The organism is Pseudomonas sp. p99-361 (assembly GCF_003935475.1).
In the GTDB taxonomy this organism is placed as follows: Bacteria; Pseudomonadota; Gammaproteobacteria; order Pseudomonadales; family Pseudomonadaceae; genus Aquipseudomonas; species Aquipseudomonas juntendi.
In genome coordinates this window covers 56,837-100,489 of record NZ_RHQO01000013.1, presented here as the reverse complement: position 1 = coordinate 100,489, position 43,653 = coordinate 56,837, and the positions used below count along the sequence as shown (strand labels likewise).

Annotated in this window: 38 protein-coding genes (1 of these 38 running past the window's edge); 9 read left to right on the top strand and 29 right to left on the bottom strand. The window is 63.2% G+C overall.

Annotated features, from left to right (window positions below):
- Positions 1-268: 268 nt before the first annotated feature.
- Together EGJ22_RS08790 and EGJ22_RS08785 are read left to right on the top strand one after the other, a co-directional pair.
- Positions 269-1,417 (top strand): efflux RND transporter periplasmic adaptor subunit, encoded by a 1,149-nt coding sequence (locus EGJ22_RS08790; RefSeq protein ID WP_029887500.1) that lies wholly within the window; start codon positions 269-271, stop codon positions 1,415-1,417.
- A 12-nt stretch (positions 1,418-1,429) separates the two neighbouring features.
- Positions 1,430-4,474, top strand: coding sequence for a multidrug efflux RND transporter permease subunit (locus tag EGJ22_RS08785; protein WP_029887499.1), 3,045 nt, complete (start codon positions 1,430-1,432; stop codon positions 4,472-4,474).
- Between the two features lie 82 nt (positions 4,475-4,556).
- On the opposite strand, the gene EGJ22_RS08780 is transcribed toward EGJ22_RS08785, so the two are convergent.
- From EGJ22_RS08780 to colR, 5 genes are all read right to left on the bottom strand, one after another.
- On the bottom strand, positions 4,557-4,790 hold the full coding sequence (locus EGJ22_RS08780; RefSeq protein WP_029887498.1) for a hypothetical protein: 234 nt from the start codon (positions 4,788-4,790) through the stop codon (positions 4,557-4,559).
- A complete protein-coding gene (locus tag EGJ22_RS08775) occupies positions 4,790-5,488 on the bottom strand; it encodes a lipopolysaccharide kinase InaA family protein (protein WP_009684388.1) in 699 nt (232 codons plus the stop codon). The genes EGJ22_RS08780 and EGJ22_RS08775 overlap by 1 nt, the downstream gene beginning before the upstream one ends.
- 6 nt (positions 5,489-5,494) lie before the next feature.
- Positions 5,495-6,175: a class I SAM-dependent methyltransferase gene (locus tag EGJ22_RS08770; protein ID WP_009684389.1), complete on the bottom strand. Its 681-nt coding sequence runs from the start codon at positions 6,173-6,175 to the stop codon at positions 5,495-5,497.
- 107 nt (positions 6,176-6,282) lie between these two features.
- The gene (locus tag EGJ22_RS08765) at positions 6,283-7,593 is read right to left on the bottom strand and encodes a HAMP domain-containing sensor histidine kinase (RefSeq protein WP_029887497.1); all 1,311 of its coding nucleotides are present in this window, start codon (positions 7,591-7,593) and stop codon (positions 6,283-6,285) included.
- Positions 7,583-8,266, bottom strand: coding sequence for a two-component system response regulator ColR (gene colR / locus EGJ22_RS08760; RefSeq protein ID WP_009684391.1), 684 nt, complete (start codon positions 8,264-8,266; stop codon positions 7,583-7,585). Before colR ends, EGJ22_RS08765 begins: the two co-directional genes overlap by 11 nt.
- Positions 8,267-8,449: 183 nt before the next feature.
- Between colR and EGJ22_RS08755 the strand changes: the two genes are divergently transcribed.
- Positions 8,450-9,178 (top strand): phosphatase PAP2 family protein, encoded by a 729-nt coding sequence (locus EGJ22_RS08755; RefSeq protein ID WP_009684392.1) that lies wholly within the window; start codon positions 8,450-8,452, stop codon positions 9,176-9,178.
- A 102-nt stretch (positions 9,179-9,280) separates the two neighbouring features.
- Here the strand turns inward: EGJ22_RS08755 and groL are convergent, their stop codons facing one another.
- The 5 genes from groL to EGJ22_RS08730 all read right to left on the bottom strand — a co-directional run bounded on the left by groL (position 9,281) and on the right by EGJ22_RS08730 (position 13,879).
- Positions 9,281-10,921: a chaperonin GroEL gene (groL, locus tag EGJ22_RS08750; protein ID WP_009684393.1), complete on the bottom strand. Its 1,641-nt coding sequence runs from the start codon at positions 10,919-10,921 to the stop codon at positions 9,281-9,283.
- Between the two features lie 49 nt (positions 10,922-10,970).
- Positions 10,971-11,264 carry a co-chaperone GroES gene (locus EGJ22_RS08745; protein ID WP_009684394.1) on the bottom strand — a complete coding sequence of 98 codons (294 nt, stop codon included), beginning with the start codon at positions 11,262-11,264 and terminating at the stop codon, positions 10,971-10,973.
- A gap of 253 nt (positions 11,265-11,517) precedes the next feature.
- Positions 11,518-11,979, bottom strand: a complete 462-nt coding sequence (locus tag EGJ22_RS08740) for an FxsA family protein (RefSeq protein ID WP_009684395.1) — start codon at positions 11,977-11,979, stop codon at positions 11,518-11,520.
- 67 nt (positions 11,980-12,046) lie between these two features.
- Positions 12,047-12,778 (bottom strand): HugZ family protein, encoded by a 732-nt coding sequence (locus EGJ22_RS08735; RefSeq protein WP_029887496.1) that lies wholly within the window; start codon positions 12,776-12,778, stop codon positions 12,047-12,049.
- Positions 12,779-12,868: 90 nt separating this feature from the next.
- Positions 12,869-13,879: a DUF481 domain-containing protein gene (locus EGJ22_RS08730; protein WP_029887495.1), complete on the bottom strand. Its 1,011-nt coding sequence runs from the start codon at positions 13,877-13,879 to the stop codon at positions 12,869-12,871.
- Between the two features lie 151 nt (positions 13,880-14,030).
- Between EGJ22_RS08730 and EGJ22_RS08725 the strand changes: the two genes are divergently transcribed.
- Both EGJ22_RS08725 and EGJ22_RS08720 read left to right on the top strand, forming a co-directional pair.
- Positions 14,031-14,384 (top strand): MGMT family protein, encoded by a 354-nt coding sequence (locus EGJ22_RS08725; protein WP_029887494.1) that lies wholly within the window; start codon positions 14,031-14,033, stop codon positions 14,382-14,384.
- 43 nt (positions 14,385-14,427) lie between these two features.
- The gene (locus EGJ22_RS08720; RefSeq protein ID WP_029887493.1) at positions 14,428-15,966 is read left to right on the top strand and encodes an AmpG family muropeptide MFS transporter; all 1,539 of its coding nucleotides are present in this window, start codon (positions 14,428-14,430) and stop codon (positions 15,964-15,966) included.
- Positions 15,967-16,364: 398 nt separating this feature from the next.
- Here EGJ22_RS08720 and EGJ22_RS08705 read toward each other — a convergent pair whose 3' ends face one another.
- The 3 genes from EGJ22_RS08705 to EGJ22_RS08695 all read right to left on the bottom strand — a co-directional run bounded on the left by EGJ22_RS08705 (position 16,365) and on the right by EGJ22_RS08695 (position 19,176).
- On the bottom strand, positions 16,365-17,609 hold the full coding sequence (locus EGJ22_RS08705) for an MFS transporter (protein WP_009682792.1): 1,245 nt from the start codon (positions 17,607-17,609) through the stop codon (positions 16,365-16,367).
- 126 nt (positions 17,610-17,735) lie between these two features.
- The gene (locus EGJ22_RS08700) at positions 17,736-18,578 is read right to left on the bottom strand and encodes a mechanosensitive ion channel family protein (protein ID WP_009682793.1); all 843 of its coding nucleotides are present in this window, start codon (positions 18,576-18,578) and stop codon (positions 17,736-17,738) included.
- A gap of 112 nt (positions 18,579-18,690) precedes the next feature.
- Entirely contained in the window at positions 18,691-19,176 is a 486-nt protein-coding gene (locus EGJ22_RS08695) for a YajQ family cyclic di-GMP-binding protein (protein ID WP_009682794.1), read from the bottom strand.
- A 100-nt stretch (positions 19,177-19,276) separates the two neighbouring features.
- Here EGJ22_RS08695 and EGJ22_RS08690 point away from each other — a divergent pair, with 100 nt between their 5' ends.
- From EGJ22_RS08690 to EGJ22_RS08680, 3 genes are read left to right on the top strand one after another with little or no spacing between them, the layout of a single operon-like run.
- Positions 19,277-20,194 (top strand): putative 2-dehydropantoate 2-reductase, encoded by a 918-nt coding sequence (locus EGJ22_RS08690; RefSeq protein ID WP_029887628.1) that lies wholly within the window; start codon positions 19,277-19,279, stop codon positions 20,192-20,194.
- A 38-nt stretch (positions 20,195-20,232) separates the two neighbouring features.
- A complete protein-coding gene (locus tag EGJ22_RS08685) occupies positions 20,233-22,263 on the top strand; it encodes an ATP-binding protein (protein ID WP_125920182.1) in 2,031 nt (676 codons plus the stop codon).
- Between the two features lies 1 nt (position 22,264).
- On the top strand, positions 22,265-22,831 hold the full coding sequence (locus tag EGJ22_RS08680) for a cob(I)yrinic acid a,c-diamide adenosyltransferase (protein WP_054881171.1): 567 nt from the start codon (positions 22,265-22,267) through the stop codon (positions 22,829-22,831).
- A 48-nt stretch (positions 22,832-22,879) separates the two neighbouring features.
- On the opposite strand, the gene EGJ22_RS08675 is transcribed toward EGJ22_RS08680, so the two are convergent.
- The 3 genes from EGJ22_RS08675 to secA all read right to left on the bottom strand — a co-directional run bounded on the left by EGJ22_RS08675 (position 22,880) and on the right by secA (position 27,993).
- Positions 22,880-23,824 carry a Nudix family hydrolase gene (locus tag EGJ22_RS08675; RefSeq protein ID WP_009684403.1) on the bottom strand — a complete coding sequence of 315 codons (945 nt, stop codon included), beginning with the start codon at positions 23,822-23,824 and terminating at the stop codon, positions 22,880-22,882.
- A 125-nt stretch (positions 23,825-23,949) separates the two neighbouring features.
- Positions 23,950-25,167 carry a bifunctional glutamate N-acetyltransferase/amino-acid acetyltransferase ArgJ gene (argJ, locus tag EGJ22_RS08670; RefSeq protein WP_029886562.1) on the bottom strand — a complete coding sequence of 406 codons (1,218 nt, stop codon included), beginning with the start codon at positions 25,165-25,167 and terminating at the stop codon, positions 23,950-23,952.
- 90 nt (positions 25,168-25,257) lie between these two features.
- Positions 25,258-27,993 (bottom strand): preprotein translocase subunit SecA, encoded by a 2,736-nt coding sequence (gene secA / locus EGJ22_RS08665; RefSeq protein ID WP_009684405.1) that lies wholly within the window; start codon positions 27,991-27,993, stop codon positions 25,258-25,260.
- Between the two features lie 312 nt (positions 27,994-28,305).
- Between secA and EGJ22_RS08655 the strand changes: the two genes are divergently transcribed.
- Positions 28,306-28,761, top strand: coding sequence for a DUF721 domain-containing protein (locus tag EGJ22_RS08655; protein WP_009684406.1), 456 nt, complete (start codon positions 28,306-28,308; stop codon positions 28,759-28,761).
- Positions 28,762-28,814: 53 nt separating this feature from the next.
- On the opposite strand, the gene lpxC is transcribed toward EGJ22_RS08655, so the two are convergent.
- The 13 genes from lpxC to EGJ22_RS08590 all read right to left on the bottom strand — a co-directional run.
- Positions 28,815-29,726 (bottom strand): UDP-3-O-acyl-N-acetylglucosamine deacetylase, encoded by a 912-nt coding sequence (gene lpxC / locus EGJ22_RS08650; RefSeq protein ID WP_003260771.1) that lies wholly within the window; start codon positions 29,724-29,726, stop codon positions 28,815-28,817.
- 112 nt (positions 29,727-29,838) lie between these two features.
- Entirely contained in the window at positions 29,839-31,035 is a 1,197-nt protein-coding gene (gene ftsZ / locus EGJ22_RS08645) for a cell division protein FtsZ (protein ID WP_009684407.1), read from the bottom strand.
- A gap of 55 nt (positions 31,036-31,090) precedes the next feature.
- Entirely contained in the window at positions 31,091-32,353 is a 1,263-nt protein-coding gene (ftsA, locus tag EGJ22_RS08640) for a cell division protein FtsA (RefSeq protein WP_009684408.1), read from the bottom strand.
- A 14-nt stretch (positions 32,354-32,367) separates the two neighbouring features.
- Complete coding sequence (locus EGJ22_RS08635; RefSeq protein WP_029886561.1) at positions 32,368-33,237, bottom strand: cell division protein FtsQ/DivIB; 870 nt, start codon at positions 33,235-33,237, stop codon at positions 32,368-32,370.
- Positions 33,238-33,242: 5 nt separating this feature from the next.
- Positions 33,243-34,199, bottom strand: a complete 957-nt coding sequence (locus EGJ22_RS08630; RefSeq protein ID WP_029886560.1) for a D-alanine--D-alanine ligase — start codon at positions 34,197-34,199, stop codon at positions 33,243-33,245.
- Entirely contained in the window at positions 34,196-35,644 is a 1,449-nt protein-coding gene (gene murC / locus EGJ22_RS08625; protein WP_029886559.1) for a UDP-N-acetylmuramate--L-alanine ligase, read from the bottom strand. Before murC ends, EGJ22_RS08630 begins: the two co-directional genes overlap by 4 nt.
- Positions 35,637-36,716: an undecaprenyldiphospho-muramoylpentapeptide beta-N-acetylglucosaminyltransferase gene (murG, locus tag EGJ22_RS08620; RefSeq protein WP_029886558.1), complete on the bottom strand. Its 1,080-nt coding sequence runs from the start codon at positions 36,714-36,716 to the stop codon at positions 35,637-35,639. The genes murC and murG overlap by 8 nt, the downstream gene beginning before the upstream one ends.
- Complete coding sequence (gene ftsW / locus EGJ22_RS08615) at positions 36,706-37,917, bottom strand: putative lipid II flippase FtsW (protein WP_172828422.1); 1,212 nt, start codon at positions 37,915-37,917, stop codon at positions 36,706-36,708. Before ftsW ends, murG begins: the two co-directional genes overlap by 11 nt.
- On the bottom strand, positions 37,917-39,263 hold the full coding sequence (gene murD / locus EGJ22_RS08610) for a UDP-N-acetylmuramoyl-L-alanine--D-glutamate ligase (RefSeq protein WP_029886556.1): 1,347 nt from the start codon (positions 39,261-39,263) through the stop codon (positions 37,917-37,919). Before murD ends, ftsW begins: the two co-directional genes overlap by 1 nt.
- 6 nt (positions 39,264-39,269) lie before the next feature.
- A complete protein-coding gene (gene mraY, locus EGJ22_RS08605; RefSeq protein ID WP_003251852.1) occupies positions 39,270-40,352 on the bottom strand; it encodes a phospho-N-acetylmuramoyl-pentapeptide-transferase in 1,083 nt (360 codons plus the stop codon).
- A complete protein-coding gene (murF, locus tag EGJ22_RS08600) occupies positions 40,352-41,719 on the bottom strand; it encodes a UDP-N-acetylmuramoyl-tripeptide--D-alanyl-D-alanine ligase (RefSeq protein ID WP_029886555.1) in 1,368 nt (455 codons plus the stop codon). The genes mraY and murF overlap by 1 nt, the downstream gene beginning before the upstream one ends.
- Positions 41,712-43,199: a UDP-N-acetylmuramoyl-L-alanyl-D-glutamate--2,6-diaminopimelate ligase gene (locus EGJ22_RS08595; protein WP_029886554.1), complete on the bottom strand. Its 1,488-nt coding sequence runs from the start codon at positions 43,197-43,199 to the stop codon at positions 41,712-41,714. The genes murF and EGJ22_RS08595 overlap by 8 nt, the downstream gene beginning before the upstream one ends.
- Positions 43,199-43,653 carry the end of a penicillin-binding protein 2 gene (locus EGJ22_RS08590; protein WP_009684420.1) on the bottom strand. The gene runs 1,294 nt beyond the window's last position, so 455 of the gene's 1,749 nt are visible here — the last part of the coding sequence; its start codon lies off the right edge, out of view; its stop codon occupies positions 43,199-43,201. Before EGJ22_RS08590 ends, EGJ22_RS08595 begins: the two co-directional genes overlap by 1 nt.

The window sequence follows — 43,653 nt, the reverse complement described above, 5'->3', positions numbered from 1 at the left end:
CGAGCGCAGCTCGCGATGCGCCGCGCGGGCGGCGCTCGATCTCACAGGCGCTGAAGATACTGCGGCTACCCTTGCCAGCTGCTCGCCACAGCATCTATCAGCCCTGAGGCGATCCCTGTGGGAGCTGGCAAGCCAGCGATAGGGCCGGTGCAGACAATTTACTCCCCTTCAGACAAAAAACAGTCAATACTTCCCCCATCCACACGTGGGCAGGGTCGCCCGTTGTCGTGCCAGAACGAATAACAACTGCATCCAAGGAACCGGACCTATGCTGCGCCGCCGCATGCTCATCATGTTGGCCGTGGTTCTGCTGATCGTGCTGGCCCTGGGGGGCTACAAGGCTTTCTCGATCTACCAGCAGATCCAGATGTTCACTGCCCCCAAGCCGCCTATCACCGTGGCGGCAGCCTTGGCCGAACAACGCCAGTGGCAACAGCGCCTGCCCGCGGTCGGCAGCCTCAAGGCGCTGCAGGGTGTCGAGCTGAGCCTGGAGGTCGAAGGCATCGTCAAGGCCCTGTATTTCGACTCTGGGCAAACGGTCAAGGCCGGGCAGCTGCTGCTGCGGCTCAACGATGACCAGGAAACCGCATTGCTCGGCACCGCCGTGGCCGACCTGGGCCTGGCCAAGGTCGACTTCGGCCGCGGGCGGCAACTGGTGGGCGACTCGGCGATCTCCCGTGGCGAATACGACCGCCTCAATGCCCAGTACCAGCGCAACCAGGCGGTGGTCGAGCAGCTCAAGGCTTCGAAGAACAAGAAAAGCATCAGCGCGCCCTTCAGTGGCACCCTGGGCATCCGCCAGGTGGATGTCGGCGATTATCTGGCGCCAGGCACCGTCATCGCGACCCTGCAGGACACCTCCGGCCTGTACGTAGACTTCAACGTGCCTGAACAGGCCTTGCCCCGGCTGAGCCTCGGCCAGCAGGTGCTGGTGCAAGTGGCTGCCTACCCGGACCAGACCTTCCCCGCCCGCCTCAGCGCCATCAACCCCAAGGTCGATGAAACCACGCGAAACCTGCTGGTGCGCGCGACCCTGGCCAATCCCGACGGCAAATTGCTGCCGGGCATGTTCGCCAGCCTGCAGGTACTGCTGCCCGATCCGCAGTTGCAGGTGGTGGTGCCGGAAAGTGCCATTACCTACACCCTGTACGGCAACTCGGTATATGTCGCCACCGCGAAAAAGGACCAGCACGGCAAGCCGCAGCACGATGAACAGGGCCAGCCCCAATGGGTCGCCGAACAGCGCACGGTGCAGACCGGCGAGCGCCGTGACGGCGTGGTGGTGGTCAGCAAAGGGTTGCAGGCCGGGGAACAGGTAGTCACTGCCGGGCAGCTGAAGCTGACCCCCGGCGCCGCAATCCGAATCGGCCAGGACCAGGCCGTCAAGCCCGCCCCGGGCGCCGCGACCAAGGACTGACTGGAGGCTGGCATGGCGTTCACCGACCCGTTCATCCGTCGCCCGGTGCTGGCCAGCGTGGTCAGCCTGCTGATCCTGTTGCTGGGTATCCAGGCCTGGCACACGCTGCAGATCCGCCAGTACCCGCGCATGGAAAACGCCCTGATCACCGTCACCACGGCCTACCCCGGGGCCAACGCCGAAACCATCCAGGGCTACATCACCCAGCCGCTGCAGCAAAGCCTGGCCAGCGCCGAAGGTATCGACTACATGACCTCGGTGAGCCGGCAGAATTTTTCCGTCATATCCATCTACGCGCGCATCGGTGCCGACAGCGACAGGCTGTTCACCGAACTGCTGGCCAAGGCCAACGAAGTGCGCAACAAACTGCCGCAGAACGCCGAAGACCCGGTACTCAGCAAGGAAGCCGCCGATGCTTCGGCGCTGATGTACATTAGCTTCTACAGCGAACAGATGAGCAACCCGCAAATCACCGACTACCTGTCACGGGTGATCCAGCCCAAGCTGGCCACGCTACCCGGCATGGCCGAGGCAGAAATCCTCGGTAACCAGGTATTTGCCATGCGTCTGTGGCTGGACCCGGTGAAACTGGCCGGTTTCGGCCTGGCGGCCAGCGACGTGACCGACGCCGTGCGCCGCTACAACTTCCTGTCCGCTGCCGGCGAAGTCAAAGGCGAATACGTGGTCACCAGCATCAACGCCAGCACCGAGCTGAAGTCAGCCGAGGCGTTCGCCGCCCTGCCGGTCAAGACCAGTGGCGACAGCCGCGTACTGCTCGGTGACGTGGCGCGGGTGGAGATGGGGGCGGAGAACTACGACACCGTCAGCTCATTCGACGGCACGCCCTCGGTGTACATCGGCATCAAGGCCACGCCCGCCGCCAACCCGCTGGAGGTGATCAAGGAAGTACGGCGGGTCATGCCCGACCTGGAAAGCCAGTTGCCCTCGGCGCTGAAGGTGTCTATCGCCTACGACGCCACGCTGTTCATCCAGGCCTCCATCGACGAAGTGATCAAGACCCTCGGCGAAGCGGTGCTGATCGTCATCCTAGTGGTGTTCCTGTTCCTTGGCGCCCTGCGCTCGGTGCTGATCCCTGTGGTGACCATTCCGCTGTCGATGATTGGCGTGTTGTTCTTCATGCAGATGATGGGCTACTCGCTGAACTTGCTCACACTGCTGGCCATGGTCCTGGCCATCGGGCTGGTGGTGGACGATGCGATCGTGGTGGTGGAAAACATTCACCGGCATATCGAAGAAGGCAAGTCGCCGTTCGATGCAGCCTTGGAAGGCGCGCGCGAGATCGCCATGCCGGTGGTGTCGATGACCATCACCCTGGCAGCGGTGTATGCGCCCATCGGCTTTCTTAGCGGGCTCACCGGGGCACTGTTCAAAGAGTTCGCCCTGACCCTGGCCGGCGCAGTCGTCATTTCCGGTATCGTCGCCCTGACCCTGTCACCGATGATGTGCGCCCTGCTGCTGCGCCGCGAGCAGAATTCCAGCGGCCTGGCCCACTGGCTCGATCGGCAGTTCGCGCGCCTGAAGGTACGCTACCAGCGCCTGCTGCACGGTACGCTCGACAGCCGGCCGGTGGTACTGGTGTTTGCCGTGATCATCCTGTGCCTGATTCCGCTACTGCTGAAGTTCACCCAGAACGAACTGGCCCCCAACGAGGACCAGGGGGTGATCTTCATGATCAGCAGTTCCCCGCAGCCAGCCAACCTTGACTACCTCAACGCCTACACCAACCAGTTCACCCCACTGTTCAAGACCTTCCCCGAATACTATTCGTCGTTCCAGATCAACGGTTTCAATGGCGTGCAAAGCGGCATCGGTGGCTTCCTGCTCAAGCCCTGGAACGAGCGCGAGCGTACGCAAATGGAGCTGCTGCCACTGGTACAGGCCAAGCTGGAAGAGGTCGCCGGCCTGCAGATCTTCGGCTTCAACCTACCGTCGCTGCCCGGCACCGGCGAAGGCCTGCCGTTCCAGTTCGTGATCAACACCGCAGGTGACTATCCGGCACTGCTGGAGGTGGCCCAGCGCATCAAGGCTCGGGCCCAGGCATCGGGCAAGTTCGCCTTCCTCGACATCGACCTGGCCTTTGACAAACCCGAGGTGGTGGTCGATATCGACCGGGCCAAGGCGGCGCAAATGGGGGTATCGATGGACGTCCTCGGCAGTACCCTGGCCACCTTGCTGGGTGAAGCCGAAATCAACCGTTTCACCCTCGACGGGCGCAGCTACAAGGTCATTGCTCAAGCCGAGCGCGCATACCGCGACAACCCCGGTTGGCTGAACAACTACTACGTGAAGAACGACCAGGGCAAGCTGCTGCCGCTGGCAACCCTGGTCACCCTCACCGACCGCGCTCGCCCGCGGCAGCTCAACCAGTTCCAGCAGTTGAACTCGGCGATCATTCAAGGCGTACCGATGGTCAGCCTGGGCGAAGCGCTGAAGACCGTGCAGGACATCGCCCGCGAAGAGGCACCGGAAGGTTTCGCCTTCGACTATGCCGGCGTGGCCCGCCAGTACGTGCAGGAAGGCAGCGCACTGTGGGTGACCTTTGGCCTGGCACTGGCGATCATCTTCCTGGTCCTGGCGGCCCAGTTCGAAAGTTTCCGGGATCCGCTGGTGATCCTGGTAACGGTACCGCTGTCGATCTGCGGGGCGCTGTTGCCACTGTTCCTGGGCCTGTCGAGCATGAACATCTATACCCAGGTCGGGCTGGTGACATTGATCGGGCTGATCAGCAAACACGGCATCCTGATCGTCGAGTTCGCCAACCAGTTACGTGATGAGCTTGGCCTGGGCGCGCGCGAGGCAATCGAAGAAGCAGCGGCGATTCGCCTGCGGCCGGTGCTGATGACCACGGCGGCAATGGTGTTCGGCATGGTGCCGCTGATCCTCGCGACCGGGGCCGGGGCGGTAAGCCGCTTCGACATCGGTGCCGTGATCGCGACCGGCATGTCGATCGGCACGCTGTTCACCCTGTTCGTGCTGCCTTGTATCTACACCCTGCTGGCGCACAAGACGGTGGCCAAGGAACCTGCTGCCGCCTGAAACCCGCCCACCGAGGGCCACCTGCAGAAACGCCAGAGGCCTCGCGCTTGCGAGGCCTCTGGCATGTACAGCTACACCGGTTTCAACCAAATGGCCGCAACCCTTGGCGCAGGCCGAACAGCAACAGCAACAGATCCTGATCCGGCTCTACCCTGGCCTTCTGCTGCGGTTTCACGTCCCGCGGCAGTGCGCACTGGGCGGCCATCTCAGCCTTGCTGAATACCGTTGGCCTCGGCTCCTCCCAGGCAGCCACCGCTACAGTGGTCACCGCCAGGCCCGCTACCAGGAACAAAGCTCGAGCTATTTCTAGTTTCATTACCCTAACCCTTTGACAGCGCTGCCAAACGCCACCTTGTAAAAGTAGAGTAGCGTCTGCCATTCCGCCTCGTTGAGCGACGAATGGCGGCGCAGTTGGCGCAGGTCGTTACCCGCCGCGCGCTGGCAACTGAAACGTCGCCGACACTTCTCGAGGTCGAGCAGCGCCACTTCGACACGGGCTTGCTCGCCCTCGCCCAGCACCTTGACGAACACATGCTTGCCGTACAGGCAGCCGTGCTGCCAATGGCCCAGGTGCATGCGCGCCAGGTTTTCGGCAAGGTCCTTGAGCATGCGCTCGTGGACCACCTGTGGGTAACGGTCTCGGGCACCTTGGGCATGCCAGGTGTCCAGCTCCACAAATCCGTCCAGTGCTTCGCTGACCAGCAGCGCCCGCCACTGGTGGTCGGCATCGCGCTGGGCACCACAGAACACCAGGCGCGGTACACGCACCCCGAGTTGCTCGAAGCTGTTCAGCGCATCGAGTTCACGCAGCACGGTTGGCCGGCCGAAGGGGTGCAACAGGCTGCGATAAATATGCCCGACCTGACGCTTTGCATACAGCAGTTTGCCGTTGGCATCGTTGAGCCGTTGCACACCACTTTCGCCACCCCGGCGCTGGTTAGGCTCCTCTACCCACTCGCCTTGCTGGCGCCAGTAAAAATCGAAGCGCGACTCCCCATTCTGGGCTACAGCCATCAAACACTACCCCTTACGCAATACATAAACCCGCCACATGGCATAGAACGGCAGGAAGTCGAGGCGTTCCTGGATCCTGAAACCGGCGGCGCGGAATTCTTCTTCGACCGTGTCGGCCGGTAACACAAACCGGTTCTGGTAATGGTTCTGCTCGGCTTTGGTGCTGCGGCGCTGTTCCAGTTTCCTGCGCCGCCAAGCCTTGAAATTGCCGTCCACCCACAGTGACAAGATCACACTATCACGGCTAACTCGTTGAAATTCAGAAAGAATTTTCTTTCTGTGGGCTGCCTCGCCAATATGGTGAAACAGCCGCATGCAAAAAATGCTGTCGACGGAGTTGTCTGGCAAGTCGATGTCGAATGCCGATGTCTGCAAAGGCCGTACCCGCGCGACCACTTCTGGCGGTTGCGCAGCACAGGCGGTGTCGATCATCGCCTGGGAATTATCGGCACCGATGATGACCCGGTTGTTCTTTTCTGCCAGCAGCGGCCAGAAACGACCAGCGCCGCAGGGCAAGTCCAGGACCAGGCCAGGCTCACCCGCCAGCGCCAGTGCGCGGCGGGCCAGCTGCTCATCTCGCTTGTGAGACAGCCGGCGGGCCAAGCCATCCTGGTGCTTGAGAAAATACTCTCGGGCATGGTCTTTGTCGTACTTCTCGGAAAATTCAAGCTTGATAGGGCTACGCATTGAGCATCTCCTGATTCCATTGCGCTCACATTAGGTAAATGCGCGTAGGAATCAGGTCATGCTGATGTGAAAAAAGTGTTGGCCACGGTAACACGTGTAACAACACATTACCCAGCCACGACGTCCGGCTCTTCTTTCACCCGCGTATTGCTCAAGTCGACATGGAAACGGCAGCCATGGGGTACAGAAGAGGTCAAGGTCACCCGCCAGCCCTGGTCGTCGCAGATGCGCTGCACCAGCGACAAGCCCAGCCCAAGGCCCTCGCCGCGCCGCTCGTCACCGCGCACGAACGGCTTGAACATGGCTTTGCGCTGTTCTTCCGGTATGCCCACGCCACTGTCTTCCACGCTGAAGCCATTGCTTTCCAGGCTCAGGCGGATGTAGCCGGCATCGGTGTAGTGCGCCGCATTGCGCAGCAGGTTGCCCATCACCGACTGCAGGAAGGTCGCGTTGTACAGCACTGCGCTGGCACTGGCCTGGCCATCGAAATACAGGGTCAGGCCCTTCTGTTCGATGGTGTCGCGCCACACCCCGATCAGCTCGTTGGCCACTTCGCGCAGGGTCGCCCGGGAGGCTACTGCGCCTTCATCACGTTGCGCCCTGGCCAGCATCAGGAAGGTCTTGACCAGCTCGCGCATCTCTTCGGTTGCCCGCGCCACGCGCTCCACCTGGCTGCGCGCGCGGGTGTCGAGGTTGGGGTTTTCCTGCAGCAGCTCGCAGGACGTGGCCAGCACCATCAATGGGGTGCGCAACTCATGGCTGACGTCACTGGTGAACAGCCGTTCACGGGTCAGCGCATCGCGCAGGCGGCCCAGCGTGTCATCGAACGCCACCGCCAGCTGGCCAACTTCGTCCGCCGCATAGTCCGGCGCCAACGGCGGCGCCAGGCCCAGCAGCTGGTCACGGTGGCGAACTTGCCGCGCCAGGCGGATCACCGGTGCCATCACCCGCCGCGCCACCAGCCAGCCCAGGATCACCGCCAGCACCAGGCTGAGCACGAAGCCCACCAGCACCACCGCGAACAGCACACGCTCGCGCTCCTCGAAGTCGCTTTGGTCCTGCAGCAATACATAGCGGCGGCCATCGACGATCTCGACCATCGCGTGGTAGGAAAGCTGGTCGCGGAACACTTCGTGGAAGCCACGGTCCAGATGGCGCAGGTCTTTGGGCAGCTCAAAGTCGTCCCGCCCGCCGCTGAAGTAGAACAACTGGTCGGGGCGCGGGCGGTGGCTCCAGTCGCTGACGCTGTCCATGCGCAGCAGGCGCTGCAAGTCACCGCCCAGTACCGATGAAATCAGCCGCTCTTCGACCAGGTGCACGGTGCCGACGATACCGAAGGCGAAGGCACCGGCCACCAGCGCGCTCATCAGGGCAAAGGCGATGATGATGCGCTGGGCAAGGCTTTGCTTAAACTCCATCACGACCCTCGGCGAGGCGATAGCCGACGCCATGGACGGTATGCAGCAGTGGTTTTTCGAACGGTTTGTCGATCACCTGGCGCAGTTGGTGCACATGGCTGCGCAGGCTGTCACTGTCGGGGCAGTCGTCCCCCCACAGGGCTTCTTCCAGCACTTCGCGGCGCAGTACATGAGGGCTCTTCTGCATCAACACGGCCAACAGCTTGAGGCCGACCGGGTTGAGCTTGAGCATGCGGCCCTGGCGGGTGACCTCCAGGGTGTCGAGGTCATAGCTCAGATCAGCCACCTGCAGGCTGCGCCGCCCGCCGCCTTGGGCCCGGCGCAGCACGGCTTCGATGCGTGCCGCCAGCTCGGACAGGGCGAAAGGCTTGAGCAGGTAGTCGTCGGCCCCGGAACGGAAGCCTTGCAGGCGGTCGTCCAACTGGTCGCGAGCGGTAAGCATGATCACCGGCGTGTCGCGGCGGGCGTCTTCGCGCAGGCGCTTGCACAGCGTGTAGCCATCGATACCGGGCAACATGATGTCGAGCACGATCAGGTCATAGTGCTCGGTGGCAGCCAGGTGCAGCCCGGACAGGCCATCCTGGGCGCAGTCGACGGTATAGCCCTTCATGCCCAGGTAATCGGCCAGGTTGGCCAGGATATCGCGGTTGTCTTCAACCAAAAGAATGCGCATCGGTTTCTCCTGTGCGGCGCTTCTCGCTGTGGTGCGCGGCAGGCGCAGCTTACGGCCTATGCCTGCAGGGTGCCAGCCCCCGGAAAAATTCACCGCACTTGACGGTTTTTTCACTGATCCTTCACGGACACAGGATAGCGGGCCGACGACAATGGCCGATCTTTTTTCCGCCCTGGAGCCGCCATGCAGCAAGCAACCCGCCCTCGCCCGATCAATTACTGGCTGTACCTGGGTATTCCGTTGGCGACCGCGTTGGCCCTGATTCTGCTGGAGCTGACGTCGATCGACATGGACCTCGCCAAGCTGTTCTTCGACCCTGTAGCCGGGCAGTTCATTGGCCGTCACAGTTATTGGCTGGAAAACATCCTGCATGACCGGGTCAAACAGGGGGTGATCCTGCTGGGGCTGATAGCGCTGCTGACTTTCGCCGCCAGCTTTTTCGTAAAGCGCCTATTTGGCTGGCGCCGCGAGCTGGGCTGCCTGGTGTTGGCGCTGGGTTTGTCCACCGCGTTTGTCACGCCCCTGAAGAAGGTGACGCAGGTGCAGTGCCCCTGGAGCCTCACCCAGTTTGGCGGTACCGAAACCTACAGCAAGCTGCTGCAACCACGGCCGGCTACCGACAAGCCCGGGCTGTGCTGGCCGGGCGGGCATGCCGCCACCGGGTTCTGCCTGTTCGGCCTGTTCTTCATGTTGCGTGACCGCAAGCCGCGCCTGGCGCGGGCGGCATTCGTAGTGGCCTTGCTGGCAGGTTCGCTGCTTGGCGTTGGGCGCATGCTGCAAGGGGCGCACTTCCTGTCGCACAACGTGTGGACGGCGGTGTTCTGCTGGTTGATCGGGTTGGGGTCGTATTATCTGGTGCTGTATCGCCGGGGCATGGTAGAAGTGCCCGCGGTCAAAAACAGCGTTGCCTGAAGCCGGGGCCGCTTAGCGGCCCAATGGCGCCCACAGGAGCATAAAAAAAGCCCCGGTTCTCGCGAACCGGGGCTTTCTCATGGTGCAGGGGGTAAGGCTGGCTTACATCATGCCGCCCATGCCACCCATGCCGCCCATGTCAGGCATGCCAGCAGCTGGCTTGTCTTCTGGCAGGTCGGCAACCATGGCTTCGGTGGTGATCATCAGACCACCGATCGAAGCAGCAGCTTGCAGCGCCGAACGGGTGACCTTGGCTGGGTCCAGGATACCCATCTCGATCATGTCGCCGTACTCGCCGGAGGCAGCGTTGTAACCGAAGTTACCCGAACCTTGCTTGACCTTGTCAGCGACAACGCTTGGCTCGTCGCCGGCGTTGGCAGTGATCTGGCGCAGCGGCGCTTCGACAGCGCGGCGCAGCAGGGCGATACCGACGTTCTGGTCTTCGTTGTCGCCTTTGAGGTCGATAATGGCTGCCAGGGCGCGAACCAGGGCAACACCACCGCCAGGGACCACGCCTTCTTCAACGGCTGCACGGGTAGCGTGCAGGGCGTCTTCAACGCGGGCTTTCTTCTCTTTCATTTCAACTTCGGTACCTGCACCGACCTTGATCACGGCAACACCGCCGGCCAGCTTGGCCAGACGCTCTTGCAGCTTCTCACGGTCGTAGTCCGAAGAGGTTTCTTCGATCTGGGCACGGATCTGCTTGACGCGTGCTTCGATCTCGGTGTCAGCGCCAGCACCATCGATGATGGTGGTGTTTTCCTTGGACAGGATCACGCGCTTGGCGTTACCCAGGTGCTCCAGGGTAGCGGTTTCCAGCGACAGGCCGATTTCTTCGGAGATGACCTGGCCACCGGTCAGAACGGCGATGTCCTGCAGCATGGCCTTGCGGCGGTCGCCGAAGCCAGGTGCCTTGACCGCAGCAACCTTGACGATGCCGCGCATGTTGTTGACTACCAGGGTAGCCAGCGCTTCGCCTTCGACGTCTTCGGCAACGATCAGCAGTGGGCGGCCGGCCTTGGCAACGGCTTCCAGCACGGGCAGCAACTCGCGGATGTTGGAGATTTTCTTGTCAACCAGCAGCAGCAGCGGGCTTTCCAGCTCGGCAACCATGGTGTCTGGCTTGTTGACGAAGTAAGGCGACAGGTAGCCGCGGTCGAACTGCATGCCTTCTACGACGGACAGTTCGTTTTCCAGGCCCGAGCCTTCTTCAACGGTGATCACGCCTTCTTTACCGACTTTTTCCATGGCTTCGGCGATGATTTCACCGATGGAGCTGTCGGAGTTGGCGGAGATGGTACCGACCTGAGCGATGGCCTTGGAATCGGCGCATGGCTTGGACAGGTTCTTCAGCTCGGCGACAACGGCAGCAGTGGCCTTGTCGATACCGCGCTTCAGGTCCATCGGGTTCATGCCGGCAGCGACGGCTTTCAGGCCTTCGTTGACGATGGCCTGGGCCAGAACGGTAGCGGTGGTGGTGCCGTCACCGGCGGCGTCGTTGGCCTTGGAAGCGACTTCCTTGACCAGCTGGGCGCCCATGTTTTCGAAGGCGTCTTTCAGCTCGATTTCTTTGGCGACGGAAACGCCGTCCTTGGTGATGGTTGGCGCGCCGAAGCTCTTGGCCAGAACCACGTTACGACCTTTCGGGCCGAGGGTAGCTTTTACCGCGTCAGCCAGAACGTTGACACCAACCAGCATTTTTTTACGAGCGGAGTCGCCGAATTTTACGTCTTTAGCAGCCATGATCGTTTAATCCTTGGAAATTCTTTGGAGTAACGGGAAGTCGGGGAAATCAGCCTTCGATAACGGCGAGGATTTCATTCTCGGCCATGACCAGCAGGTCTTCGCCATCGACTTTCACGGTGTTGCTGCCCGAGTAAGGGCCGAAAACCACCTTGTCACCGACCTTGACGGCCAGTGCACGGACTTCGCCGTTTTCCAGAACGCGACCGGTGCCAACAGCAACGACTTCGCCGCGGTTAGGTTTTTCAGCGGCCGAACCCGGCAGGACGATACCGCCAGCGGTTTTCGATTCTTCTTCGCTGCGACGGATGACTACGCGGTCATGCAGAGGACGAAGCTTCATTGTCGATCTCTCCCAAATTGTGGTTTTCATCGGCCGGTATCGAAACCGGCGGGTTGAGGCTGTCCGGCGTTGCCGGAAGGTAGCCCGCCAAGGGCAAGCCACCTGAGTAATGTCTGGCGTTAATGCCAGAAACCTTGCGGTGACCACATACATGAGGCCGCCATATCCAATTACAAGGCTTGCCCTACAAAATTTTTCAGCTCGCGGAAAAAACGCGGGGCCGCATATGCGGCCCCGTAGTGGAAAGCGGTGGTTACTTGTCGCGGCGCTCGTACTCGCCCTCGATCACGTTCGGCCGGTGGCCGCCATCGCGCGGCTGGGCCTGGAACGGGTCGTCCTGGAACGCGCGCTGGCGCATGGCCTGGGCCTCGGCGCGTTCGCGCAGCTTGCGCGCGGCCAGATGGCGGGTGAACGGCAGCAGGCACAGCAGGCCCAGCACGTCGCTGATAAAGCCCGGCAGCAGCAGCAAACCACCGCCCACCGCCAGCATCATGCCCTGGAACATGTCCTCGGCGGGCAGCTCACCGCGCTGCAGGCTTTCCCGGGCGCGCAGGGCGGTGGCCAGGCCAGCCACACGCATGACCAGCACCCCCAAGGCGGAACCGGCAATGATCAGCAACAGCGCCGGGAAGAAACCGATGGCCGCGCTGACCTTGACGAATACGAACAGCTCCAGCACTGGAAACAGCAGAAGCAACAGTAGAAAAGCACGCATCAAAGCATTCCTCGTCGGAAGAGAACCTTCCTTTAAGACCATCAAGTGGATGCAAGTGCACGCTTTTTCAACCCTCGCCCCCTGCCGACATGGGCCACTGGTCGGCCCGCGCCAGCAAAACCAGGGCTTCGCGGACTTGTGTCGGCGTATTGCAAATATGCGGGAAGGGTAACCAGTACACCCCCTGGCCGATGCGCAGGTGCATGCCTTCGCTGTCCACCCCGGCCAGTTGCGCTGTGGCATGGTTCGGCAGGCCGGTCAGTTGCACATAGTGGGCTATGGCATTGGCGTGGTCGCTGTTCATGTGTTCGACCATGCTGGCCTCGGCCGTGCCGGCGAACGGGTTGGCCAGGGTGACCTGGTCGAGCCAGTGGATCGCGCCGAAGCCGCCGATGTAGCGGTGGCGTACCGGCTGCAGCACCCAGAAGTCGAAGTCGTGAGCCTTATGGTAGCCGGCAGCGTCCGGGAAGTAGCGGTAGTAACGCTCGGCGGCAGCCTCGATGGCGTCTGCCTCGACCAGCTTGTGCGCTTCGGCCATGACCGTAAGGCGCCCCACCGCCTGCACATCCTCAGCTTCGCGCTCACCTACCAGCAGCGAGCACTTGGGATCTTTTTGCAGGTTGTGGGTGTGCTGGGCAATGCGGCTGATGAGGATCAGCGGGTTGCCGTGAGCGTCCAGGCAGTACGGCACCACCGAGCCGAACGGGTAGCCCGGCATCGACTTGGAATGCGTCGAGAGCACGCCGCGGTATTCCTTGAGCAGCAGTTCCCGGGCTGGGCGAATGGCATTGGTACTCACTGGGTGCGGCTCCTGGTGGCAAACGGGATGGGTGACAAGATAAGCATTATCACACCGGGTGCCAATGGGGCCGCGGTGCGGCCCGGCGGTTTACCAGGTCACGCCAAAGCCCGCGGTATAGCGCGTCTTCTCCAGATCGCTTTCACTCGTGCCGCTGATGATGTCACGCTCCGCCTTGAGGTTGAGCGAAGCCCATTCGGTAACCTTGTAGCGCAGCCCCACCTCGGCATCCAGTGAATAGTCGGCCACCCCACCCAGCGGTTTGGCGAGCTCGCCGTTGGTGAACAGCTGCACGTTCTTGCCGATCAGGTAACGGGTGTAGTCCCACTTCACGGCAGCGGAATAGAAGTTGTCCTTGCTGCCGTCCTGGTACTCGAAGTCGGTGCGGTTGATCAGCGATCCCAGCGAGAATGCGCCGAGCTCGTTGTCCCAGAACTGGTAACCCGGGCCGGTACCGACGGTGCGCTGGCGGGCAAGGTCTTCGATGCGGTCACGCTTGTATTCCGCCCGCCCCTGCCAGAACCACTTCTCGGTAATGAAGCGGTCCAGCGCGTATTCGGCACTCCAGTTGTCGGTGGTGGTGACGTCGTCCTTGGTTTCGCGGTTGTACTCGCCTTCGGCGTTGTGCCGCCAGCGGCCGTGGCGGGCCGTGGTCTTGAAGCTGACATCGTAGTCGTCGGTATCGTTTTCGGCGCGCTTGTAGTCCAGCGCCACATCCACGTTGCCTTTCCACACGAAGTCTTCGACCAGGGGCTTGGGCTTCATGATCTGCTCGATGCTGGCCAGCTCCACGGTCTTGGGTGCCTCGCCGTTGGCCAAGGTCACCTTGCCCGGTTCAGCGGCCTTCAGCGACTTGGCCTTCTCGCCCGTGTAGGCATCCTGCTTGACCAGCAGTTCCTGGTCGCTTTCCAGGGTCTGCACCTGTTTCCAGTCCAGGGCAATGGAGCCGCCGTAGGGCGTTTCCAGCAGCAGCTTGCCGCCATCGAAGACTTTGATCTTGCCACTGAGCCGGTCACCGTTCTTCATCCACACGGTATCGGCCAACGCCGGTGAGGCGCACAGGGAAGCAGCGAGCAGGCACAACAAGGATCTAGAATGCATAGACGTAATACGGTTCGATTTGAAGAAAAAAGCCGGGCATTATCCAGCTACCGCCGACCAGAGCAAGCACAGACCGGCAGCCTGGCATTGAGTTCAATACGCATTTACCTGACCACTTGTCCGGTTTCATCCACAGCCCAAGGGGGGCGCCATGTCTGGGGGACCTGAGCACATGCCGGAATCGGCCGAAGGTCGACGAACGGCACTGTATTCGGTGCTTGGCCAAGTACCGGCGGGCAAAGTCGTGAGCTATGGCCAGCTCGCAGCGCTGGCCGGGCTTGGCCGCGCAGCCCGCTGGGTAGGGCGCACCCTCGGGCAGTTGCCTGCGCAAACCCGCCTGCCATGGCACCGGGTGCTGGGCGCAGGGGGCCGCCTGAGCCTGGCGCTGGGCACACCGGCCGGGGATGAACAACGGGCGCGGCTGCGTGCAGAAGGCGTGAATGTGACCAACAATCGTGTGGATATGACGCGCCATGGCTGGCGCCCGACAGATCACAGCGGTTAGAGTGCGCGCTTTGTTTTCGAAAACTTGAGGCAGATGTTGGCCCATGCCCCGTAAAACCTGGCGCGCTGCGCTCGCTGCCTATGCCAGCCCGTCAACCCTGGTACTTTTGCTGCTCGGTTTCGCCGCCGGCCTGCCCTACATGTTGGTGTTCTCGACCCTGTCGGTGTGGCTGCGCGAGGCTGGGGTGGCCCGCGAAACCATTGGTTACGCCAGCCTGATCGGCCTGGCCTACGCCTTCAAGTGGGTGTGGTCACCGTTGCTCGACCAATGGCGCCTGCCGCTGCTCGGCGGCCTGGGGCGCCGGCGCTCGTGGCTGCTGCTGTCGCAGGCACTGGTGGTGATCGGCCTGGTCGGCATGAGCCTGTGCGACCCGCAACAACATCTATCCTGGTTGATCGCCATGGCCGTGCTGGTGGCCTTTGCCTCGGCCACCCAAGACATCGCGGTGGATGCCTACCGCTTGGAAATCGCCGACGACCAGCGCCAGGCCGCCCTGGCCGCCAGCTACATGGCCGGCTACCGGGTCGCCGCCCTGCTCGCCACCGCCGGCGCGCTGTTCTTCGCCGAGTGGTTCGGGTCTACCGGCTTCAGTTACCTGCATAAAGCCTGGGCCGGTACCTACGTGATGTTCGGGGTGATGATGCTGCCCGCGCTGTTCACGACCCTGGTCATGCGCGAACCGCCGGTGCCGCTGCGCACCCAGCTGTCGGCTGCGCGCTACGGCCTGGTGCACCAGATGGCCTCGGTGTTCGTGCTGATCATCCTGCTGGTGTCGGTGCCCGCCAGTTTCACCCAGATGTTCAATACCGGCTGGTCCACGGTCATCTCCGGGGATGCCACGCCGCTCGACCTGTTGCTCGAAGACCGCGCCTTCCTGCGCCTGATCCTCTATGTGCTGCTGACCTGGGCGTGCCTGTCGAGCCTGGGCCGCCGCGGCCTGGCCCCGGTGCTGACCCCGGTCAACGACTTCATTGCCCGCTACCGCTGGCAGGCTTTGCTATTGCTAGGCCTGATCGCCACCTACCGCATGTCGGACACGGTCATGGGCGTGATGGCCAACGTGTTCTATATCGACATGGGCTTCACCAAAGACCAGATCGCCAGTGTCAGCAAGATCTTCGGCCTGATCATGACCCTGGTCGGTGCCGGTATCGGCGGGCTGCTGATCGTGCGCTTCGGCATCATGCCCATCCTGTTCATTGGTGGCGCGGCATCGGCGGGCACCAACATCCTGTTCCTGATGCTGGCGGACATGGGGCCTAACCTGGAAATGCTGGTGGTCACCATTTCACTGGACAACTTCAGCTCCGGCATGGCCACGTCTGCGTTCGTGGCGTACCTGTCGAGCCTGACCAACCTGAAGTTTTCGGCCACCCAGTACGCGCTTCTCAGCTCGATCATGCTGTTGCTGCCGCGGTTGATCGGTGGGTACTCGGGGGTGATGGTGGAGAAGTTCGGCTATCACGACTTCTTCCTGATTACTGCCCTGCTGGGCGTGCCTACGCTGATCCTGATCGCCTTGCAGTGGCGCCAAGAGGCTGGCCGCGGTAAACCGCTGGCAGAGCCAGGCGCGGCGGCCTGATGGGCAACGCGGGTAAAAAGCCACATTGCGATTGTGTGTGGCTGTCACAGCGCCAGTGCGCCCGCCAGCCCCGCCTGTAGGAGCAACTGTCTTTCTCAAAACTTGAAAAGCCTGCGCGATTCATTGTGGGAGCGGGCTTGCCCGCGAAGCAGGCGACGCGGTGTCTGGCACCGGCTGCGCCGGTGTTCGCGGGCACGCCCGCTCCCACAGGAACCGTGTGGCCTTCTAGTCCTGCATTTTAGCTGTTGATCTACATCCTCTGCGGCTGAGGCAACACCAGATCCAGCCAAGGCTCGCCAGTCCTGAGCATGGCATTGAGTCGCACCAGGAAGACCCGCATCCAGGCCACGATAGCGACCTTGGCAAGTTACAGATCGACAAGGCACAGGTACTGCAGATCAGTCAGCCACGGCCCCTTGCCCCGGCCGGCCGCCCACCACAAACCACAACGGCCACAGCGCCAGCGCGCCCGCCAGCCCCGCCGCCAGTGCGAAATGCAGCAAGCTGGCACCGGCGCCGATCATTGCCAGCAATGCCCCACCCAGCCCCAACAGGGCGATGGTGATCATCCCCAGCATGGCCGAGACCAGGCCTTTGCTTTGCTCGCTGGAAAACAGCGTCATGCGGTACAGCACCGCATTGGCCACACCCAGGCCCAGTGCATACAACGACATGCCTGCCACCAAGCTGGTCACGCTCGGCCAATACCATGTCGCCAGCACCATCACGCTCAACCCTGCCAGGTACGGCCACAGGGCACCACGGACCAGGGCCGGCAACGGGTAGCGGTCGGCAATACGGTTGATGATCAGGTTGCCCAGGATCAACCCGCCAAACACCGGCAGCTGCCACAGCGCATATTCCAGGGTCGTCAGGCCCTCATCATGAATCAGCAATACCGGTGACAGGCCAATCCAGCCAATCAGCGGCAGCCCGACCAGGCCCAGGGCGGCGCTGCCCGCGACAAAGCGGCGGTTGCCGAGCAATTGGCCGTAGCCTGCCAGCAATGGCAGCAGGTGGATCGGCGTGAACGCCAGGCGCGAACCGTCGCGGCGCTCTACCCCCAGGGTTTCGGGCATGAGCCGGTACAGCAGCCCCCAGCACACCACGGCTCCCACGGCGAAAGCCACGAACAGCCAACGCCAGTCCAGCCACTGCAACAGCAAGGCCCCGACCAGCGGGCCGAGCAGCGGCGACAGCAGGGCGATGTTGGCCAGCAGCGCCATCATGCGTACAGCGTCCGCCTCGCTGAATGCCTCGTTCAGCGCCGGGTAGCTGACCGTGACCACAAAGCCCAGGCCTATCCCCTGCAACAGGCGCAACAGGTTGAACAGGCCAATATCATGGGCCCAGAAGGTCGCCAGGCAGGCCAGGCCGAAGAACGCGCAGCCGGCCAGCAGCAACGGGCGCCGACCATAGCGGTCTGCCAGCGGGCCGATCAGCCACTGCAGCACAACGCCACCGAGCAGGTACAGGTTGAGGGCATGAGGGATGTATTCAGGGCTGGCGTTCAGGTCGCCGACCACGACCGGCATGGCCGGCATCACCGCGTCACTGGCCAGATAGGTCAGCAGTTCGAACAGGGCCAGGGTCAGGCCAAACAGCAAGGCCCGCAGGGGGGTGATGTACAGCAGTGGTTTCATGATGGCATATCAGGGGTGACAGGCAGGAGCAGGGTATATGCCAGAAATTGCAGGGGTTTGCTGTGAACAAGTGTAATCGGGGCGAAAAAAGCGGGGCCGCTGTGCAGCCCCGGCGCTGATGCGCTGTTACTGGGCGGCAGTTTCCTGCACCACCCGAATGACCCGCTGCGGGAATGGAATGTCGATCCCTTCGGCCTTCAGGCGGTCACGCGCCTGCTCGTTGAGCATGAACATCACATCCCAGTAATCGGCGGTCTTGGTCCACAAGCGCAGCGACACGGTGATCGAACTGTCACCCAGCGTCGCCACCACCGCTTGCGGAGCGGGGTCGGCCAGCACGCGAGGGTCCTGGGCCAGCTCCAGCAACACATTGCGGGCCTTCTGCAAATCGGCCTCGTAATCCACGCCCACATCGAACACCACCTTGCGCGTGGGCTGGCGGTTGGTGTTGGTGATGATGCCATTGGACAGGCTGCCGTTGGGCATGATCACCGTCTTGTTATCACCGGTGCGCAGCACGGTGTGGAAGATCTGGATGCTGTCGACAGTGCCGGCAACGCCTTGTGCCTCGATCCAGTCGCCGATGCGAAACGGGCGGAACATCAGGATCAGCACGCCGCCAGCGAAGTTGGCCAGGCTACCCTGCAGCGCCAGGCCGATGGCCAGGCCGGCGGCACCGATAGCCGCGACGAACGAGGTGGTCTCGATGCCGATCATCGACGCCACGCTGACCAGCAGCAGGACCTTCAGCACGATGTTGGCCAGGGTGCTGATGAAGCCCTGCAACGCCAGGTCGGCATTGCGCAGGCCGACCAGCTTGCCCAGGCGGGCGCTGACCTTGTTGATGATCCACCAGCCGACCGCCAGGGTCACCAGCGCCAGCAGCACACGGCTGCCGTATTGCATGATCAAGGGGATCCAGGTTTGCGACTGGCGAACCAGCTGATCGACTTCAGCGTTCAAATCCATATTCATCTCCTGATGCCGAACGGCAAGTACACGGTAGAACAGACCGCGCTAACGCACGGCCCCGGCCCCCATGGACATCATTGAGCCATGGGGGTTCCTGGCCAAACCCGCATCAGTCGCGGAAGTTGTTGAACTGCAGCGGCATCTCGAATTCCTTGGTCCGCAGCAAGGCAATGGCCTCCTGCAGGTCGTCGCGTTTCTTGCCGGTTACCCGTACCTGCTCACCCTGGATGGCGGCCTGTACCTTCAGCTTGCCGTCCTTGATGGTGGCGACGATCTTCTTGGCCAGGTCCTTGTCGATACCCTCGCGGAACTTGGCTTCCTGTTTCTTTTCCTTGCCGGACGCATACGGGTCCTTGGTTTCCAGGCATTTCACGTCGATCTTGCGCTTGACCAGCGCCAGGCGCAGGATTTCCAGCATGGCTTCGAGCTGGAACTCTTCCTCGGCGGTGAGCATCACGGTCTGCTCTTTGTCCTTGAACTCGAAGGAGCCCTTGCCCTTGAGGTCGTAACGGCGGTCCAGGTCCTTGATGGCGTTGTCCACCGCGTTCTGCACTTCGTGCTTGTCCAGTTCCGATACCACGTCGAACGAAGGCATGGTTGTTCTCCCAAAATAAAAGCGCGCTCAGGCTGAAGATGGAGCGCGCCGGGTTTGACGGTTAAAATGCGGGCTCATTATAACGGGTTGCGAAACGCATATGAGCAGCACCTGGCATATTCTCGGCGCCGGCAGCCTCGGCAGCCTGTGGGCTTGCCGCCTGGCACGCGCGGGCAAGGCAGTGCGCCTGGTGCTGCGCGATCGGCAACGGCTGCAGGCCTATGAGCAGGCTGGCGGCCTGACGTTGATCGAGCAAGAACAGCCCCGGCACTACGCCATACCCGCCGAAACCGCCCAGGCTGACGGGCCGATCCATCGCCTGCTGGTGGCCTGCAAGGCCTACGACGCGGCCCCGGCGATTGCCGGCCTGGTACCACGCCTTGCCGAGGGCGCAGACGTGCTACTGCTACAGAACGGCCTGGGCAGCCAGGACGCGGTGGCAGACCTGCTGCCACAGGCGCGCTGCGTTTTCGCCTCCAGCACCGAAGGCGCCTTCCGCGAAGGCGACTGGCAGGTGCGTTTTGCCGGGCATGGCTTCAACTGGCTGGGCGACCCGCGCAACCCGGCGCTGCCGGCCTGGTTCGATGACCTGCACGAAGCAGGCATCCCTGCCGAATGGACGGTGGATATTCTCACCCGCCTGTGGCGCAAGCTGGCCCTCAACTGCGCGATCAACCCGCTGACCGTGCTGCACGCTTGCCAGAACGGCGGCTTGCTGGGCCACCTGGCGGAAGTACATGGCCTGTGCACCGAACTGGCCGCACTGCTGCGCCGCTGTGGCCAGCCGCAAGCGGCCGAGGGCCTGGACGAAGAAGTGCAACGGGTGATCGTGGCCACCGCAGCCAACTACTCTTCCATGTACCAGGACGTGCACGCAGGCCGACGCACCGAGGTGCATTACCTGCTCGGCCATGCCTGCCGGGTTGCCGCGCGGCACGGCCTGCATCTGCCGCAACTGGAACACCTGCTGCAACGCCTGGTCGAACACCTGCGCTTACGTGGCTTGCCCTGCGACTGACGCAGCCCTATTACCTGGATACGGACACTGCCTAGCCCATGACCTTGCGCCATCGCCTGGAAAACCTCCCGGTCGGGCAGAAGCTGCTGGCGGCCCTGCTGGTATTGCTGGTGACCATCCTGCTGGTGGCCAACCTCACCTTCATCAGCGCGGCTTACTGGATCACCCAGGAGAGCATGGCACCCCAGGCCCTGCAGACCATCGGCCGGCTGGTGGCCAACCCGCAACTGGCCGAGCGCGCGGGCGACACCCCAGACACCGCCAGTGCCCTGCTCAAGGAGCTGGACAGCTACACCCCGCTGCGCGCGGCAGCCGTGTACGGGGGTGACGGTCGCATGCTGGCGCAACTCCAGCATGGCGACCCGCTAACCCTGCCCAAGCGCTTTCGCAACATCGACGGCTGGCGCCTGATGGAGTTTCGCAGCACCCAACTGATCCGCATCCCGCGCGAGGCCAACCCGCCGGCCCACCTGCTGCTGGTGGCCAGCAGCGAGCTGCCCACCGCGTTCTACACCGGCACGCTCAGTGCCAGCCTGGCTATCCTGGTGTTCAGCATCCTGCTGTGGATCTTCATTGCGCGCCAGATCAAACGCCTGATCACCCAACCGATCAACCAGCTTGAAGAACTCAGCCGCCAGGTCACCCGCGAAGAGAGCTACGCCCTGCGCGCCCGGCGTGGCAACGACGATGAGATCGGCAGCCTGGCCGACGCCTTCAACACCATGCTTTCGCGCATCGAGGCCCGTGAGCAGCAACTCAAACGCGCCCGTGACGAGTTCCAGGATGCCTATGACCAGGCCCAGGGCCTGGCCGAGGAAACCCGCCATACCAACCGCAAGCTGGAACTGGAAGTGCAGGTGCGCAGCAAAATCGAGAAAAAACTCACCGGTTTCCAGAACTACCTCAACAGCATCATCGACTCGATGCCTTCGGCATTGATTGCCCTGGACGAACAGCTCTATGTCACCCAGTGGAATCACGAAGCCACGGTCCTCTCCGGCACGCCGTTGCATGAGGCGCTGAACCAGCCGGTGTTCATCGCCTTCGAGCCGCTGAAGCCGTTCCTGCCGCAACTTAAGGAAACCGTGGAAAAGCACCGGGTGGCCAAGATCGAGCGGGTCACCTGGCCCAAGGACGACGAGCTGCGCCATTACGCCCTCACCTTCTACCCGCTCACCGGCGGCGGCGGGCGCGGCGTGGTGATCCGCATCGACGACATCACCCAGCGCCTGTCGCTGGAAGAAATGATGGTCCAGTCGGAAAAAATGCTCTCGGTCGGCGGCCTGGCGGCGGGCATGGCTCACGAAATCAACAACCCGCTGGGCGCCATCCTGCACAACGTACAGAACATCCGCCGACGCCTGTCGGCAGACCTGCCCCGCAACCAGGAACAGGCCAGCGAGCTTGGCCTCGACCTGGCCATGATCAACCGCTACCTGGCCAGCCGCGAAGTGCCGCAACTGCTCGATGGCATTCAGCAGGCCGGGGCCCGCGCCGCGAAGATCGTCACCCACATGCTCAGCTTCAGCCGCCGCAGCAACCGACAGCTGGAGCCTTGCGAGTTGCCGGCGCTGATCGACCAGGCGGTGGAAATTGCCGGCAACGACTTCGACCTGGCGATCGGTTTCGACTTCAAGGGGCAGGCCATCGTGCGGCAGTTCGACCCTGAACTGGGGCCTGTGCCGTGCACTGCCAACGAACTGGAACAGGTACTGTTGAACCTGTTGAAGAACGCCGCCCAGGCCATCCACCTGCGCCCGCAACCGAGCGAGCCGGGGCGGATCACCCTGCGCACCCGGCTGAACCCGCCGTGGGCAGAGATCCAGGTCGAGGACAATGGCGTCGGCATGCCAGAGGCCGTGCGCAAGCGCACCTTCGAGCCGTTCTTCACCACCAAGGAAATCGGCCAGGGCACCGGGCTGGGCCTGTCGGTTTCGTACTTCATCATCACCAACAACCACAAGGGGCAGATGGAGGTGCACTCCACGCCTGGCCAGGGTACGTGCTTCACCCTGCGCCTGCCCCTCGGCCAGCCGGCAGCAGCGGCGCCGACCTTACCGGAGCAATGACATGGGCAACCGCCTATCGAAGATCTACACCCGTACCGGCGATCAGGGCGAAACCGGCCTGGGCGACGGCCGGCGGGTGCCGAAAAGCCACCCGCGCATAGAAGCCATTGGCGAGGTAGACAGCCTCAACAGCCAGCTCGGCGTGCTTTTGGCAGGCCTGGCCGAGCAAGGCCTGGAAGAGGTCACTGCGGTGCTCGCGCCGTGTCAGCACCGCTTGTTCGACCTGGGTGGCGAGCTGGCCATGCCCAGCTACCAGGCCTTGAACCAGGCAGAAGTGGAGCGCCTGGAGGCGGTCATCGATGTGTGGAACGAAGAGCTGGGGCCGCTGAAGAACTTCATCCTGCCCAGTGGTTCGATGCTGGTGGCGCAGGCCCATGTGTGCCGCAGCCTGGCGCGCAGCGCCGAGCGGCGCTGCCAGCAGCTGCATGCGCTGGAACCACTGGAAGGGGTAGGTCTGGCGTACATCAACCGTCTGTCCGACCTGCTGTTCGTGGCGGCGCGGATCATCGGGCGGCGACAGGGGGTGGCCGAGGTGTTGTGGCAGCCTGCTGAAAAACCGCAGGGCTGACAGGTTCGGGGCGGCCTGCGCGGTGTCGCGAAGGGCCGCCCCAATGGCTCAGGCCTCGGGCCAGAATGCCCGGATGCCGGCCACACCCTGGGCCCCGGCTTCCCAGGCTCGCTCGCGCTCACCCGGCCCTACCCCACCCAGCAAGTACACCGGCTTGCTGAACCCGGCCAGCAAACGTCCAGCTTCGTCCCAGCCCAACGGCGCCGCCTCGGGGTGGGTCTGGGTTGCCTGGACTGGCGACAGGGTGACGAAGTCGACGCCCATCTGCTCGGCCAGTGCCAACTCTTCGGCGCAGTGGCAGGAAGCCGCCAACCACCGCTCGCGGGGAAACGGCCGACCTTTGGCGGCGTACTTGCGCAACTGCGCCGCGGTCAGGTGCCAGCCGGCCGAAGGGAAATCGCCCAGCCATTCCAGCGGCCCCTTGAGCATCAACTGCGCCTTGCCCGCACACAGCCCAACCGCATCCACCGCCACGTCGCGGTACTTGGGGTCGTACATGTCCGGGGCGCGCAACTGAATCAGGCGAATGCCACTGGCAACCGCTTTCTGGATGCCCTTGAGCAGTTGCGGCACTTCCAGGCCATCGGGGGTAATCAGGTACTGGTCCGGCAGGCGCGCGGCAGCCACGATCGGCTGGTTGGCCTCGGGAAATTCGTACTGCGGCAAATCGCGCGGGGCAACCCACGCCAGCGGCTGACCCTCGGCGCCATGCGCTTCGCCGGTGAAGGCCTGCACTTCACGCACGTCCAGCAACACCTGCTTGTCCGGGTAGTCGTGGCTGACCTTGATCAGCGCACGCGAACGGCTCACCTCGATACCCAGCTCTTCGCGCAGTTCGCGGGCCAGTGCCGCTTCCACGCTTTCACCGGCTTCGACCTTGCCGCCGGGAAACTCCCACAGGCCACCCTGGTGCTGGGTGGCGGCCCGCCGCGCGATCAGAATGCGGCCATCGGCGCCACGAATGACCGCTGCTACAACATGAATCCGTTTCACACTTCACGCTCCGCCAGGCCAGCCTGCAACAAGGCGCGCAACGTGTCGCCGAAGTTCAGGTGATCGCTCATGGTTCGTCTCCTGGTTCTGGAATTGTGGGGCCGTTGCCCGACCCCAGCACTGCATCAGGTACGGTATTCGGCGTTGATCTTCACGTACTCGTGCGACAGGTCGGTGGTCCAGATGGTTTCGCTGCACTGGCCACGCCCCAGTTCGATCCGGATCGTGATCTCTTCCTGGGCCATCACTGCCGAGCCCTGGGCTTCGGTGTAGCTGGGGCTGCGGCCGCCCTGGCTGGCGATGCACACGTTATCCAGGTAGACGTCGATCAGGCTCACGTCCAGCTCCGGCACACCGGCACGGCCCACCGCGGCGAGAATACGGCCCCAGTTCGGGTCCGACGCGAACAGTGCGGTCTTGATCAGCGGCGAGTGGGCCACTGCGTAACCGACGTCCAGGCATTCCTGGTGGTTGCCACCGCCGTTGACCTGCACGGTCACGAACTTGGTCGCACCTTCGCCGTCACGCACGATGGCCTGGGCCACGTCCATGCACACTTCGAACACGGCTTTTTTCAAGGCCTCGAACAGCGCACCACGGGCTTCGGTGACCTCTGGCAGGTTGGCCTTGCCGGTGGCGATCAGCATGCAGCAATCGTTGGTCGAGGTGTCGCCATCGATGGTGATGCGGTTGAACGACTTGTTGGCGCCGTCCAGCATCAGGTCCTTGAGCACCGCCGGGGCAACCTTGGCGTCGGTGGCGATGTAGCCAAGCATGGTGGCCATGTTCGGGCGGATCATGCCGGCGCCCTTGCTGATACCGGTCACGGTCACGGTCACGCCATCGTGCTGGAACTGGCGGCTGGCGCCCTTGGGCAAGGTATCGGTGGTCATGATGCCGGTGGCCGCTTCGGCCCAGTTGTTCTCCGACAGGTTATCGAGGGCGGCCTGCAGCGCGCCTTCGATCTTTTCGACCGGCAGTGGCTCGCCGATCACCCCGGTGGAGAACGGCAGTACCGATTCGGCGGGTACGCCGGCCAGTTCAGCCAGCTTGGCGCAGGTGCGTTCGGCGGCTGCCAGCCCTGGGGCGCCGGTACCGGCGTTGGCATTACCGGTGTTGGTCAACAGGTAGCGCACGGTACCCTGTACACGCTGCTTGGAGAGGATCACCGGTGCCGCGCAGAACGCGTTGAGGGTGAACACGCCCGCCACGCTGGAGCCTTCGGCGCAGCGCATGACCACCACATCCTTGCGCCCAGGACGCTTGATGCCGGCAGAAGCGATGCCGAGTTCAAAACCCGCAACCGGGTGCAGGGTGGGCAAAGGACCAAGACCAACAGCCATTAGAGCGCTCCTAGAAAATTCGGTGGATGTACAAAAAACGGGGCCGCAAAGCGGCCCCAGGATGTATCAGGTTACAACACCCAGGTCAGATCATTCGATCTGCCCGTGGCAATGCTTGAACTTCTTGCCCGAACCACACCAGCAAGGCTCATTGCGGCCCAGCTTCTGCTCGTTGCGCACCGGCGCCGAGGCAACGGCCACTTCGGCCTCCTCCTCGCTCAGCTGCTCGCCTTCCAGGCCAGGGGCTGGGGCGTGCTCGAACTGCATGCGGCTGGCCAACTCCTCGGCCTCGCGGCGCAGGCGGGCTTCCTCTTCGACCGGGTCTTCGCGGCGTACCTGTACGTGCGACAGCACGCGAATGGTATCGCGCTTGATCGACTCCAGCAGCTCCTGGAACAGGCTGAACGATTCGCGCTTGTACTCCTGCTTGGGGTTCTTCTGCGCATAGCCACGCAGGTGGATACCGTGGCGCAGGTGGTCCATGGTCGACAGGTGGTCTTTCCACAGGTCGTCCAGCACACGCAGCAGAATCTGCTTCTCGAAGGTACGCAGGGCGTCGAGGCCGGCCTGGTCTTCTTTCTCGGTGTAGGCCGTGGTGATCTCGTTCAGCAGCTTCTCGCGCAGCGTCTCCTCGTAGAGGTGGTCGTCTTCGTCGAGCCACTGCTGGATCGGCAGCTTGATGGCGAAGTCGCTGGCCAGCGATGCCTCCAGGCCGGCCACGTCCCACTGCTCGGGCAGCGACTGCGGCGGAATGTGCTGGCTGATGGTAGCGTCCAGGACTTCCTTGCGGAATTCGACGATGGTGTCGCCAATGTTCTCGGCCGCCAGCAGGCTGTTGCGCATGTGGTAGATCACCTTGCGCTGCTCATTGGCCACGTCGTCGTATTCAAGCAACTGCTTGCGGATGTCGAAGTTGCGGCCTTCGACCTTGCGCTGCGCCTTCTCGATGGCATTGGTGACCATGCGGTGTTCGATGGCCTCGCCCGCCTGCATGCCCAGGGCCTTCATGAAGTTCTTCACCCGGTCGGAGGCGAAGATACGCATCAGGCTGTCTTCCAGCGACAGGTAGAAGCGGCTGGAACCCGGGTCGCCCTGACGGCCGGAACGGCCACGCAACTGGTTGTCGATACGGCGCGACTCGTGGCGCTCGGAGGCGATCACGTGCAGGCCACCGGCCTCGATCACCTGCTGGTGACGCTTCTGCCAGTCGGCCTTGATCTGGGCGATCTGCTCGGCGGTCGGGTTTTCCAGGGCGGCCACCTCGGCTTCCCAGTTACCGCCCAGCAGGATGTCGGTACCACGGCCGGCCATGTTGGTGGCGATGGTCAGGGCACCCGGCGCACCGGCCTGGGCGATGATTTCGGCTTCTTTCTCGTGGTACTTGGCGTTCAGCACCTTGTGGTCGATACCTTCTTTCTTCAGCAGGTTCGACATGTGTTCGGACGTTTCGATGGTCGCGGTACCAACCAGAATCGGCCGGCCCTGCTTCATGCTTTCCTTGATGTCGGCAATGATCGCGGCGTACTTCTCGTCGGCGGTCAGGTACACCAGGTCGTTGAAGTCCTTGCGCGCCAGCGGCTTGTTCGGCGGGATGACCATCACGTTCAGCGCGTAGATCGACTGGAACTCGAAGGCTTCGGTGTCGGCAGTACCGGTCATGCCGGACAGCTTGGTGTACAGGCGGAAGTAGTTCTGGAAGGTGGTCGAGGCCAGGGTCTGGCTCTCGGCCTGGATGTTCAGGTTTTCCTTGGCCTCGATGGCCTGGTGCAGGCCTTCGGACAGGCGCCGGCCCGGCATGGTCCGGCCGGTGTGCTCGTCGATCAGCAGTACCTGGCCGTCCTGGACGATGTACTCGATGTTGCGGTGGAACAGCTTGTGTGCGCGCAGGCCGGCATACACGTGGGTGAGCAGGCCCAGGTTATGCGCCGAGTACAGGCTCTCGCCTTCAGCCAACAACCCGGCCTGGGTCAGCATCTCTTCGATGAACTGGTGACCGGCCTCGTTGAGCTCGACCTGGCGGCTCTTCTCGTCGATGGTGAAGTGGCCTTCCTGAGTGACCTGGCCTTCGACTTCTTCGATGTGCTGGGTCAGGCGCGGGATCAGGCGGTTGATCTCGATGTACAGCTTGGAGCTGTCTTCGGCCTGGCCGGAGATGATCAGCGGGGTACGCGCTTCGTCGATGAGAATGGAGTCCACTTCGTCGATCACGGCGAAGTTCAGTTCACGCTGGAACTTCTCGTCCTGGCTGAACGCCATGTTGTCGCGCAGGTAGTCGAAACCGAATTCGTTGTTGGTGCCGTAGGTGATGTCGGCCGCATAGGCAGCACGCTTTTCTTCCGGCGGCTGGAAGGCCGATACGATACCGACCGACAGGCCGAGAAACTCGTACAGCGGGCGCATCCAGTTGGCGTCACGGCGGGCCAGGTAGTCGTTGACGGTAACCACATGCACGCCCTTGCCGGACAGTGCGTTGAGGTACACGGCCAGGGTACCGACCAAGGTCTTGCCTTCACCAGTACGCATTTCTGCGATCATGCCTTCGTGCAGGGTCATGCCGCCAATCAACTGAACGTCGAAGTGGCGCATGCCCATCACGCGCTTGCCGGCCTCGCGGGCCACGGCAAAGGCTTCGGGCAACAATTGGTCCAGTGTCTCGCCTTTGGCCAGGCGCTCCTTGAACTCTGCAGTCTTGCCCCGCAGTTGCTCGTCGGAGAGGGCCACCATCTTCTCTTCGAAGGCATTGACGATACTCACCGTCTTGAGCATGCGTTTTACTTCACGCTCGTTCTTGCTTCCAAAAAGTTTTTTTAACAAAGGCGCAAACATATCGGCAGGATCTTCCACACGTAGGGATGGAGGGCGGCCCCATGAGTCGCCCGTGCAGCCCTGAGGCCGCATGCGAACGAGCATTCTACCCGGAAACGATGGTGAGGAAAGTGGTGGATTTCCACGATGCTGGCACAGCGCTTTGGCAGGGGCTTAGTTTAGATAGGGGCATTTTCCCTGAGTTCAAGGTTTGGCAACATGAAAGGTATCGAGAACCAGTCTTATCTTGCGTTGCCTGTGCTGGCCTCTTCGCGGGCAGCACAGGTTCTACAGGTGTTAAACTGCCGATCTTGTAACCTCATGCGTACCCCCATGGCCTACAAACCCTCCCCCGCCCAGCCACCCTCGGCCCTGCTGCGCCAGGTGCGCCCGCTGCGCCTGCTGCTGAACCAGGCCGAACGCCTGGAACACCTGCAGCGCCTGCTGGAAAGCCAGCTGCAACCGGCTGCCCGCGAGCATTGCCACGTGGCCTCATGGCGCGATGGCACCTTGTTGCTGGTGGTTACCGATGGCCACTGGGCTACCCGCCTGCGCTACCAGCAGAAGCGCCTGCTGGCCGCATTGCAGGCCATGGAGGCCTTTGGCAACCTCCGGCGCATCCTCTACAAGGTGCAGCCGCCCCTGGTACCGGCCAAACGCGGCGGGCATGCTGCCGAGCTGTCAACCAGCGCCGCGGCAAGCCTGCGTGACACCGCCGAGGGCATCGCCGACCCCAAGCTGCGCGCTGCACTGGAGCGCTTGGCCGCCCACGCTGGCGACAAGCAATAAAAAAGGCCACCCGAAGGTGGCCTTGATTACAACACTAGAGAGAGTGTTCGAACTTACACGGCCGCAACAGGGCGCATGTACGAGATCGGTGCCGTACTGGCATCTTCGAACGTGACCACTTCCCAGGCATCGGTTTCGGCAATCAGCTTGCGCAACAGCTGGTTGTTCAGCGCGTGGCCGGACTTGTAGCCCTTGAACTCGCCGATCAGGCTGTTGCCCAGCAGGTAGAGGTCGCCAATGGCGTCGAGGATCTTGTGCTTGACGAATTCGTCATCGGAACGAAGGCCGTCTTCGTTGAGCACACCTGTCTCGTCGACCACGATGGCATTCTCGACACTGCCACCCAACGCAAGGTTGTGCTTGCGCAGGTACTCGATGTCACGCATGAAACCGAACGTGCGGGCGCGGCTGACTTCCTTCACGAACGAGGTGCTGGAGAAGTCGACAACCGCGCTCTGGGTCTGGCCCTTGAGGACCGGGTGATCGAAGTCGATCTCGAAGCTCACCTTGAAACCGTCGAAAGGCAGGAAAGTGGCGCGCTTGTCGCCCTCTTCCACAGTCACCTCACGCAGGATGCGGATGAACTTCTTGGCTGCGTCCTGTTCTTCCAGGCCGGCAGACTGAATCAGGAATACGAAGGGACCGGCGCTGCCATCCATGATCGGCACTTCCGAGGCGGAGAGCTCGACGTAGGCGTTATCGATGCCCAGGCCCGCCATGGCGGAGAGCAGGTGCTCGACCGTATCGACCTTGACGTCACCGTTGACCAGCGTCGTCGACATGGTGGTCTCGCCGACGTTGGCCGCACGCGCAGGGATCTCGACCACAGGGTCGAGGTCGGCGCGGCGGAAGACGATGCCGGTGTCAACAGGTGCAGGCTTGAGGGTCAGGTAAACCTTCTCCCCGGAGTGCAGGCCGACACCTGTGGCACGGATGGTATTCTTCAGGGTGCGTTGTTTAATCATGGCATTGGCCGCTTCAGCGCAAATTGCGAACAGGTATCAACAAAGGCTGGGGATGATAACAGACCCAACCTTTGATGAATACCAATCACCTTTATACCCCTGATAAATTCCATTAATCAGCCTGACGACGCAGGAATGCCGGGATATCCAGGTAATCCAGGTCATCCTGAGGGTTCATTTTCGCGGCTGCCGCAGCACCGGCGTGGGCCTGGTTGCGCATTACGGTCGGGCGCTCCAGGTCACGGTAGTTCACGGCTGGCTGCTCCTGACGAACTGGCGCCGGGTTGGACGCTTCGTACGCCTGCTGGGCAGTCTGCAGGGTGTTGTCGACCACTTTCACAGGCTTCTCGATACGCGCGCCCAGGCCGGTGGCCACAACGGTCACGTGCAGTTCGTCACGCATGTCCGGATCGATCACGGTACCGACCTTGACCATGGCGTGGTCAGAAGCGAAGGCTTCGATGATGCTACCCACGTCGGAGTATTCACCCAGCGACAGGTCCGGGCCAGCGGTGATGTTCACCAGGATGCCGCGGGCGCCCTGCAGGTTGACATCTTCCAGCAGCGGGTTGCGGATGGCTGCTTCGGTGGCTTCGCGTGCTCGGTTCGGGCCGCTGGCGCAACCAGTACCCATCATCGCCATGCCCATTTCACCCATGACGGTGCGCACGTCGGCGAAGTCGACGTTGATCATGCCCGGGCGCTTGATGATGTCGGAGATACCGCGCACGGCACCGGCCAGTACATCGTCGGCCTTGGCGAAGGCGGACAGCAGGCTGGCATCCTTGCCCAGGATGGTCAGCAGTTTCTCGTTGGGGATGGTGATCAACGAGTCGACGCTTTCAGCCAGCATGCGGATGCCTTCATCGGCGATCTGCATGCGCTTGCGGCCCTCGAACGGGAACGGACGGGTCACCACGGCTACGGTGAGGATGCCCATTTCCTTGGCCACTTCGGCAATGATCGGTGCAGCACCGGTACCGGTACCGCCGCCCATGCCAGTGGTGATGAACACCATGTTGGTGCCTTGCAGCACTTCGGCGATGCGCTCACGGTCTTCCAGTGCGGCCTGACGGCCGACTTCCGGGTTGGCGCCAGCACCCAGGCCCTTGGTCACGCCAGTGCCCAATTGCAGGATGGTGCGTGCACCAATGTTTTTCAGGGCCTGAGCATCCGTGTTGGCGCAGATGAATTCCACGCCTTCGATGCTGCTCTTGACCATGTGGTTGACGGCGTTGCCGCCACCACCACCAACGCCGATCACTTTGATGACCGGGCTTTGCGGGACGTTGTCTACGAGCTCGAACATTTTCCCTCTCCTTACAGTTCTCTAGTTGTTGCGCCTACCACTACTGCTTTGAAACTTAGAAGTTGCCCTGTACCCAGCGCTTGAAGCGTTCAAGCACTGGGGCCTTCGGTTCATCGCCATAGCTGTTGTTGCTGCTGTTGCTGCTGCCGGTCAGGACCATGTCCTCGGACTGCTTGAGCAGGCCGTAGGTGAGCAAGCCCACGCCGGTGGAATAGATGGGGTTGCGAACCACGTCGCTCAGGCCCCGAACGCTGTGCGGTACGCCCAGGCGTACCGGCATGTGGAAGATTTCCTCGGCCAGTTCCACGGCACCTTCCATCTTCGCGGTACCGCCGGTGAGGACGATGCCCGCTGGCACCAGGTCCTCGTACCCGCTGCGGCGCAGTTCGGCCTGGATCAGGGTGAAGAGCTCGTCGTAACGCGGCTCCACCACCTCAGCCAGGGCCTGACGCGACAGCTCGCGCGGTGGGCGGTCGCCCACGCTCGGCACCTTGATGGTCTCGCCAGCGCCCGCCAGTTTGGCCAGGGCGCAGGCGTAGCGGATCTTGATTTCTTCGGCGTACTGGGTCGGGGTACGCAGGGCCATGGCGATGTCGTTGGTCACCTGATCGCCGGCAATCGGAATGACCGCGGTGTGGCGGATCGCGCCTTCGGTGAAGATGGCGATGTCGGTGGTACCGCCACCGATGTCGACCAGGCACACGCCCAGTTCCTTTTCATCGTCGGTGAGCACCGAATAGGCCGAAGCCAGCTGCTCGAGGATGATGTCGTCGATTTCCAGGCCGCAGCGGCGCACGCACTTTTCGATGTTCTGTGCCGCGTTGACCGCGCAGGTCACCACGTGAACCTTGGCTTCCAGACGCACGCCAGACATGCCCAGCGGCTCGCGGACGCCTTCCTGGTTGTCGATCACGTAGTCCTGCGGCAGGGTGTGCAGCACGCGCTGGTCTGCCGGAATGGCCACCGCCTGGGCCGCGTCCAGTACCCGCTCCAGGTCGGCCAGGCTGACCTCGCGGTCACGGATGGCGACGATGCCGTGGGAGTTCAGGCTGCGGATATGGTTACCGGCGACGCCCACGAACGCCGAGTGGATGCGGCAGCCGGCCATCAGCTGCGCTTCTTCGACGGCGCGCTGGATCGATTGCACGGTCGACTCGATGTTCACCACCACGCCTTTTTTCAGGCCGCGGGACGGGTGTGTGCCGATACCGACGATTTCCAAGGTGCCGTCTTCGCCCACTTCGCCGACCAGCGCCACCACCTTGGAGGTGCCAATATCCAGCCCGACGATCATTTTGCCGCTATGCGCGTTTGCCATGGTCCTGCCTCTCTCTAATTCTTCGCAACGGCGGGTTGGGCCGTCGTCGGTGCAATCGGTTCCCGCCAACCAACGGCAAGTCCGTTGGAATAACGCAGATCAATGCGGGCGATAGTGCTGATCTGGTCTTTGAGTGTCTTGTCGTAAATGGCAATGAAACGGCGCATCTTCTCCACCAGATGGTCGCGCCCCAGCAGCAGCTCGATGCCCGGCCCGGCGCTGCTCGCGCCAGTGGTCAGGAACCAGCTGCCTCGCTCGCGCAGCTCCAGGCGAGCGATGGAAAAGCCCAAGGGGCGCAGCATCTGGCTCAATACCTGATACTGCTGCATGACTTGTTGCTGGGCACGCTGCGGCCCGGCAAGCTGCGGCAGGTGCTCATAGTTGGCCAGCTCACGCGGGGTGAATGCCTGGCCCTGGTTGTTGAGCAAGGCTTCGTCGCCCCAGCGCGCCACCGGCAGCTGTTCTTCCAGGCGGATGACCACCTCGTCAGGCCACACCCGGCGCACTTCGGCGTGGGCGATCCAGGGCATCTGTTCGAGCTCCGCACGCATCGCCGGCAGGTCGACACTGAAGAAGCTCGCGGCCACGTAAGGGGCGATACGCTGCTGCACCGACTGCTGGCTGATGTAGGTGAGGTCGCCCTGCACATCGATCTTGGCGATGGGCCGGTCGGCATAAGGCATCAGGCGAATGGCCCCTTCGTAGGCACCGAAGCCTGCTGCCACCAGCAATACCGGCCACAGCAGGCGCTTCAGGCCGCCGAGGCTGGGCCGCGGCAGGCGCGCCGATACGGGCTCGTCGGCCACCAGCCTGCTGGCACCACGCGGCACCGGCTTGCTACGGCCGGTTACGGGTTGCTGCTGACGTATCATTGCGCCTTGCATGATGATTAACCTCGCGTCGCCACGCTTTCGGCCAGGATTGCCAGCACCAGTTGCTGGAAGTCCAGGCCAGCCGCGCGGGCCGCCATGGGCACCAGGCTATGATCGGTCATGCCGGGTGCGGTGTTTACTTCGAGCAGCCAGAACCGGCCTTGCTCGTCCTGCATCACGTCCAGCCGCCCCCAGCCCTCGATGCCAACGGCATCACAGGCACGGGCGGTCAGGTCGATCAGTTCCTGTTCCTTGGCGCTATCCAGGCCGCACGGAATGCGGTACTGGGTATCGTTGGCGATGTACTTGGCGTCGTAGTCGTAGAACACGTGCGGTGTACCCAGGGCGATCGGCGGCAGCACTTGGCCGCGCAGCACCGCAATGGTGAACTCCGGGCCGTGGATCCACTGCTCCACCAGTACCTGGGAATCGTACTGGGCAGCGTCTTGCCAGGCAGCGATCAGTTCCTCGGCGCTGTTCACCTTGGCCATGCCGATGCTAGAGCCTTCATGGGCGGGTTTGACGATCAGCGGGAAGCCCAGTTCCGTACTGGCCTGCAAACAATCGCTTTCACTCGCCAGCACCGCGTGGCGCGGGGTAGGAATGCCCAGGCTCTGCCACACCTGCTTGGTACGCAGCTTGTCCATGGCCAGGGCCGAAGCGAGGATGCCGCTACCGGTATAAGGGATGCCCAGGCACTCCAGCAGCCCCTGCATGCTGCCATCCTCACCGCCACGGCCGTGGAGGATGATGAAGGCGCGGTCGATCTTCTCGTTCTGCAGGCGGTCGAGCAGGTCGTCACCGACGTCGATGGCAACGACGTCCACACCGGCGGTGGTCAGCGCATCGATCACGGCGGCGCCGGACTTGAGCGACACTTCGCGCTCGGCACTCTTGCCGCCGTACAGCACGGCAACGCGGCCAAACGCTTTCACGTCCAGGGTAGAGTGCAGCTTGTCGTAGGCGCTGGTCATTTCGACTTCTCCTGCTTGGCGCCAGCGAACAGCGGGCTTTTCATCAGTTGCGGGGCCAGGCCGCCAACGTCACCGGCACCCTGGCAGAGCAGGATGTCGCCAGCGCGCAGCAACGGCTTGACCAGTGGCGCCAGCTCGGCGCCGCGTTCGATGTAGATCGGGTCGAGTTTGCCGCGCTGGCGAATGCTGTGGCACAGCTGGCGGCTGTCGGCGCCGGGGATGGGCTCTTCGCCAGCCGGGTACACCTCCATCAGCAGCAGCACGTTGGCATCGCCCAGCACCTGAACGAAATCGTCGTACAGGTCGCGGGTGCGGCTATAGCGGTGCGGCTGGTAGACGATCACCAGGCGGCGGCTTGGCCAGCCACCACGCACAGCCTTGATCACGGCGGCCACTTCGGTCGGGTGGTGGCCGTAGTCATCGACCAGCATCACGCTGCCGTCTTCGACCGGCAGCTCGCCGTAGACCTGGAAGCGACGGCCAACGCCCTGGAAGCCGGAAAGGCCCTGCACGATGGCTTCGTCGGTGATGCCTTCGTCAGTGGCAATGGCGATGGTGGCCAGGGCATTGAGCACGTTGTGGTTGCCCGGCATGTTCACCGACACGTCCAGCGGCTCGCAGTCGCGGCGCAGCACGGTGAAATGGGTCTGCATACCCTGCTGGCGCACATTGATGGCGCGGATGTCGGCCTCTTCGCTGAAACCGTAGGTCACGGTCGGGCGCTTCACCTGCGGCAGAATCTCGCGTACCACCGGGTCGTCCAGGCACATCACCGCCAGGCCATAGAACGGCAGGTTGTGCAGGAACTCGACGAAGGTTTTCTTCAGTTTGTTGAAGTCGCCTTCATAGGTCGCCATGTGGTCGGCGTCGATGTTGGTGACCACAGCCACCATCGGCTGCAGGTGCAGGAAGCTGGCATCGCTTTCATCGGCTTCGGCGATCAGGTAGCGGCTGGTGCCCAGCTGGGCATTGGTGCCGGCCGCGGTCAGGCGACCACCGATGACGAAGGTCGGGTCCAGACCGCCGGCGGCGAATACCGAGGCCAGCAGGCTGGTGGTGGTGGTCTTGCCGTGTGTACCGGCGACTGCCACACCGTGGCGGTAGCGCATCAGTTCGGCGAGCATCTCGGCACGCGGTACCACCGGAATGCGCCGCTCGAGGGCGGTGGCCACTTCCGGGTTGGCCGGGTTGATGGCGCTGGAAACCACCAGCACATCGGCAGTGGCAGCGTTCTCGGCCCGATGGCCGACGAAGATCTCGGCACCGAATGACTCCAGGCGCTCGGTGACCGGCGAGGCTTTCAGGTCGGAACCGGACACTTCATAGCCTAGGTTCAGCAACACTTCGGCAATGCCGCACATGCCCACGCCGCCGATACCGACGAAGTGAATGCGACGGATACGACCCATTTTCGGCTGGGGCATGGCTTTCTGGCTCTCAACCATGGGCCACCTCCAGGCAGATATCGACCACGGTGCTGGTTGCTGCAGGTTTGGCCAGGCGCCGTGCGGTACCTGCCATGACATTGAGTTTCTCGGGTTGCATCAGCACCTCGTTCAGGCGTTCAGCGAGCTGCGCTGCGCCAGTTGTCGCTTGTGGCATCAGGAAGGCAGCACCTTCGCGAGCCAGATATTGGGCGTTGTGGGTCTGGTGATCGTCGATTGCGTGAGGCAACGGCACCAGCACCGAAGGCAGGCCTGCCGCCGCCAACTCGCTGACGGTCAGCGCACCCGCCCGACACACCACCATGTCGGCCCAGCCATAGGCTTGGGCCATGTCCTTGATGAAAGGCTCGACCTGAGCCTCGACGCCGGCCTCGTGATAACGCTCGGCGGTGATCTGCGCGTGCTGCTTGCCGGCCTGATGAAACACCTCGGGCCGCACGGCAGCAGGCACTTCGGACAGGGCCTTAGGCAACAATTTGTTCAATGGTTCCGCCCCCAGGCTGCCGCCCAGCACCAACAGCCGTGCCCGGCGTTCGGCCAGGGGCGCGCGCGGCGCATCCAGGAACAGCTCGGGGCGCACCGGGTTGCCGGTGGTGCGGCGCTTGTCGCTGGCCTCGAAGGTGTTCGGGAACGCCTCGCAAACCCGCGCAGACAGCGGCACCAGCAAGCGGTTGGCGGTACCGGCGCGGGCGTTCTGCTCATGGATCACCAGCGGCACGCCACACAGCCGCGCAGCCACGCCGCCAGGGCCGGTCACATAACCACCAAAGCCCAGCACGCACACCGGCTTGAGCTGGCGAATGATCCGCCTTGCCTGGAGAACGGCCTTGACCAGGGTCAAGGGTGCCTTGAGCAACGACAGCTTGCCTTTGCCGCGCAGGCCGCTGACCTGGATCAGGTGCAGCGGCAGGCCGGCCTGGGGCACCAGTTCATTCTCGATGCCGCGCGGGGTGCCCAGCCAGTGCACGCTGTACCCGCGCGCCTGGAACTCACGGGCGCAGGCCAGGGCCGGGAACACGTGCCCGCCGGTACCGCCGGCCATGATCAGTACGTTCTTGCCGTCAGCGGCCATGACTGGTCTCCTCGGCAAAATCGCTTTCGCTGAATTCGTGCTCCTCGCTGCCCAGGTGCGTACGGCTTTCCCACTCGATACGCAATAGCAAGCCCACGCAAGCACAACAGATGACCAGCGAGCTGCCCCCGTAGCTGAGGAACGGCAGGGTCAGGCCTTTGGTCGGCAGCAAGCCGACATTCACCCCGATATTGATCAGGAACTGGCCGATCCACAGGAAGGCCAGGCCGAACGCCATGTACGCGGCGAAGAACTGCTTGGCCTTCTCCGCCCACAGGCCGATGTACAGGGCGCGGACGGTCACGAACACGAACAGGGCGATGGTCACCAGCGAGCCGACCACGCCCAGCTCTTCGGCCAGTACCGAGAACACGAAGTCGGTGTGCGCTTCAGGCAGGTAGAACTGCTTCTGCACGCTGTTGCCCAGGCCAACGCCCAGCCACTCGCCACGGCCGAACGCGATCAACGCCTGGGTCAACTGGTAACCGGAGCCGAACTGGTCGGACCATGGGTCGGTAAAGGTGATCAGGCGCGCCATGCGGTAAGGCTGCGCCTGCACCAGAACGAACACCGCCAACACTGCCAGCACCACCATCAGGCTGAAGCGGAACAGCCCGACACCGCCAAGGAACAACATGGCCGCGGCCGCGCCCATCATCACCACGGTGGCGCCGAAGTCCGGTTCCATCAGCAGTAGCGCAGCCATCGGCAGCAATACGATGAAGGGTTTGAAGAAGCCCATCCACGTCTCGCGGACCTCAGTCTGGCGACGCACCAGGTACCCGGCCAGGTAGACCACCACGAACACCTTGGCGATTTCCGAAGGCTGTACGTTGAAGAAGCTGAAGCCGATCCAGCGCATGGAGCCGTTCACTTCGCGGCCGATTCCCGGCACCAGCACCAGCACCAGCAAGCCGAAGGCGCCCAGCAGCATGAGGAAACCCATGCGCTGCCAGGTGGCGATCGGGACCATCAGGGTCGCACCACAAGCCACCAGGCCGAGGACCACATACACCAGATGGCGGAACATGTGATAGAGCGGATTGCCCGACTGCACCGCAGCAACTTCCGAGGAGGCCGAGGTGATCATCACCAGGCCCAGACCGAGCAAGGCCAGGCAGCCAGCCAGCATCGCGAAGTCAAGGTCGATGCCACGGCCGCTGATCAGCGGCGACGGATAGGGCTTGAGCACACCGAGGATCATGCCAGGGCCCTCGCTGCCTGGGCGAACAACCGCCCGCGTTCCTCGAAGTTCCTGAACATGTCAAGGCTGGCGCAGGCTGGCGACAACAGCACGGCATCGCCGGCCCGGGCCAGGCCGGCGCACTGTTGCACAGCGTCGTCGAGGGTTTTTACCCGCACCAGCGGCACGTCATCACCCAAAGCTTGGGCAAGGCGCTCGGCATCACGGCCCAGCAACACCACGGCGCGGCAAAACCGCTTGACCGGTTCACGCAGGGCGCCGAACTCGGCGCCTTTGCCGTCGCCACCTGCGATCAACACCAGCTTGCCCTCGATATCGGCCCCCAGGCCTTCGATGGCGGCCAATGCAGCACCGACATTGGTGGCCTTGGAATCGTCGTACCAGTTCACGCCGTCACGCTCGCGCACCCACTGGCAACGGTGGGCCAGGCCCGCGAATTCGCGCAGCGCTTCGAGCATCGGCTCGAACGGCAAGCCGGCAGCATGGCCCAAGGCCAGCGCCGCCAGTGCATTGCTCTGGTTATGGGCACCGCGAATCTTCAGCTCGCGCACCGGCAGCAATGCCTGGAATTCGAACGCCAGGTATTTCTCGCCATCCACTTCGCGCAGGCCGAACGCCTTGAAGTCTGGTTGGTTGAGGCCGAAGGACCAGCAAGGGCGGCCTTCTACCGGCAGTGGCCGGCTCAGGGCGTCCTGGCGGTTGACGACCACCTGCCTGGCACCGCGGAAGATGCGATGCTTGGCCAGGTGATAGGCCGGCAGGCCGCTGTAGCGGTCCATGTGGTCTTCGCTGATGTTCAGCACGGTGGCCACTTCGGCATTGAGCTGGTCGGTGGTTTCCAGCTGGAAGCTCGACAGCTCCAGCACGTACAGCTCGACGTCATCGGCCAGCAGGTCCAGTGCCGGGGTCCCCAGGTTACCGCCCACGGCCACGCGCTTGCCGGCCTTGGCTGCCATTTCACCCACCAGCGTGGTCACGGTGCTCTTGGCGTTGGAACCGCTGATGGCGATGATCGGCGCCTTGGCATGGCGGGCGAACAGCTCGATGTCCCCCGACAGCTGCACGCCCCGCGCAGCGGCCTGCTGCAGAGCCGGGGTAGCCAGGGCCAGGCCAGGGCTCACGTACAGTTCGTTGGCGCGGCACAGGAAGTCAACGTCCAGTTCACCACAGCGCACTTCCACCTGCGGGTACTCACGGCGCAGGGTGTCCAGTTCCGGCGGTTGCTCGCGGGTGTCGGCGACTGCAAAGGCAATGCCCCGGCTCGCCAGGAAGCGAACCAGGGACATGCCGCTCTTGCCGAGGCCGACAACGATGCGGAATTGGTCGGAAGCGATCAAAGACACGCTCATCTACCTCAGTTTCAGGGTGGCAAGGCCGATCAGCACCAGGATCACGGTGATGATCCAGAAGCGGACGATCACGCGTGGCTCTGGCCAGCCCTTGAGTTCAAAGTGGTGGTGGATCGGTGCCATGCGGAACACCCGTTTGCCGGTCAGCTTGAACGAGGCGACTTGAATCACCACCGACAGGGTTTCCACGACAAAGATGCCGCCCATGATGAACAGCACGATTTCCTGGCGCACGATCACCGCGATGGTGCCCAGGGCAGCGCCCAGCGCCAGCGCGCCGACGTCACCCATGAAGACTTGTGCCGGGTAGGTGTTGAACCACAAAAAGCCCAGGCCGGCACCGATCAAGGCGCCACAGAACACGATCAATTCGCCCGAACCAGGCACGTAGGGAATCAGCAGGTACTCGGCGAATTTCACGTTACCCGACAGGTAGCAGAAGATGCCCAGCGCGCCGCCGACCATCACCGTGGGCATGATCGCCAGGCCGTCGAGGCCGTCTGTGAGGTTGACCGCGTTGCTGGAGCCGACGATGACGAAGTAGGTCAGCACCACGAAGCCGACGCCCAGCGGAATGGTGACGTCCTTGATGAAGGGCAGGATCAGCGTGGTTTCGACGCTGGTCGGTGCGGTCTTGTACAGGAACACCGCCGCCGCCAGGCCGAACACCGACTGCCAGAAGTACTTCCAGCGGCTTGGCAGGCCCCGCGAATTCTTTTCGATCACCTTGCGGTAGTCGTCGACCCAGCCGATGGCACCGAAGGCCAGGGTGACGATCAGCACCACCCAGACGTAGCGGTTGCTCAGGTCGGCCCACAGCAGGGTGCTGACAGCGATGGCCGACAGGATCAGTGCGCCGCCCATGGTCGGGGTGCCGGACTTGGACAGGTGCGATTGCGGGCCGTCATTACGTACGGCCTGGCCGATCTGGCGAATTTGCAGCGTACGGATCATCCACGGCCCCAGCCACAGCGCCAGGGACAACGCGGTCAGTACACCCAGAATCCCGCGCAGGGACAGGTACTGAAAGACCGCGAAGCCTTTGTGGAACTGTTGCAGATACTCGGCCAACAGCAGCAGCATTAATGTTTCTCCCCGCTGGCACCGCACAAAGCCGCCACGACGTTTTCCATCGCAGCGCTGCGCGAGCCCTTGATCAAAATAGTGGTGTCGCTGGCGTTTTCGGCACTAACCGCGTCGATCAGCTCAGCTTGAGTAGCGAAATGACGGCCATTGGCGCCGAACGCCTCGACCGCATGTTTCATGTTGGAACCCACTGCGTACAGGGCGTCGACCTTGCCGCGCGCGTAGTCACCCACCTGCCGGTGGCCTTCTTCCGCCCACTGCCCCAGTTCGCCGATATCCCCAAGCACCAGGACGGTGCGGCCGGAGAAGCCGGCGAGTATATCAATGGCCGCGCACATCGAGGTGGGATTTGCGTTGTAACTGTCGTCGATCACACGCACGCCACTGGGCGCGATCTGCGCCACGGTGCGGCCCTTGACCGGCTGCACCGCCGCAAGGCCAGCTGCAATGCCAGCCAGGCTCAGACCAACGGCATGGGCAGCGGCGGCAGCGGCCAGGGCGTTGCTGACATTGTGCTCACCGAGCACATTGAGCTGCACCTGGGCCACCTCGCCGGCGCCATGCAGCTGGAATGACGGGCAACCACGGGCGTCGCGCCCAATGGCGCTGGCATGGAAATCGGCACGGGCGTCGCTGCGGGCGAAGCTGATGACCTTGTGCGCCCCGGCACGGGCCTTCCAGGTCGCGAAGGCCTTGTCGTCCAGGTTGAGAATGGCGATACCGCCCTCGCCCAGGCCTTCAAGAATCTCGCCTTTGGCTTCGACGATTTTCTCCGGGCCGCCGAACTCGCCAACGTGGGCGGTACCGGCGTTGTTGATGACGACCACCTGCGGCCGGGTCAGGCCGACGGTGTAGCGAATTTCACCGATGCGCGAAGCGCCCAGCTCGATCACCGCAGCACTGTGCTGCGCAGCGATTTCCAGCAGGGTCAGCGGCGCACCGAGGTCGTTGTTGAGGTTGCCACGGGTGGCGTGCACAAGACCACGGGTGCGCAGGATGCTGGCAAGCATTTCCTTGACTGTGGTCTTGCCGCTGGAACCGGTAATGGCCACCACTGGCTTGTCGTAGGCGGCACGATTCAGTGCCCCGAGCTGGCCCAGGGCCAGGCGGCAGTCAGCCACGCGCAATTGCGGCAGGTCGACATCGGCCACCTCGCGCTCGACCAGCGCCGCGACGGCACCCTTGGCTTTGACATCGGCCAGGTAGTCGTGGCCGTCGAAACGCGGGCCGGTCAGGGCGACGAACAGTTGCCCGGCACTGACACTGCGGCTGTCGATGCTGACGCCGGTGAACGCCGCATCGGCGCCGATCTGCTGACCGTTCAGCAGCGGGGCCAGCTGGCTGAGTGACATGGGCTTAAGCATGCGGAGCCTCCCAGGCTGCAAGTGCCTTTTCGGCTTCGATCAAGTCGGAGAAACCATGGCGCTCGCCGTTGATCTCCTGGTAATCCTCATGCCCCTTGCCGGCCAGCACGATCACATCGTCGGCAGCAGCGGTGGCAATCAGGTGCGCAATGGCCGCGCCGCGGCCAGCGATGAACTCCACCCCGTCAGGCTTGGCAAAACCGGGGCGAATGTCGTCGAAGATACGCAGCGGGTCTTCGCTACGCGGGTTGTCGTCGGTGACCAGTACGCGGTCCGCCAGGCGCTCGGCCACTTCGGCCATCAGCGGGCGCTTGCCGCGATCACGGTCGCCACCGCAGCCGAACAGGCACAGCAGCTGGCCGTGAGCATGCGGGCGCAGGGCTTCCAGAACCTTCTCCAGCGCGTCCGGCGTATGTGCGTAGTCGACCACCACCAGTGGCTTGGCGCCGCCACCCAGGCGCTGCATGCGGCCTACCGGCCCTTGCAGTTCGGGGATGACGCGGAGGATCTCGTCGAGGGCGAAGTCCATTGCCAGCAGGGTTGCCACCGCCGCCAGCATGTTGCTCAGGTTGAAACGGCCCAGCAACTGGCTGCGCAGAATGCGTTCACCCTGGGCAGTGACCAATGTGGCGCGCACGCCATGGTCATCGAATTCGGCCTTGGTGCAGAATAGATCCGCGTCCCGGTTTTCCAGGCTATAGCTGAGCAGCCGTGACTCGATAGGATCTGCCGGCGCCCTATCGTCGAAAGCTTGAGCCAGGCGCCGACCGAACTCGTCGTCCAGGTTCACCACTTGGCAGCGCAGGCTCGGCCAGGCGAACAGCTTGGCCTTGGCCGCTTCGTACGCCTGCATGCTGCCGTGATAGTCGAGGTGATCGCGGGACAGGTTGGTCATCACCGCAATGTCGAAAGCCAGTGCAGCCACGCGGCCTTGTTCCAGGGCATGGGAAGACACCTCCATGGCCACGGCTTTGGCGCCAGCCTTTTTCAGGCCATACAGCGTCGACTGCACGGCAATCGGGTCAGGGGTGGTCAGGCGGCCACTTTGCAGTTCACCGTAGAACCCGGTACCGAGGGTGCCGATCAGGCCGCAGCGCTTGCCGAGCAGGTCCAAAGCCTGCGCGAGCAATTGGGTAACACTGGTCTTGCCGTTGGTACCGGTCACGCCGACCAGGTCCAGCTGCCGGCTGGGCTCGCCATAGAAGCGGCCGGCAATATCCGACAGCTGAGCGATCAGGCCTTTGACCGGGATCAGCGGCACATCGGTCAACGGCAGCACGTTGGCGCCCTGCTCTTCATAAGCCACGGCGGCAGCACCACGGGCCAAGGCATCGTCAATGTGCCCACGGCCATCGACCTTGGCCCCCGGCACAGCCAGGAACAAGTCACCCGGGCGCACGTTGCGGCTGTCCAGGGTCAGTTCGCGGATCATCGGATCGCGGCTGGCGTGGGCGAACAGTTTGCTCAATGGCATTGTCATCACCCACGCCCTCCCTTGGCAGCGGCAGCATTGACTTGTGGTTGCCCGGCAGGTGCAACAGCAGCTGGCGGCGGCAGGTTGTCTGGCGGCACGTTCATCAGGCGCAGGGTGCCGGACATGACCTTGCTGAACACCGGTGCCGAAACCAGGCCACCGAAGTAGCCACCCTTGCCCGGTTCGTCGATCACCACGACGATGGCGTAACGCGGATCGCTCATCGGGCCGAAGCCTGCGAACAGCGAGCGGTAGGCGTTTTCGGTGTAACCCTTGGAACCCACCGTGGCTTTACGTGCGGTACCGGACTTGCCGGCCACGTGGTAGAACGGCACCTGGGCGCGGAACACGCCACGCGGCGCCTCGATCACCTGCTGCAACATGCCCTGGATGGTTTCCGCGGTTTCCTTCGGAATGGCCTGCACGGCCTCGGGCGCCTTGTCCACCTTGAGGATCGACA

What these genes read in the sequence shown, in the direction of transcription:
- EGJ22_RS08790 (WP_029887500.1), top strand. Translation starts at nt 269, where the DNA reads ATGCTGCGCCGCCGCATGCTCATCATGTTGGCCGTGGTTCTGCTGATC.
- EGJ22_RS08785 (WP_029887499.1), top strand. Translation starts at nt 1,430, where the DNA reads ATGGCGTTCACCGACCCGTTCATCCGTCGCCCGGTGCTGGCCAGCGTG.
- EGJ22_RS08780 (WP_029887498.1), bottom strand. Translation starts at nt 4,790, where the DNA reads ATGAAACTAGAAATAGCTCGAGCTTTGTTCCTGGTAGCGGGCCTGGCG.
- EGJ22_RS08775 (WP_009684388.1), bottom strand. Translation starts at nt 5,488, where the DNA reads ATGGCTGTAGCCCAGAATGGGGAGTCGCGCTTCGATTTTTACTGGCGC.
- EGJ22_RS08770 (WP_009684389.1), bottom strand. Translation starts at nt 6,175, where the DNA reads ATGCGTAGCCCTATCAAGCTTGAATTTTCCGAGAAGTACGACAAAGAC.
- EGJ22_RS08765 (WP_029887497.1), bottom strand. Translation starts at nt 7,593, where the DNA reads ATGGAGTTTAAGCAAAGCCTTGCCCAGCGCATCATCATCGCCTTTGCC.
- colR (WP_009684391.1), bottom strand. Translation starts at nt 8,266, where the DNA reads ATGCGCATTCTTTTGGTTGAAGACAACCGCGATATCCTGGCCAACCTG.
- EGJ22_RS08755 (WP_009684392.1), top strand. Translation starts at nt 8,450, where the DNA reads ATGCAGCAAGCAACCCGCCCTCGCCCGATCAATTACTGGCTGTACCTG.
- groL (WP_009684393.1), bottom strand. Translation starts at nt 10,921, where the DNA reads ATGGCTGCTAAAGACGTAAAATTCGGCGACTCCGCTCGTAAAAAAATG.
- EGJ22_RS08745 (WP_009684394.1), bottom strand. Translation starts at nt 11,264, where the DNA reads ATGAAGCTTCGTCCTCTGCATGACCGCGTAGTCATCCGTCGCAGCGAA.
- EGJ22_RS08740 (WP_009684395.1), bottom strand. Translation starts at nt 11,979, where the DNA reads ATGCGTGCTTTTCTACTGTTGCTTCTGCTGTTTCCAGTGCTGGAGCTG.
- EGJ22_RS08730 (WP_029887495.1), bottom strand. Translation starts at nt 13,879, where the DNA reads ATGCATTCTAGATCCTTGTTGTGCCTGCTCGCTGCTTCCCTGTGCGCC.
- EGJ22_RS08725 (WP_029887494.1), top strand. Translation starts at nt 14,031, where the DNA reads ATGTCTGGGGGACCTGAGCACATGCCGGAATCGGCCGAAGGTCGACGA.
- EGJ22_RS08720 (WP_029887493.1), top strand. Translation starts at nt 14,428, where the DNA reads ATGCCCCGTAAAACCTGGCGCGCTGCGCTCGCTGCCTATGCCAGCCCG.
- EGJ22_RS08705 (WP_009682792.1), bottom strand. Translation starts at nt 17,609, where the DNA reads ATGAAACCACTGCTGTACATCACCCCCCTGCGGGCCTTGCTGTTTGGC.
- EGJ22_RS08700 (WP_009682793.1), bottom strand. Translation starts at nt 18,578, where the DNA reads ATGGATTTGAACGCTGAAGTCGATCAGCTGGTTCGCCAGTCGCAAACC.
- EGJ22_RS08695 (WP_009682794.1), bottom strand. Translation starts at nt 19,176, where the DNA reads ATGCCTTCGTTCGACGTGGTATCGGAACTGGACAAGCACGAAGTGCAG.
- EGJ22_RS08690 (WP_029887628.1), top strand. Translation starts at nt 19,277, where the DNA reads ATGAGCAGCACCTGGCATATTCTCGGCGCCGGCAGCCTCGGCAGCCTG.
- EGJ22_RS08685 (WP_125920182.1), top strand. Translation starts at nt 20,233, where the DNA reads ATGACCTTGCGCCATCGCCTGGAAAACCTCCCGGTCGGGCAGAAGCTG.
- EGJ22_RS08680 (WP_054881171.1), top strand. Translation starts at nt 22,265, where the DNA reads ATGGGCAACCGCCTATCGAAGATCTACACCCGTACCGGCGATCAGGGC.
- argJ (WP_029886562.1), bottom strand. Translation starts at nt 25,167, where the DNA reads ATGGCTGTTGGTCTTGGTCCTTTGCCCACCCTGCACCCGGTTGCGGGT.
- secA (WP_009684405.1), bottom strand. Translation starts at nt 27,993, where the DNA reads ATGTTTGCGCCTTTGTTAAAAAAACTTTTTGGAAGCAAGAACGAGCGT.
- EGJ22_RS08655 (WP_009684406.1), top strand. Translation starts at nt 28,306, where the DNA reads ATGGCCTACAAACCCTCCCCCGCCCAGCCACCCTCGGCCCTGCTGCGC.
- lpxC (WP_003260771.1), bottom strand. Translation starts at nt 29,726, where the DNA reads ATGATTAAACAACGCACCCTGAAGAATACCATCCGTGCCACAGGTGTC.
- ftsZ (WP_009684407.1), bottom strand. Translation starts at nt 31,035, where the DNA reads ATGTTCGAGCTCGTAGACAACGTCCCGCAAAGCCCGGTCATCAAAGTG.
- ftsA (WP_009684408.1), bottom strand. Translation starts at nt 32,353, where the DNA reads ATGGCAAACGCGCATAGCGGCAAAATGATCGTCGGGCTGGATATTGGC.
- EGJ22_RS08635 (WP_029886561.1), bottom strand. Translation starts at nt 33,237, where the DNA reads ATGCAAGGCGCAATGATACGTCAGCAGCAACCCGTAACCGGCCGTAGC.
- EGJ22_RS08630 (WP_029886560.1), bottom strand. Translation starts at nt 34,199, where the DNA reads ATGACCAGCGCCTACGACAAGCTGCACTCTACCCTGGACGTGAAAGCG.
- murC (WP_029886559.1), bottom strand. Translation starts at nt 35,644, where the DNA reads ATGGTTGAGAGCCAGAAAGCCATGCCCCAGCCGAAAATGGGTCGTATC.
- murG (WP_029886558.1), bottom strand. Translation starts at nt 36,716, where the DNA reads ATGGCCGCTGACGGCAAGAACGTACTGATCATGGCCGGCGGTACCGGC.
- mraY (WP_003251852.1), bottom strand. Translation starts at nt 40,352, where the DNA reads ATGCTGCTGCTGTTGGCCGAGTATCTGCAACAGTTCCACAAAGGCTTC.
- murF (WP_029886555.1), bottom strand. Translation starts at nt 41,719, where the DNA reads ATGCTTAAGCCCATGTCACTCAGCCAGCTGGCCCCGCTGCTGAACGGT.
- EGJ22_RS08595 (WP_029886554.1), bottom strand. Translation starts at nt 43,199, where the DNA reads ATGACAATGCCATTGAGCAAACTGTTCGCCCACGCCAGCCGCGATCCG.